The 55746-nt window shown below is 33.9% G+C and carries 67 protein-coding genes and 1 pseudogene (1 of these 68 only partly in view); 45 read left to right on the forward strand and 23 right to left on the reverse strand.

Going from position 1 to position 55746, the window contains the following annotated elements; translation table 11 throughout:
- Window positions 1-567, reverse strand: a 567-nt coding sequence (locus tag ACJAZK_RS08385) for an MFS transporter (RefSeq protein WP_415223600.1), incomplete at its 3' end; no start/stop codon positions are given.
- A gap of 14 nt (window positions 568-581) precedes the next feature.
- The gene (locus ACJAZK_RS08390) at window positions 582-1172 is read right to left on the reverse strand and encodes an FMN-binding negative transcriptional regulator (RefSeq protein WP_415223547.1); all 591 of its coding nucleotides are present in this window, start codon (window positions 1170-1172) and stop codon (window positions 582-584) included.
- Between the two features lie 188 nt (window positions 1173-1360).
- Here ACJAZK_RS08390 and ACJAZK_RS08395 point away from each other — a divergent pair, with 188 nt between their 5' ends.
- The 6 genes from ACJAZK_RS08395 (at window position 1361) to ACJAZK_RS08420 (ending at window position 8207) form a co-directional block, all read left to right on the forward strand.
- The gene (locus ACJAZK_RS08395) at window positions 1361-2542 is read left to right on the forward strand and encodes an FIST signal transduction protein (protein WP_415223548.1); all 1182 of its coding nucleotides are present in this window, start codon (window positions 1361-1363) and stop codon (window positions 2540-2542) included.
- The gene (locus ACJAZK_RS08400; protein ID WP_415223549.1) at window positions 2536-4284 is read left to right on the forward strand and encodes an ATP-binding protein; all 1749 of its coding nucleotides are present in this window, start codon (window positions 2536-2538) and stop codon (window positions 4282-4284) included. The genes ACJAZK_RS08395 and ACJAZK_RS08400 overlap by 7 nt, the downstream gene beginning before the upstream one ends.
- Before the next feature lie 154 nt (window positions 4285-4438).
- Window positions 4439-5137, forward strand: coding sequence for a RadC family protein (gene radC, locus ACJAZK_RS08405; RefSeq protein ID WP_415223550.1), 699 nt, complete (start codon window positions 4439-4441; stop codon window positions 5135-5137).
- Between the two features lie 22 nt (window positions 5138-5159).
- Entirely contained in the window at window positions 5160-6467 is a 1308-nt protein-coding gene (locus ACJAZK_RS08410) for a polysaccharide deacetylase family protein (RefSeq protein WP_415223551.1), read from the forward strand.
- A gap of 51 nt (window positions 6468-6518) precedes the next feature.
- Window positions 6519-7208 (forward strand): YjjG family noncanonical pyrimidine nucleotidase, encoded by a 690-nt coding sequence (locus ACJAZK_RS08415; protein WP_415223552.1) that lies wholly within the window; start codon window positions 6519-6521, stop codon window positions 7206-7208.
- A 282-nt stretch (window positions 7209-7490) separates the two neighbouring features.
- On the forward strand, window positions 7491-8207 hold the full coding sequence (locus tag ACJAZK_RS08420; protein ID WP_415223553.1) for a hypothetical protein: 717 nt from the start codon (window positions 7491-7493) through the stop codon (window positions 8205-8207).
- Here ACJAZK_RS08420 and ACJAZK_RS08425 read toward each other — a convergent pair.
- A complete protein-coding gene (locus ACJAZK_RS08425; protein WP_415223554.1) occupies window positions 8204-9484 on the reverse strand; it encodes a replication-associated recombination protein A in 1281 nt (426 codons plus the stop codon). The genes ACJAZK_RS08420 and ACJAZK_RS08425 overlap by 4 nt on opposite strands.
- Window positions 9485-9565: 81 nt before the next feature.
- Here ACJAZK_RS08425 and ACJAZK_RS08430 point away from each other — a divergent pair, with 81 nt between their 5' ends.
- Window positions 9566-10312, forward strand: a complete 747-nt coding sequence (locus ACJAZK_RS08430; RefSeq protein WP_415223555.1) for a rhomboid family intramembrane serine protease — start codon at window positions 9566-9568, stop codon at window positions 10310-10312.
- Here ACJAZK_RS08430 and rlmB read toward each other — a convergent pair.
- The 6 genes from rlmB to ACJAZK_RS08460 form a co-directional block, all read right to left on the reverse strand.
- Complete coding sequence (rlmB, locus tag ACJAZK_RS08435) at window positions 10309-11043, reverse strand: 23S rRNA (guanosine(2251)-2'-O)-methyltransferase RlmB (protein WP_415223556.1); 735 nt, start codon at window positions 11041-11043, stop codon at window positions 10309-10311. The genes ACJAZK_RS08430 and rlmB overlap by 4 nt on opposite strands.
- 215 nt (window positions 11044-11258) lie before the next feature.
- Window positions 11259-12302 (reverse strand): hypothetical protein, encoded by a 1044-nt coding sequence (locus tag ACJAZK_RS08440; RefSeq protein WP_415223557.1) that lies wholly within the window; start codon window positions 12300-12302, stop codon window positions 11259-11261.
- Between the two features lie 13 nt (window positions 12303-12315).
- The gene (locus tag ACJAZK_RS08445) at window positions 12316-13179 is read right to left on the reverse strand and encodes a hypothetical protein (protein WP_415223558.1); all 864 of its coding nucleotides are present in this window, start codon (window positions 13177-13179) and stop codon (window positions 12316-12318) included.
- A gap of 9 nt (window positions 13180-13188) precedes the next feature.
- The gene (locus tag ACJAZK_RS08450) at window positions 13189-14706 is read right to left on the reverse strand and encodes a SusD/RagB family nutrient-binding outer membrane lipoprotein (protein WP_415223559.1); all 1518 of its coding nucleotides are present in this window, start codon (window positions 14704-14706) and stop codon (window positions 13189-13191) included.
- Window positions 14707-14710: 4 nt separating this feature from the next.
- Entirely contained in the window at window positions 14711-17785 is a 3075-nt protein-coding gene (locus ACJAZK_RS08455; protein ID WP_415223560.1) for a SusC/RagA family TonB-linked outer membrane protein, read from the reverse strand.
- Window positions 17786-17917: 132 nt separating this feature from the next.
- Entirely contained in the window at window positions 17918-19528 is a 1611-nt protein-coding gene (locus ACJAZK_RS08460) for a POTRA domain-containing protein (RefSeq protein ID WP_415223561.1), read from the reverse strand.
- A gap of 249 nt (window positions 19529-19777) precedes the next feature.
- Here ACJAZK_RS08460 and rpsL point away from each other — a divergent pair, with 249 nt between their 5' ends.
- From rpsL to eno, 34 genes are all read left to right on the forward strand, one after another.
- The gene (gene rpsL / locus ACJAZK_RS08465) at window positions 19778-20152 is read left to right on the forward strand and encodes a 30S ribosomal protein S12 (protein ID WP_008269190.1); all 375 of its coding nucleotides are present in this window, start codon (window positions 19778-19780) and stop codon (window positions 20150-20152) included.
- Between the two features lie 22 nt (window positions 20153-20174).
- Entirely contained in the window at window positions 20175-20651 is a 477-nt protein-coding gene (rpsG, locus tag ACJAZK_RS08470) for a 30S ribosomal protein S7 (RefSeq protein WP_028871100.1), read from the forward strand.
- Window positions 20652-20657: 6 nt separating this feature from the next.
- Window positions 20658-22784 (forward strand): elongation factor G, encoded by a 2127-nt coding sequence (fusA, locus tag ACJAZK_RS08475; protein ID WP_415223562.1) that lies wholly within the window; start codon window positions 20658-20660, stop codon window positions 22782-22784.
- 13 nt (window positions 22785-22797) lie between these two features.
- On the forward strand, window positions 22798-23103 hold the full coding sequence (gene rpsJ, locus ACJAZK_RS08480) for a 30S ribosomal protein S10 (RefSeq protein ID WP_007650482.1): 306 nt from the start codon (window positions 22798-22800) through the stop codon (window positions 23101-23103).
- Window positions 23104-23250: 147 nt separating this feature from the next.
- A complete protein-coding gene (rplC, locus tag ACJAZK_RS08485; protein ID WP_415223563.1) occupies window positions 23251-23868 on the forward strand; it encodes a 50S ribosomal protein L3 in 618 nt (205 codons plus the stop codon).
- Entirely contained in the window at window positions 23868-24497 is a 630-nt protein-coding gene (gene rplD / locus ACJAZK_RS08490) for a 50S ribosomal protein L4 (protein ID WP_415223564.1), read from the forward strand. The genes rplC and rplD overlap by 1 nt, the downstream gene beginning before the upstream one ends.
- Before the next feature lie 7 nt (window positions 24498-24504).
- The gene (gene rplW / locus ACJAZK_RS08495) at window positions 24505-24795 is read left to right on the forward strand and encodes a 50S ribosomal protein L23 (protein ID WP_028871104.1); all 291 of its coding nucleotides are present in this window, start codon (window positions 24505-24507) and stop codon (window positions 24793-24795) included.
- Window positions 24796-24805: 10 nt separating this feature from the next.
- Complete coding sequence (rplB, locus tag ACJAZK_RS08500; protein WP_415223565.1) at window positions 24806-25633, forward strand: 50S ribosomal protein L2; 828 nt, start codon at window positions 24806-24808, stop codon at window positions 25631-25633.
- A gap of 10 nt (window positions 25634-25643) precedes the next feature.
- Window positions 25644-25922, forward strand: coding sequence for a 30S ribosomal protein S19 (gene rpsS / locus ACJAZK_RS08505; RefSeq protein WP_028871106.1), 279 nt, complete (start codon window positions 25644-25646; stop codon window positions 25920-25922).
- 6 nt (window positions 25923-25928) lie between these two features.
- On the forward strand, window positions 25929-26336 hold the full coding sequence (rplV, locus tag ACJAZK_RS08510; RefSeq protein WP_415223566.1) for a 50S ribosomal protein L22: 408 nt from the start codon (window positions 25929-25931) through the stop codon (window positions 26334-26336).
- Between the two features lie 8 nt (window positions 26337-26344).
- Window positions 26345-27067 (forward strand): 30S ribosomal protein S3, encoded by a 723-nt coding sequence (rpsC, locus tag ACJAZK_RS08515; protein WP_028871108.1) that lies wholly within the window; start codon window positions 26345-26347, stop codon window positions 27065-27067.
- A gap of 19 nt (window positions 27068-27086) precedes the next feature.
- Window positions 27087-27506: a 50S ribosomal protein L16 gene (rplP, locus tag ACJAZK_RS08520; RefSeq protein WP_028871109.1), complete on the forward strand. Its 420-nt coding sequence runs from the start codon at window positions 27087-27089 to the stop codon at window positions 27504-27506.
- 11 nt (window positions 27507-27517) lie between these two features.
- Window positions 27518-27709, forward strand: coding sequence for a 50S ribosomal protein L29 (gene rpmC, locus ACJAZK_RS08525; protein ID WP_028871110.1), 192 nt, complete (start codon window positions 27518-27520; stop codon window positions 27707-27709).
- An 18-nt stretch (window positions 27710-27727) separates the two neighbouring features.
- A complete protein-coding gene (rpsQ, locus tag ACJAZK_RS08530) occupies window positions 27728-27985 on the forward strand; it encodes a 30S ribosomal protein S17 (RefSeq protein WP_028871111.1) in 258 nt (85 codons plus the stop codon).
- Window positions 27986-27987: 2 nt separating this feature from the next.
- Window positions 27988-28356, forward strand: coding sequence for a 50S ribosomal protein L14 (gene rplN, locus ACJAZK_RS08535; protein ID WP_028871112.1), 369 nt, complete (start codon window positions 27988-27990; stop codon window positions 28354-28356).
- Window positions 28357-28367: 11 nt separating this feature from the next.
- Window positions 28368-28679 carry a 50S ribosomal protein L24 gene (rplX, locus tag ACJAZK_RS08540; protein WP_415223567.1) on the forward strand — a complete coding sequence of 104 codons (312 nt, stop codon included), beginning with the start codon at window positions 28368-28370 and terminating at the stop codon, window positions 28677-28679.
- Window positions 28680-28681: 2 nt separating this feature from the next.
- The gene (gene rplE / locus ACJAZK_RS08545; protein ID WP_415223568.1) at window positions 28682-29233 is read left to right on the forward strand and encodes a 50S ribosomal protein L5; all 552 of its coding nucleotides are present in this window, start codon (window positions 28682-28684) and stop codon (window positions 29231-29233) included.
- Window positions 29234-29236: 3 nt separating this feature from the next.
- Window positions 29237-29506 (forward strand): 30S ribosomal protein S14, encoded by a 270-nt coding sequence (rpsN, locus tag ACJAZK_RS08550; protein ID WP_415223569.1) that lies wholly within the window; start codon window positions 29237-29239, stop codon window positions 29504-29506.
- Window positions 29507-29607: 101 nt separating this feature from the next.
- Window positions 29608-30006, forward strand: a complete 399-nt coding sequence (rpsH, locus tag ACJAZK_RS08555) for a 30S ribosomal protein S8 (protein WP_028871116.1) — start codon at window positions 29608-29610, stop codon at window positions 30004-30006.
- Between the two features lie 17 nt (window positions 30007-30023).
- Complete coding sequence (rplF, locus tag ACJAZK_RS08560) at window positions 30024-30566, forward strand: 50S ribosomal protein L6 (protein WP_415223570.1); 543 nt, start codon at window positions 30024-30026, stop codon at window positions 30564-30566.
- A gap of 10 nt (window positions 30567-30576) precedes the next feature.
- Window positions 30577-30933 carry a 50S ribosomal protein L18 gene (gene rplR, locus ACJAZK_RS08565; RefSeq protein ID WP_415223571.1) on the forward strand — a complete coding sequence of 119 codons (357 nt, stop codon included), beginning with the start codon at window positions 30577-30579 and terminating at the stop codon, window positions 30931-30933.
- 6 nt (window positions 30934-30939) lie between these two features.
- Window positions 30940-31464 carry a 30S ribosomal protein S5 gene (gene rpsE / locus ACJAZK_RS08570; RefSeq protein ID WP_415223572.1) on the forward strand — a complete coding sequence of 175 codons (525 nt, stop codon included), beginning with the start codon at window positions 30940-30942 and terminating at the stop codon, window positions 31462-31464.
- An 11-nt stretch (window positions 31465-31475) separates the two neighbouring features.
- Window positions 31476-31658, forward strand: a complete 183-nt coding sequence (rpmD, locus tag ACJAZK_RS08575; RefSeq protein WP_028871120.1) for a 50S ribosomal protein L30 — start codon at window positions 31476-31478, stop codon at window positions 31656-31658.
- A gap of 9 nt (window positions 31659-31667) precedes the next feature.
- The gene (rplO, locus tag ACJAZK_RS08580; RefSeq protein ID WP_028871121.1) at window positions 31668-32120 is read left to right on the forward strand and encodes a 50S ribosomal protein L15; all 453 of its coding nucleotides are present in this window, start codon (window positions 31668-31670) and stop codon (window positions 32118-32120) included.
- Between the two features lie 10 nt (window positions 32121-32130).
- On the forward strand, window positions 32131-33486 hold the full coding sequence (gene secY / locus ACJAZK_RS08585; RefSeq protein ID WP_028871122.1) for a preprotein translocase subunit SecY: 1356 nt from the start codon (window positions 32131-32133) through the stop codon (window positions 33484-33486).
- A gap of 72 nt (window positions 33487-33558) precedes the next feature.
- The gene (infA, locus tag ACJAZK_RS08590; RefSeq protein ID WP_026753784.1) at window positions 33559-33774 is read left to right on the forward strand and encodes a translation initiation factor IF-1; all 216 of its coding nucleotides are present in this window, start codon (window positions 33559-33561) and stop codon (window positions 33772-33774) included.
- A gap of 8 nt (window positions 33775-33782) precedes the next feature.
- Complete coding sequence (gene ykgO, locus ACJAZK_RS08595; protein WP_008269159.1) at window positions 33783-33899, forward strand: type B 50S ribosomal protein L36; 117 nt, start codon at window positions 33783-33785, stop codon at window positions 33897-33899.
- A 2-nt stretch (window positions 33900-33901) separates the two neighbouring features.
- Window positions 33902-34276 carry a 30S ribosomal protein S13 gene (rpsM, locus tag ACJAZK_RS08600; protein WP_028871123.1) on the forward strand — a complete coding sequence of 125 codons (375 nt, stop codon included), beginning with the start codon at window positions 33902-33904 and terminating at the stop codon, window positions 34274-34276.
- A 104-nt stretch (window positions 34277-34380) separates the two neighbouring features.
- Window positions 34381-34764, forward strand: coding sequence for a 30S ribosomal protein S11 (gene rpsK / locus ACJAZK_RS08605; RefSeq protein ID WP_415223573.1), 384 nt, complete (start codon window positions 34381-34383; stop codon window positions 34762-34764).
- Between the two features lie 213 nt (window positions 34765-34977).
- Complete coding sequence (rpsD, locus tag ACJAZK_RS08610) at window positions 34978-35583, forward strand: 30S ribosomal protein S4 (RefSeq protein WP_415223574.1); 606 nt, start codon at window positions 34978-34980, stop codon at window positions 35581-35583.
- A gap of 21 nt (window positions 35584-35604) precedes the next feature.
- Window positions 35605-36597, forward strand: a complete 993-nt coding sequence (locus ACJAZK_RS08615) for a DNA-directed RNA polymerase subunit alpha (protein ID WP_415223575.1) — start codon at window positions 35605-35607, stop codon at window positions 36595-36597.
- 62 nt (window positions 36598-36659) lie between these two features.
- Window positions 36660-37136, forward strand: coding sequence for a 50S ribosomal protein L17 (gene rplQ / locus ACJAZK_RS08620; protein WP_415223576.1), 477 nt, complete (start codon window positions 36660-36662; stop codon window positions 37134-37136).
- 298 nt (window positions 37137-37434) lie between these two features.
- Window positions 37435-38538 carry a glutamine-hydrolyzing carbamoyl-phosphate synthase small subunit gene (gene carA, locus ACJAZK_RS08625; RefSeq protein ID WP_415223577.1) on the forward strand — a complete coding sequence of 368 codons (1104 nt, stop codon included), beginning with the start codon at window positions 37435-37437 and terminating at the stop codon, window positions 38536-38538.
- 196 nt (window positions 38539-38734) lie between these two features.
- Complete coding sequence (eno, locus tag ACJAZK_RS08630) at window positions 38735-40027, forward strand: phosphopyruvate hydratase (protein WP_415223578.1); 1293 nt, start codon at window positions 38735-38737, stop codon at window positions 40025-40027.
- A 297-nt stretch (window positions 40028-40324) separates the two neighbouring features.
- Here eno and ACJAZK_RS08635 read toward each other — a convergent pair whose 3' ends face one another.
- Window positions 40325-41077: a DUF481 domain-containing protein gene (locus tag ACJAZK_RS08635; protein ID WP_415223579.1), complete on the reverse strand. Its 753-nt coding sequence runs from the start codon at window positions 41075-41077 to the stop codon at window positions 40325-40327.
- A gap of 212 nt (window positions 41078-41289) precedes the next feature.
- On the opposite strand from ACJAZK_RS08635, the gene ACJAZK_RS08640 reads away from it, so the two are divergent.
- Both ACJAZK_RS08640 and ACJAZK_RS08645 read left to right on the forward strand, forming a co-directional pair.
- The gene (locus ACJAZK_RS08640; protein WP_415223580.1) at window positions 41290-42576 is read left to right on the forward strand and encodes a citrate synthase; all 1287 of its coding nucleotides are present in this window, start codon (window positions 41290-41292) and stop codon (window positions 42574-42576) included.
- Between the two features lie 63 nt (window positions 42577-42639).
- Window positions 42640-43554 (forward strand): dimethylarginine dimethylaminohydrolase family protein, encoded by a 915-nt coding sequence (locus ACJAZK_RS08645; RefSeq protein WP_415223581.1) that lies wholly within the window; start codon window positions 42640-42642, stop codon window positions 43552-43554.
- Window positions 43555-43879: 325 nt separating this feature from the next.
- Here ACJAZK_RS08645 and ACJAZK_RS08650 read toward each other — a convergent pair whose 3' ends face one another.
- The 10 genes and pseudogenes from ACJAZK_RS08650 to rsfS form a co-directional block, all read right to left on the reverse strand.
- Window positions 43880-44548, reverse strand: coding sequence for an RluA family pseudouridine synthase (locus ACJAZK_RS08650; protein ID WP_415223582.1), 669 nt, complete (start codon window positions 44546-44548; stop codon window positions 43880-43882).
- 314 nt (window positions 44549-44862) lie between these two features.
- The gene (locus ACJAZK_RS08655) at window positions 44863-45345 is read right to left on the reverse strand and encodes a hypothetical protein (protein WP_415223583.1); all 483 of its coding nucleotides are present in this window, start codon (window positions 45343-45345) and stop codon (window positions 44863-44865) included.
- Window positions 45346-45733: 388 nt separating this feature from the next.
- Window positions 45734-46819 (reverse strand): annotated as a pseudogene (locus tag ACJAZK_RS08660) (NADH:flavin oxidoreductase).
- Window positions 46820-46828: 9 nt separating this feature from the next.
- Complete coding sequence (locus tag ACJAZK_RS08665; RefSeq protein WP_415223584.1) at window positions 46829-47989, reverse strand: M28 family peptidase; 1161 nt, start codon at window positions 47987-47989, stop codon at window positions 46829-46831.
- A gap of 20 nt (window positions 47990-48009) precedes the next feature.
- Window positions 48010-48276, reverse strand: coding sequence for an acyl-CoA-binding protein (locus ACJAZK_RS08670; protein WP_028871136.1), 267 nt, complete (start codon window positions 48274-48276; stop codon window positions 48010-48012).
- Window positions 48273-48926 (reverse strand): phosphatidylserine decarboxylase family protein, encoded by a 654-nt coding sequence (locus ACJAZK_RS08675; RefSeq protein ID WP_415223585.1) that lies wholly within the window; start codon window positions 48924-48926, stop codon window positions 48273-48275. The genes ACJAZK_RS08670 and ACJAZK_RS08675 overlap by 4 nt, the downstream gene beginning before the upstream one ends.
- A complete protein-coding gene (locus ACJAZK_RS08680; protein ID WP_415223586.1) occupies window positions 48916-49737 on the reverse strand; it encodes a phosphatidate cytidylyltransferase in 822 nt (273 codons plus the stop codon). Before ACJAZK_RS08680 ends, ACJAZK_RS08675 begins: the two co-directional genes overlap by 11 nt.
- On the reverse strand, window positions 49738-50343 hold the full coding sequence (locus ACJAZK_RS08685) for an LUD domain-containing protein (protein ID WP_415223587.1): 606 nt from the start codon (window positions 50341-50343) through the stop codon (window positions 49738-49740). It lies immediately after the preceding gene.
- 115 nt (window positions 50344-50458) lie between these two features.
- Window positions 50459-52495 (reverse strand): ATP-dependent zinc metalloprotease FtsH, encoded by a 2037-nt coding sequence (gene ftsH / locus ACJAZK_RS08690; RefSeq protein ID WP_415223588.1) that lies wholly within the window; start codon window positions 52493-52495, stop codon window positions 50459-50461.
- Between the two features lie 35 nt (window positions 52496-52530).
- Entirely contained in the window at window positions 52531-52902 is a 372-nt protein-coding gene (rsfS, locus tag ACJAZK_RS08695; protein WP_415223589.1) for a ribosome silencing factor, read from the reverse strand.
- A gap of 96 nt (window positions 52903-52998) precedes the next feature.
- On the opposite strand from rsfS, the gene ACJAZK_RS08700 reads away from it, so the two are divergent.
- Window positions 52999-53730 (forward strand): biotin--[acetyl-CoA-carboxylase] ligase, encoded by a 732-nt coding sequence (locus ACJAZK_RS08700; protein ID WP_415223590.1) that lies wholly within the window; start codon window positions 52999-53001, stop codon window positions 53728-53730.
- Here ACJAZK_RS08700 and ACJAZK_RS08705 read toward each other — a convergent pair.
- On the reverse strand, window positions 53727-54122 hold the full coding sequence (locus ACJAZK_RS08705) for an SRPBCC family protein (RefSeq protein ID WP_415223591.1): 396 nt from the start codon (window positions 54120-54122) through the stop codon (window positions 53727-53729). The genes ACJAZK_RS08700 and ACJAZK_RS08705 overlap by 4 nt on opposite strands.
- 32 nt (window positions 54123-54154) lie before the next feature.
- Window positions 54155-54799, reverse strand: a complete 645-nt coding sequence (gene pyrE, locus ACJAZK_RS08710) for an orotate phosphoribosyltransferase (protein ID WP_415223592.1) — start codon at window positions 54797-54799, stop codon at window positions 54155-54157.
- A gap of 124 nt (window positions 54800-54923) precedes the next feature.
- Here pyrE and ACJAZK_RS08715 point away from each other — a divergent pair, with 124 nt between their 5' ends.
- Window positions 54924-55505: an NUDIX hydrolase gene (locus tag ACJAZK_RS08715; RefSeq protein ID WP_415223593.1), complete on the forward strand. Its 582-nt coding sequence runs from the start codon at window positions 54924-54926 to the stop codon at window positions 55503-55505.
- 9 nt (window positions 55506-55514) lie between these two features.
- Here ACJAZK_RS08715 and ACJAZK_RS08720 read toward each other — a convergent pair whose 3' ends face one another.
- On the reverse strand, window positions 55515-55746 hold the final stretch of the coding sequence (locus ACJAZK_RS08720) for an N-formylglutamate amidohydrolase (protein ID WP_415223594.1). 449 nt of this gene lie beyond the right edge of the window; only the last 232 of its 681 coding nucleotides appear in the window; its start codon lies beyond the right edge, outside the window — the gene reads right to left on this strand; its stop codon occupies window positions 55515-55517.

Here is a 55746-nt window from a genome sequence, read left to right on the forward strand (position 1 = left end):
GATTCTATTTGGACCGTCGGGAACTAATAGAAGGATTAGGAATCCACCTAATAGCGCAGTTGTTGAGGTTGTAATAATAATAGGTTTCCAAAATGATACATCAATAAAACATTTTAATATATGTGGAAAAGCAGTACCTAACACCAAAGCGCCTACCAAAAAGCTTAAGGACTTACCGAGACCTTTTTTGTAATAGTCTGAAGCGATTTTCATCCCAACTGGATAAATACCAGCAAGAAAAAAACCTGTTAAAAACCTAAATACTAAGAGGCTAGTCAACGTGTTTTCATCCCAAATGATAGCGCTATTACTTAAAGCACCAAGAACTGCTGATATAAAAAACACCTTGGATGGTGAAAATCGGTCAGCTATGGTAAGTATCGCAAATATTAAAGTGCCTACAATAAAACCAAATTGTACAGATGATGTTAAATATCCAATAGCTTCGTTGTTAAGGTCGAATACTTTTACAAGGTTACTCATAACAGCATTGCTAGCAAACCAGAGTGATGTACAACAAAATTGAGAAATCACAATAATTAAAAGAATGCCTTTTTTACTTGATATTAATTGTTTGGGCATTAAAAGAGGGTATCTAAAAACTGCTTAATACTTTTTTGATTAGCGCGTATTAATTCTGTTCTAGCGCTTTCTGTATCCTTAGGTTTTTTATCCTGTGATAATTTGAATTTACCTTCCCAAGAGGTGATTTCAATCTCAAACATTTCAATATAATTTAGATTGCGATCTAGTCTTGGATTATCTGGTTCTAACACATATTTATGATCTGGAGTTTCAAGAAACTCAGTCATAGTGATTAAGGATTGTTTTAAAGCAGCTTTACTTTCTATAGCTTTTACATGTCCTTTGAGGTGTAATTTAATATAGTTCCATGTTGGTAATTGTGTGGTGCTAAACAAGCTAGGTGATATGTAACATTCTGGTCCTGAGAATAGAATGGTAACGTCATTACTATCTTTTAAAAGCTGTGCTTGCGGATTATTAATATCAATATGACCAATGAGTTTCTCGCCCTCTAAAATTAGCGGTAAATGCGTTATCAATGGCTTATTATTTTCTATGGAAATGAGTGTAGCTAAAGGATACGTCTTAATAACCTCATATAAATGCGCTTTGTCATTATCCTGATGATGTTTTGGCGGGTAATTCATTTTATATATTAATTGTGTTTGAAATTTACAATTATTGTGTAATTAAAAAGAGATTATTTTGAAATAATGATTTCGGGTAGTTGTCAAAATAATACATCAATATTATTCATAATTATTTAGCTAATCAAAGGATTAAAAGGTTTGAAATATTTTCATAATCCAAAACAAATCATTAAAATATCGATGAAATGTTAATTTTAAGCGATGAATTGCTTATTTTCACGATCCCTAATAACTCATTTATGAAAGTTCAACAGCTATCCATTACTCAAGATAATTGGATCGAGAGTTTAGAATCTATTAATATTGATGCTAATTTATTCTTACTTTTTGTATCGCCTGAGTTTAAATTGACTAAAGAACTTTTAAGTTCTTTAGTCAAAAGTCATCCTAATGCCATAATCACGGGATGCTCGACTGCAGGAGAAATATCAGACGTTACCGTCAAGGATAAAACTATATCCTTAACCGCCATCCAATTCCAAAAAACTAATTTAAATAAGGTCTCTGTTAAAATAAAATCTATGGATCGCAGTTTTGAGGCTGGTCAAAAAATAGGAAGCCAACTTTACAGTACAGACTTAAAGCATGTAATTGTTCTCAGCGACGGATTAAATGTTAATGGAGCAGACTTAGTTTCTGGTTTAAAATCAAAACTACCTAATGTAAGTATTACTGGTGGGTTGGCAGCCGATGGATCTGCCTTTGATAAAACATATATAATTGAAAATAATGAAATGTGTGACAAGACCATCATTGGTCTTGGGTTTTATGGAGAAGATTTAAAAGTAGGTTTTAGCTCTAGGGGAGGATGGAATAGTTTCGGGATTGAAAGGTTGGTTACTAAATCTCATAAAAATGTATTGTTTGAGTTAGATGGTTTGCCAGCTTTAGAAATTTATAAATCATTTTTAGGGGACGAAGCTCAAAATCTTCCAAGTTCAGGTCTCTTGTTTCCGTTGAGCATGAGAAACAGTGAAAATGAAACTCCTTTAGTAAGAACGATATTGGCAGTTAATGAAGAAGATCAAAGTTTGACTTTTGCGGGTAATATACCTCAAAAATCGTATGTCCGATTAATGAAAGCAAACATAGATCGATTAATTGATGGTGCTGAAGACTCTGCTATTTCTGCTAAACAACATGTCAATGAATCATGTGAATTGGCAATACTTATAAGTTGTGTTGGTCGAAGACTGGTTTTAAAACAATTGGTTGAGGAAGAAGTTGAAGTTGTAAGAGGCATTTTGGGTAATAAGCCAAAAATAACAGGATTTTATTCTTATGGAGAAATTGCACCATTTGGTGAGTTTTCACCTTGTGAATTACACAATCAAACCATGACTATAACAACACTTTCGGAATGTTAAATAATGAATATCATCGATTATTAAAAAGACAGCTTCGAAAAGCTAACTTAAATCTCTTGGCTAATCCAGATTTTGCCATTTTTTTAAACTCGGTTAATGATGCCTATAATAGTTTTGATAAGGATGTAAAGCATGTTGAAAATATTCTTGAGGAAAGTTCTAAAGAATTATTTGTAGCTAATCAAAAATTAAGAAATGAAAGAGACGTTTCTAAAACTAAATTAGAGAATCTAATTGATAATGTTAAAGGTGTTATTTTTGAAACTGATCTTAATGGAAACTTCACTTTTTTAAATACTGCTTGGGAAGAATATTCAGGATTTACAATAGAAAATTCGATTGGTAAATCTTTTAAAGATTTTCTAAAAGGAATAAGCATAGAGGGTAATAAAGAGTTTAGTGCGTTGTTTTCTAAAGACAACAAGTATATTGAATTTATTTTTCATAAAGAAAAAGAAGGAAAATTAATGTGGTTTGAATTGAAGTGTAAACTTATAAAAGGTCATGATGGTTTATCCAAAGGTTTTACTGGTATTATGGTAGATATAACTAATTTAAAATCTACAGAAATAGAATTGCACAAAGCAAGTAAATCTAAGGACGAATTTTTATCTACCATGTCTCATGAAATTAGAACACCTCTAAATGCAGTTACCGGTTTAACAAATATTTTGTTAATGGAAGATCATTTGCCAGAACAGGTTATAAATCTAAAAGCATTAAAATATTCTGGAGAGCATTTATTAGGTTTGATTAATGATTTATTAGATTTTGATAAGATTAAGTCTGGTAAAATGAAGGTGAATGAAAAAGTGTTTAGTCTTAATAATTTTTTAGAAAATATTAAATCCCATTTTGTATTAAGAACCCAACAAAAAGGTATAGAATTTGATATTATTAATGAAAATCAACTACCTAACAATATTATTGGTGATAAACTAAAACTTACTCAAATAATAAATAATTTATTGAGCAACGCTTTAAAATTTACAGCAACAGGAAGCATCATCATTAAGATTAAAAATTTAGGGATAAGTCATAATAAAATAAATCTCCAATTTAAGGTCATAGATACTGGGATTGGAATACCACAAGAAAGACAGGGTAGTATTTTTGAAAGCTTCATGCAAGCTAATTCTGAAACATCGGTAAAATATGGAGGTACTGGGTTGGGATTATCAATCACCAAAAAATTATTGAATTTGCAAGGCAGTGATTTAAACGTGGAGAGTGAAGAAGATAAAGGCTCCAATTTCTCTTTTCAAATTACCTATAAAGTCACTAATAGATTAAATCTTTACGAACCAGAAATGGTTAAAATTCAAACAGATTATGAGCCGTTAAACATGAATGTTTTGGTTGCTGAGGACAATAAGATGAACGTGCTTATTATGGAACGATTTCTTGAAAAATGGAAAGTAAATTATAAAATAGCATTTAATGGTAAAGAGGCACTCGAGTATATCCAAAATTCAGAAGTAGACTTTAATCTTGTATTAATGGATTTACAAATGCCTGAATTAAATGGATATCAAACAGCAGAAATTATTAGAAGTCTAGAAGATGAAACAAAAGCAAATCTACCAATAATCGCCCTAACCGCTTTTGCACAAACAGATATTAAAGAAAAAACAAAACTTCATAAAATGGATGGATTTATGGGCAAACCTTTTAATCCAAGAGTACTATACGAGTTACTAAAAAAATATAGTAATAAACCTAATATTGTAAAGGTTACTTAATTTACTTCTAAATAGTATTTGTAAAAAGGTCATGTAACTTGTTATGAGATGCCAGCTCTATATGTGCTGTCTACTAAAATACACAATAAGATGATACGTAAAGTTATCTAGATAACAATTCTTATTCTTTTTGAAAATTATGTAGATTTACTACATGGACGAAAAACCATCATCTTTTTCGATAAAAAATTGGTCTCAAGGTGATCAACCTAGAGAGAAACTTAGAGATAAAGGTAAAGCCAGCTTAAGTGATGCAGAATTAGTTGCTATACTTTTGGGCTCTGGTAACAGAGAAGAAAGTGCTGTAGCCTTAAGTAAGCGCATATTAGCAAGTGTTGACAATAATCTTAATGCTCTTGGAAAACAATCTTTAAAGCAACTCATGACCTTTAAAGGTATTGGAGAGGCAAAAGCAATTTCAATTGCTGCTGCGATGGAACTTGGTAGACGACGACGAGGAGAAGAAGCACTTCAACAAATGAAAATTACATCTAGCGCCTCTGTTTTTGAGTTTATGCAACCTATAATTGGAGAGTTGCCACATGAGGAATTTTGGATTGTTTATCTCAATAATTCTAACAAAGTACTCCAAAAACATCAACTTAGTAAAGGTGGTATAACTGGGACTTTGGTCGATGTTAGGTTAGTTCTTAAGACAGCTCTAGAAGTTGGTGCAGTAGGTTTAATATTGGCACATAATCATCCTTCAGGAACTTTGAAACCGAGTGAAGCAGATAAAAATTTAACTCAAAAATTAAAAGAAGCTGCGCAAAGTTTAGATATTAAAGTCTTAGATCACCTTATTGTAACTGAAAAAGCATATTTTAGTTTTGCAGATGAAAACATATTATAACCTAAGCTATATTTAAACTAACTTGCTACTCGTTTATACACATAAAATCACACCTAGAGTTCGCTATGCCTTTAAGCATTTGTGTACTAGAGTTCTTGGTATACCTGTTTCTTTTACGACTACAATAGAAGATTTTATTGCACATGACAGTATGAAAATGTCGTATACACGACAGCCACTAAGTAATGAGGTTTTTATTAGGAATCACGAGTTGCTTTTTGAGCAAGGTTTATCAGATATAGATATTAATGTGCAAAACTGGAATGATACAAAATGTTTTTTCCCTACAGGAGAAAAGAGCGCATTGCCTTTTGATATTTTTGCAGCATCCTTTTATTTGTTGAGTCGTTATGAGGAATATCTACCGCATGTAAAAGACGCGTATGGACGATTTACGGCAACAGAAAGTTTAGCTTATAAAGAGAATTTTTTAAAACAACCAGTTGTTGATATTTGGGCTTATAGCCTAAGAGACCTCTTAGAACAAAAGTTTAAAGATTTCACGTTTCCGAAGAGAAAATATAACGTACAACCAGTTATAGATGTGCCTGTAGCTTATTACTTTAAACAAAAGGGCTTATTACGAACTGTAGGAGGTTGTTTAACAGATTTGTTTCGATTTAAATTGCGAAGTTTATATCAACGAATTTTAGTCTTATTTGGATTTAAACGAGATCCATATGATACGTTTAAATGGATAATAAATAAACAAAAACAATATAAATTCAAGTTTATAGTGTTCTTCTTAATTGGTGATTATTCTACGTATGATAAAAATATAAATATTAATAAAAAGAAGTTTATATCGCTTATTAAGTCAGTTGCAGACTATAGTAAAATTGGGTTAAAGGCTTCTTATTTTTCACTAAATGATATTACAATTCTCAAAAAAGAGAAGAAAAAAATAGAATCTATTACGAACTACGAATTAGAAGCTACAAGAAATTCCTTCTCTAAAATAAATTTGCCAGTATCGTATCGCAATTTGATAGCGCTTGAAGTAAAGAAGGATTTTACGATGGGTTATCTAGATCATTTTGGATTTAGAGCAGGGACCTGCACACCGTTTTTGTTTTATGACTTAGACTATGAAACGCAATCGCCATTGCTTGTCAATTCGTTTCATTGTCTAGATTACACATTGTTGAAATATCAATCGCAATTGGATAAAAAAGAAGAGCTACAAGATCTAATTAATACAGTTAAAAAAGTCGATGGAACGTTTACACCCGTTTTTCACAATTATTCATTTGGACCTGATGGCAGATGGGCAGGGTTTAAGCAATTATTTACTCAAATATTGGATTCTGTAGACGAATCACCATCATAATAATTTTTAAATATTGTTCCATACCATTCAAATACATCAAACAATTTACAAATGAAATTAAACGGAATTAAACATATATTTTTTGATCTAGATCATACCCTTTGGGATTTTGATAAAAACTCAGCATTGACATTTGAAAAAATATTTCAAGTTCACTCTTTAAATCTCAATACTAATGATTTTTTAAAGGCTTATGAGCCTATAAATTTAAATTATTGGAAACTCTATAGAGAAGAGAAAATAGATAAAGAGAATTTAAGATATAAGCGTTTAAAAGACTCTTTTGATGCCATCGGTTTTAGAGTCTCTGATGATATTGTAAATCAATTATCAGAGGATTATATTACATATTTGACTACTTTTAATCATCTTTTTGACGGTGCTTTAGATGTTTTGGATTATCTCCAGAAAGCGTATGATTTGCATATTATTACTAACGGTTTTGAAGAGGCACAACAGCGAAAAATGAATAATTCTAATATTTCGAAATATTTTAAAACCATCACAAACTCTGAATCTGCAGGAGTGAAAAAGCCTAATCCAATTATCTTTAATCATGCCTTAGAAGTTTCTAAAGCTAATCCAGTCCACAGTATTATGATTGGTGATAATTATGAAGCTGATATTTTAGGTGCTATCGGTGTTGGGTTGGATGTGATTTTATTTAATTATCATAATTATAATGCAGAGCCTCATATTAAACAAGTGACTCAACTTGTTGATTTAAAAAAGTACCTATAAGCACCTCATTATATATTGGTGTTTTTATTTGTATTCTACTGGAAATATTTAGTTGGAATTACAAAATATTTCTAAATCGCAAAGTGTATCTTTACAATTCGTGATGAACCTAATTTTATTCAGATGACTAGATTGCTTTATATTCTTATATGCTTTATTACCTTTCAAACGCAACTTGCTGCGCAGGTTTCTCTAAATTCTTATAAGTACATAATTGTACCAAAGCAGTTTGATTTTTTGAACTCACAAGATCAATATCAAACAAGCTCGTTAACTAAATTTTTGTTTAATAAATATGGGTATACCGCTTTTTTTGATGACGATGATTTGCCACAGGATTTAAGTGAAAATAGATGTTTAGGTTTGAAATCTGATATTAAGAAAATGAAAGGGTTTTTGATTACTAAATTGCAAATTGATTTAATAGATTGTAATGGGAATATTGTTATGAGTTCTGATATAGGAGAGACTAAAGTAAAAGAATATAAAAAGTCTTATCAAATAGCCATAAGAGATGCTTTTACGACCTTCCAATTTTTGGATTACAACTATATTGCAAACGAAGATATTATAGTTTCTGAAAGAAACAATACGTATGCTTCTGAAGTAAAACAAATAGAAAAACTTAAAAAAGAGGTTGAACGATTAAAGGCCAAGAATGATAAAGTACAGCCGATTTCCGAAGTAAAAGAACCTGTTGTGTCAACGACAGTTAAGAACCTGAGAGAAGAGGTAAAGCAGGTTGTTAATAAAACTGTAATACCTGAAATTCCATCAGCATCAAAACCTGAGATTCTTTATGCTCAACCCATAGATAACGGATTTCAAATTGTAGATACGCAACCTAAAAAAGTTATGGTTTTATTAAATACGGGTACTCCTAATATCTATATCGTAAAGGGTAAAGATGCTATTGTATATAATAAAGAGGGCTCGTGGGTTTATGCTCTGTATACTGAAGGAAATTTAGAATTAAGCGTAATAAATCTCAAATTTTAGTAATCATATTTGTCTTTCCAGCGTAGTTTTAAAAACTCGCGTTGAGCGTTTTCTCTAGCATTATTTCCTGGACTATACAATTTGGTGTTCTTTATGTCCTCTGGTAAAAATTCATGCGCCACAAAATTGTTGTTATAATCATGAGCATATTGATAATTATCTCCATGTCCTAATTCTTTCATGAGCTTGGTTGGTGCATTTCTAACAGATAGAGGTACAGATAAATCCCCTGTGTCTTTAACCAACTTTTGTGCTTTACCTATGGCCTCATAAGCAGCATTGCTTTTAGGTGAAGTTGCTAAATAAGTAGCACATTGACTTAGAATAATTCTAGATTCTGGATACCCAATAACAGAAACTGCTTGAAAGGCATTATTAGCAATAACTAAAGCTGTTGGGTTGGCGTTACCAATATCTTCACTAGCTAGAATTAATAAGCGACGTGCAATAAACTTAACGTCTTCACCACCTTCTATCATTCGTGCGAGCCAGTAAACTGCTGCATTAGGATCACTGCCTCTTATAGATTTTATAAATGCAGAAACAATATCATAGTGTTGTTCTCCAGATTTGTCATATCGTACAATATTATTTTGAACGCGTTGTGAGATAAGGTCATTGGTAATTATAAGGTTTTCATTTTGATCAAATGATGTTACAATAAGCTCAAACAAGTTTAGTAATTTTCTGGCATCTCCTCCAGAAAGTCTAATTAAAGCCTCTGTTTCTTGTAGTGTTATGTTGCGCTCTTTGAGTATCACGTCTTCTTTTAGTGCACGATTTAAAAGGGCTTCTAAGTCGGCTTTTGAAAACGATTTTAAAACATAAACCTGACAGCGAGATAGAAGTGCAGGTATGACTTCAAAACTTGGGTTTTCTGTGGTTGCCCCAATCAATGTCACCCAACCTTTTTCTACTGCTTGTAATAATGAATCTTGTTGAGACTTACTAAACCTATGAATTTCGTCAATAAATAGAATAGGGTTTTTAGTTGTAAATAAACCACCACTTTGCTTTGCCTTATCTATAACTTCTCTAATATCTTTTACACCGCTATTTATAGCACTCAGCGTGTAAAAAGGACGTTTAGATTCATTAGCGACAATATTAGCTAATGTTGTTTTCCCTGTTCCTGGAGGTCCCCAAAAAATCATAGAGGCAATAACACCTTGGTTTAATTGTTGTGTCAAAACGCCAGTTTTACCCACTAAATGAGACTGACTTAAATAATCATCAAGTGATTGCGGTCGTAATCGTTCTGCTAAAGGTTCGTTCATAATGTAAAATTACAAAAAATGAATGTGACAATATTTCATAGTTTTGATAAATGGAGAGCATTTTGCTAAATAGATTATAATATGAGTAATCAACAACAATTTAAATATTCAACAGGAGTTATAGCGTACCCTCTGTTTTTTGTACTATCAATTTGGATGGTCTTCTGGATGCAAGTGCGATTTTTTCCATCTATAAAACGCTTAGGTGTTTATCCTCAGCAGCTGGAAGGACTGCTTGGTATCTTTACAAGTCCCTTCATTCACGCAGATATAGAGCATTTGTATCATAATAGTATTCCTCTTTTTATTTTATCGGTCGCACTATTTTATTTCTACAGAAAAATCTCTTGGAAGGTTATTATCTTCGGAATAATACTTTCTGGTTTATTTACTTGGGTCATTGGCAGACCAGCAAATCACATTGGTGCCAGTGGGTTAGTTTATGTACTCGTTAGTTTTATCTTTTTTAAAGGAATTTTCGCAAAGCATTTTAGGTTGATAGCCTTGTCGCTAATTGTTATTTTTCTCTACGGAAGTATGATTTGGTACGCTTTTCCTGTAAAGGATGGTATGTCTTGGGAAGGACATCTTGGTGGTTTACTCTCTGGATTATTGTTCGCTATAGTGTTTAGAAAAGCCATCGCAAAGCCTGAGCGTTATGTTTGGCAGCAACCAGACTATAATGAAGAAGATGACCCTTTTCTACGGCATTTTGATGAAAACGGTAACTTTATGGAAATCAAAGAGCCAGAAGTAGAGGAGGAGCCAATTTCCGAAGATATTAACTCACATATTACTTATGTTTTCAAAGAAAATAAAGACGATTAACGACGTTGTCTAATAGCTTCATATAAAAAGGCACCACAAGCAACTGAAACATTAAGAGATTCAATTGCTCCCATTAGAGGAAGTTTCGCTCTTTCATCTGATACTTTTATAACTGACGGATTTATACCTTTACCTTCAGATCCCATGATGATTGCACAAGGCTCTTTGAACGAGATATCATAAACTGTATTATCTGTTTTTTCTGTGGCCGCAATGACTTTTATACCACTTGCTTGCATATGAAAAACAGCATCTTTAATGTGGTCAACCTTGCAAATAGGAATTTTAAATATCGCGCCTGCACTCGTCTTTATAGCATCACCATTTACGGGAGCACCACCTTTTTTTTGGATAATAATACCAGAAACGCCTGTACATTCTGCTGTTCGAACAATAGCTCCAAAATTACGAACATCGCTTAGCTGATCTAATAATAGAAATAAAGGAACTTTACCAGATTCTATAACGCTAGTTACTAATTCTTCAATATCATGAAATGTAATGGGAGCTATTTGGGCAATAACACCTTGATGATTCTTTTTTGACAACCTGTTTAATTTTTCTACAGGCACATAAGAACTATTTAGTCGTTCTTTGTTCAACAAGTGTTCTAGCTCAGTAAAAAGTTCTCCTCGCAAACCTTTCTGTAAAAATATTTTATCAATATTTTCACCAGATTTTATTGCTTCAATTACTGCTCTTATACCAAAGATGGTCGTTTCTTTTTCCATGGCTCAAAGATATAAAAAAACCATTCTAAAAATAGAATGGTTTTTTTATATTATACTTCACATTTATTTTTTCATAATCTTTTTACTAATACTTCGATATCCAGAGCATGTTTGCAAAAAAAAACAGATGCTAATCTTAAATGCTTATATATTTATTACAGCTTAATTTTTACTGTTCATAATTATAGTTTTTCGCTATTAATATTATTAGAGCATTAGTTTTTTAACAGTCTCTTTTCTTTTATTGATAATCTATAATCTGCAAATCGACCTTGCGCAATTTGAGTGTTATTGCTATCAGTAATAGTGTAGGTGTTTCCAGTTTTTTCTACAAAGAAAGAGGTAATAGCGTTTCCGTTTCCATCACTTAATCCTCCATCATTCAGGGGGAAAATTGATGATAAATCAACAGATTCTAAAAACACTCCAGCTTTCAGGAAATCTATAGATACTGGAATATTATTGCCATCTACTGAAGTATTACCATTGGAAGTCCAAAAACTGGCATCAATTGTATAAATACCATCTGTATCAGAACTAAGAATGATTAGTTCTTCGGGACAGTCATTATAGCTTGTTTGTACATATGCACCATCAAAAATTAATTCTAAATCCATATCTAATCCAGAATTAATATCACAAGGATCTGCAGCACTATCAAGATAGTCTCCGGCCCAATTCAATCGTGTCACTAAATCATTTCCGACAAAGTCATTAATTGTTAGGGTAACATCCTCTTGTATTGTGGCTTGCATTAATGACGTGGCAGACAGTCTTAAATTTATGGTTTGAGTTCCGTCTTGAATAAAATCCTGAAGGGTTTCAATATTCAATTCAATAGTTTCAGTAAATGCAGGAAAGGAGGCTATATATCCTGATCCTCCTTGATAGCCATATTCAAAATAACCAGATTCAAACCAAGTAGGATAAGGAACTTCAATAGCTTCAAATTGAACTCTATCATAAAAACCATTTCCAGTCGTTGCATCTCCATCGGTCGGGTTTGCTGTGACCACCGGGTTTCCATCGAGATCTAAGATATCAATTCTAATATCTATTTTTTCAGAAACGGCATATTCTACATCGAGTATAAAAGTTGCGGTTTCTCCTTCAGTTACTGTAACAGAGTTACTAATCACTGCTAACTCTGGCTTCCCGCGTCTTGCAATTGAGTCATCATCTTCACATGAAAATGTAATGATACTTAGGAGGAAAATTAGAATTAAAGAGCAACTTATTTTTTTATTTATATTTTTCATATTTATTTATATATTAAAGTGGTGTGTAAACTGATACTCCATTCTCGCCATAAGCTTCGCAAAACCATGATATGGTAACAACACCTGTATCTGAATCAACAGCATTAACGCCTCCTTCTAAAGGTATGACTGCGCCATAACCATCGGTTTGACCTTGCCAAGAGATATCTCCACAGTTTTCTGAAAATATAACATCAAAACTAGTAGGTCCAGTACCATAAGCATCAGCATAAAGACCAGAACTGTATAAGCCGCTAGACATATCAAATACTCTGTATAAACCGTCTCCCAAGGCTTCGATTTCAATATCTATCGTAAGCGGATTAGAGTCTGGTAAGAAATCGTGATAACCAAAAGTTGTTGTCACATTATACAGGCCTCCAATATCAGAAAAACATATCCCATTAATCGTTATAGCTAATGTTTCAAATTGACTGCCCACTGTTGCATTGTTATCTGCTGAAGTGATTTTTAAAACAAGAGTTTTTGGGTTATCTAGATCGATATTATCAGAATAAAAATTGATATTAAGCGTCCCAAATTCTCTATTTTCAGGAATGGTTATGGATTGAGAATTGTCAACAAAATCATAATCTATTCCAAGGACAGCTGTAGAAGTCTGATCGACTTCAAAATTCACTGTAATACTAGGATTGCTAGAGAAGTCTTCCCCTCCAAATAAAACTATATTTTCGCTATACATGTTTACCGCTCCATCTGTAAGAAAAGCGGGAGACGCTTCAGCATTATCAAAACCTACAACAAAGGGTGTGTTCGATAGGTCAGCTTCTAATTGCTGAGGATTATCGTCTATATTACAAGACACCATAAATCCGGCGCCTATAATTGTAAATAAAATAAATTTAATTTTTTTCATAATTTTTTTTTAGTTAACGTCCCAAAAAATTGAAGAATTAAACGCGGTGTCTACAGTTTGGTTGTAAACACTCACATTTGCTGAATTCCCTGTATATTCTGATGTTGGATATAATAATCTTAATGGTCTATTTGGTCTGTTTGTGATATCTGGGAGAGGCATATTACTAGGGTATCCTGTTCTTGTATATTCTATCCAAGTCTCTACACCATTAGTTCCTCCTAAATCAATCCATTTTTGCGTAATGATTGCTTCTAGCTTATTGGTTGAACCGTCCCAACCTATGCCATTTACATTATTAGCCTCGTTTAAGTATGATCCTATTGTAGCACCTAACCTGCTAAATGACGACTCGATTGCATTTTCAAATAGTCCTTTAGCATTTCCTGAGGAGAGTAATCCTTTAAAAACTGCTTCAGACTGCAGGAAAAGTGATTCGGAGGCTGTCATAATATAACCATCTTGTTGAGGAGACATTAATAAACCAGGACCAATTCTTGATGGTTGTTCGCCACCGCCTTGTGTATTTCCTTGAATGGAGGCTTGTCCAGATCGTGGAGCATATAATCTTTGTAATCTTGGATCTGAAACACTATTTGTGGTTCCATCTAAAAACTCAACTAAAAATGTTGTTGGTCCAGCTCTAAGATTAGAAAAAGTTTGATTTGCAGTATTGCCAAATTGGCCAGCGTCATATCCAAATGTTTCAGCAAATGGATTCATTCTATCTACTTCATCTGAATAGCCAGGGTTAATAGTAACATTCTCACCAGAACCTAAGAAATCTACATTGTTTAGTGATGCAAATTCAGTATTAAGGATAGTTTGTAAATCTGGATTAGATTGCGCTGCATCAGATATACGTAATAACAGTCTCAACTTTAATGTATTGCCAAATTTAATCCACATATTCATATTTCCACCCATAATAACATCATTTGATCCCATAGTGATAGCTGAACTTGAATCGGTATTTTGAATTTGGTTTATAGCATCATTCACATCACTGATGAGAGCAATATAAACATCTATTTGGTTGTCATACTCAGGAAATAATAAATCTCCACGTTGATGAATATCAGTAAAAGGAATATCGCCGTATAAATCTACTAAGTACTGAAAATAGAACGCTCTATAAATTTTGGATGCCCCTTTAAAGTAATCATAGTTATCAGCATACTCATTATCAATAATCTGAGTTAAGTTCCCAGTTCTTGCCATTAAGTTGTCCCAAACTCCACTGTAAAAATCTGTACTCAGTTGGTATTGGAATTCTGTAAAATAGGGTGCTTGAACTTGTTGCGCATTTCCAGCCCAGGTGGCTACCATGGTGTTACCTAATTCGTTCATATCGCTCATTAATGTAGCAGAAGGAACAGTAAGTGCTCCTGGAAGAATTACCTCTGGAGGTAATTGATCTATAACTACGCCATTAGGATCTTCATTTACTAGCACATCATCACAAGAAAATGTAAGAAATAGCAGCGCCAATGATATTGAGTATTTTAATTTAAATATATTTTTCATTTTCTTAAAAGTTAAATTTTACATTCATTGAATAGAATTTAGTTGGAGGCGTTTGGCCATATCCGCCTATTCCAGAACCTATTTCAGGATCGTTATATCCTCTGTTCTCTTTAGGTAATAGAACAATTAAGTTTCTTCCACTTACACCAATAGATAAGCCTTGAATAAATGTATTTTCTAAAGCCTTACTTGGTAAGCTATAACTTAGAGCAACTTCTCTCAGTTTAAATGCTGTGGCGTCAAGAATAAAGTTTTCGTCTACTCCTGTGAAATCATCACTTTGTACAAATGATTGGTATTGTGCATACGAAGATGGTCCTCCGTAAGAGGATCCTGTAAGCACTGTAGTATTATTAGTACCAGATCCAAGAACTGTTGAGTTTGGGAAAATAAAATAGCCTCTTCCGTTTTCAGCAGTAATAAAACTACGACCTTGTCCAGTTAAGTTGTTATATATGTTGGAGTAGAATACATGTCCTGTTCTAAAATCGGCAACAGCACTTAACCTAAAACCTTTATAAGTAAATTCTGTTCCAAAATTTAAAATATAATCTGGAGTAGCCCTGCCCAATACTTTTAATCCAGATGCTGTTCTAGGTGAGCCATCAGGATTTAAAACCACTCTACCATCTTCATCTCTTTCATAAGCGGTACCCTGTATTAAAGGAAATTGTTCGCCCTGAATTGCGTAGATCCCTGGTGAACCACTACCTAATTGATCTGCATCATCAGTGATTTTAGTAGCGATTGTTCTTTGAGAGGCATAACTAAAGTTTAAGTTCCATCTAAAATCATCTGTTTTAATTGGTGTTAAACCTAAATCAACTTCGTAAGCATTTGTCTGAGTCTCACCTACGTTAATACCTGCGCTAAACACACTCGTAGCGGACGATACAGAAGCACTAAGTATCTGGTTGTCATTTGTATAGTATGAGTAACTTCCGTCTAAAGTGATTCTAGGAATCCCTCCTCTTTTAAGAAGTTCTAAATTAAGATTTGCTTCAAAAGTATTAATGAACTCTGGCTCTATGGCATTATCAAATGTCGTGGAAGGAATGATAAAAGAGTTGACACCTCCTGAGTAAGGAAATGCTGCAGGTCTAAATCCAGTATCAAAAAGATCGTGCGATCCTAAAGCCGAAATATTTGCAGTTTTCACATAGCCACCAGATACTTTCATTTTGTGTAAAAAGTCAGACTTAATCTCTGGGAAAGCCTTTGTTGGTATAAACGAAGCACCAACAGAATAATAGAAGAACCCTATATCTCCAATGTCTCTTCCAGTTGATTGTAATCTAGAATCCCATTCTTGTCGTCCAGTTAGATTTAAATATAAATAATTCTTATAGCTTAAATCTATATTTGCAAAAACGCCCTGCTGTCTTCTTTTCGAACTAAAGTCTGAAACAGAAATACCACTAGAGATATTTTCTACAGTATATAATCCTGGTAATGTTAATATATCTCCAGAAGTCGTTTGAGAAAATCCGCTGCTTTCTGTACTATTAAATCCTATTAAAGATTTTAAACCAATATCTTCGGTTAATTCGTAGTTAAAATTAGCTATTAAATCAGTATAAAGAGTTCTTGAGTTATTGCTATTAACGCTCAAAGATGACTGTATATCTCTACTGTCTCCTGTTACTGTATATTCTGCAACATAATCATTTACATAGGAGAAGCCTTTACCACTGTTTGTAACGACATTACTTCTTAATACTGCGCTAATATTATCATTGAACTGGTATGATAACTCAGCAGATAAATCTGATCTCATGTTTTCTGAAACTGTTCTTTGATTATCTCTTACCCAATACGGACTATCTCCAAATGCTGTCCAGTGATCGCTGTTGCTGCCAGAATCAAAATCAGTTACATTAATATCACTAGGTAATTGCGCTAATTGTCCATAAACACCATTAGAAACATTTTGATCTTCACTTGTGAAACGAACATTTGCAGACATGGAAAATTTACCAAATGTTTTACCTGTGCTTAGAGCAAAGAAGTCCTTTTTGTATTTGTCATCTGGAATAATACCATCTGTAGTTCTTCTGTTTGCTGTTAGCGAATAGAAACCTTCGCTATCTCCACCTGCAAGTGTTATCGTATTTTGTAATGCTGTACCTGTGTTAAAAAAGTCTTTCATATTGTCTTTTTTAAACTCATAGGTTGTATTTCTAAAATCATTTACAGTTGGATAAGGTAATCCTACGGGTTGGACAGAACCATCATATTCTGGTCCCCAAGAACCTTGGTCAAAAGCATCAATTTCTCCCCAATATCCTTTCCCATATCTGTCCTGTAATTGTGGTAAAAAAGCGATTTCTTCTAGGGTAACAGTAGAGGTATATGTAATGTTGAGTTTGCCTTTATTTTTTGTGCCTTTTTTAGTGGTCACAATAATAACACCGTTACCACCTCGAGATCCGTAGAGTGCAGCTCCATTAGGTCCTTTTATAATGTTAATTGATTCTATAATTTCTGGGTCTAAATCTGAAAGAATAGTTGCCGATGAAATTACATTATCAATAACAACTAACGCAGAGTTTGATCCAGATAATGAGCGTGTACCTCTTAGTCTAATAGATGTGGAAGGATTAACACCAGTATTGGTGGTGTTAATCTGCAGACCAGAAACTTTTCCTGCTAAAGATTGCACTACATCTGGATTGTTTGCTGATGTAAGTTCTTCTGCTTTTAGGTTTTGATAGGCAGTAGTAATCTCATCAGGTTTTCTCTTAATACCTACTGCGGTTACTATAACTTCGTCTAATGAATCTGCATCTTCGAGCATCGTAACATTAATGGTGTTTAGTTCACCAACTTTAATTTCTTGTGTTTTTAAACCCACATAAGTAAACACTAGAATATCTCCTGGCTTACTGTTAATGGTGTAAACACCGTCAAAGTTTGTTTGAGTTCCAGTTGAGGTGCCTTTAATAACTATATTAACTCCCGGAAGTGGAATAGTAGATTGATCTGAGACCGTCCCCGAGATTGATTTTTCCTGTGCATTTCCCAAATGCACAGTAAACACTAATAATAGTGTTAGAAGGATACTAAACTTTGTTTTCATAAAATAAATAGATTTGAATTAGCCTTATTCAAATATCTTAATAAAATGTTAAAAAAACTAGCGTAATTATTAAAATTTTAATATTATTTTAAGGGTTTCGTTAAAATTATAGAAATGAATCAGGATTATTTATTAGAACGTTGTGGTTAGGCTTAAATGAATTTTAGAATCAGATAATTTGAACCTCTGGCTTTCAGTTTTGCCGCTGGTGTAGTTAAATCTAAATAGTCCGGCTTTTGTTATAAGCCCAAATCCAAATCCAAACCCAAAGAGTTTTTCTTTCTGATCTGTAATTTGGTTTTCAAAGTACGCAGCGTCTATAACGGAGTGCACATAAATACTATTGTTTAATTTATATCTGTACTCTGTATTAAGAACTGCATACAAGTTTGCTATTAAGCTGTTTTCTTCGAAACCACGAATCGAATTGATACCACCAAATCTAGGAAGCTCATTTTCTAAATAGGAGTCAGATACCAGGTAATTAAAATTAACTTTTCCGTAAATGCTATTTTTATCGTTAAGATTAAAAATCTTGAACGTATTGAGATAAAAATTAGATTGTTTTTCGTTTAGATTCTCATAAGATCTATTGCCAATTCCTGTAGATACATTAAATAAAAAATTTATTGGAAACAGAAGATTGAAATTTTGTCGATTTGTATACATATAATTTACAAAGTATTGATTGGAGCTGTAATCGGTAATTAAAGAGGAAGAAAGATCAAGTAGGTCTGTTGAGTTAACAGATGTAGTTCCTCCTGAGATAATATGTTTACTATTAATTTGATAATTAAGCTTTATAGCTTGGGTAACTGTTACAAAGGATGAATCTCTTTTAAAAATGTTTAAGTTTAAATTAACACCAATGGGCGTATTCAATATATAGGGTGCATCCAATTCTAAATCAAAAGTTTGTTGATCACTTTCATCGCTTTTGTATAATAGTTTTAAGGACTCACCATAATTTAAGTTGTTAGTGAGATTCAAATTTAGATAACCATCAAATTCAATCTTATTTGTAGCCTCGTTAGTTCCAAAACCTAAAAACCCATCAAAAGTATTGCTTTTTGCTTTTTCTAAATACATATATAATATGGTAGAATCTTTAGTGAAAAGAACTTCAGGGTCTCTAATTTGGTTAGCGAAAGCCAAATCATTAAGTGCTTTAGTCTTTTCTTTTATTTTTTCTAAGCTAAAGGTTTGATTAGTTTTAATCTTTAGATAACGTTTAATGAATGATTTTGGGAATTTCTCGTAACCCTTCAAAACAAGTTTGTCCATGGTCCGAGTGTTTAATTCAGAGACAGATAAAGAACCTTTTAAGTAGCTGTGATCAATACTTATGATGTCGGTTAAAATTAGTGAACTAAAAGGGTTGCCTTTATTTGCTAATTGAGAGTTTATAAACTCTAAAGTAGATTCAATATTTTCAATAGGAATAATTAGGTCGTTACTTGTATCTAAAAAACCAGTCGATTTTAAAATAGGTAAGTCTACTAGATTATTATGACTAATAGTAATGGAGTTGTATTTATTTCTTAAACTGAAATGTGCGTCATATGAGGAATCATTCCGTTTGATTAAATGGAGTTGCTCAATTTCAATATAACCAGCTTTGATAAGTGTTTTTTTAAGATTAGAAACTTCGGTTTCTAATGAAGAATAATCTTCAAACATGTTTTTGTACCCCAAAGAGTCTATAGATTTCGTTTCATTTTCTGAAGAACCAAAACATGTCAAATATAAATTTTGCCCAAGTGTATTAGAGAAGTACAACAAAAAAAGAAGAGAGGTAAAAAGATGTTTTATTTTTGGCATTAAACTTTCTATTATTCAAATTTAACGCAAAATAATTACTAAAAATATCTGTAGACATAAATAATTTAAAAAACTTTGTAAAATTAATCGTTTGGAGTTTGAATAATTCATATTTATTTTTACCTTTGCAGCCCTCTAAAGAGAGGTTTTAATAAAATTATATAGAAATATATGCCAACAATTTCACAATTAGTACGAAAAGGAAGAGCCAAAATAACCAAGAAGAGTAAATCGGCTGCTTTAGATTCGTGTCCACAAAGACGTGGTGTGTGTACTCGTGTTTACACAACGACTCCTAAAAAACCTAACTCAGCAATGCGTAAGGTAGCAAGGGTTCGTTTAACAAACGGAAACGAGGTCAACGCATACATCGGTGGTGAAGGACACAATTTACAAGAGCACTCGATAGTATTGGTTAGAGGTGGAAGGGTAAAAGATTTGCCAGGAGTTAGATATCACATTGTTCGTGGTGCCTTAGATACAGCAGGTGTCGCAGGTAGAACGCAACGTAGATCTAAGTATGGTGCAAAACGCCCTAAGAAGTAATTAAAAACTTTAAGAAGAAGACATGAGAAAAAGAGCAGCAAAAAAGAGACCGCTTTTGCCAGATCCAAAATTTAACGACCAGTTAGTAACTCGTTTCGTTAATATGATGATGTGGGATGGTAAGAAGTCTGTCGCTTTTAAGGTATTCTATGATGCAATTGATATTGTAGAAGCAAAGAAAACTGACGAAGAAAAAACAGCTTTAGAAATTTGGAAAGATGCCTTATCTAACGTTATGCCTCACGTAGAAGTGCGTAGTCGTAGAGTGGGTGGAGCTACATTTCAAATTCCAATGCAAATTCGTCCAGATCGTAAGGTATCTACAGCCATGAAATGGTTGATTAGTTACTCGAGAAAAAGAAACGAAAAATCTATGCCCCAAAAATTAGCTGCTGAAGTTTTAGCTGCGGCAAAAGAAGAAGGAGCTGCTGTTAAGAAAAGAGTTGATACTCACAAAATGGCAGAAGCAAATAAGGCATTCTCACACTTTAGATTTTAATTTAGGATGGCAAGAGATTTAAGATATACAAGAAATATAGGTATTGCTGCGCATATTGATGCAGGTAAAACTACTACCACAGAGCGTATTCTCTATTATACAGGTGTTTCACACAAAATTGGTGAGGTGCATGATGGTGCTGCGACTATGGACTGGATGGAGCAGGAGCAAGAAAGAGGTATTACGATTACTTCTGCTGCGACTACCTGTACATGGGTTTTTCCTAAAGAAAATGCAGAACCTACTGAGGATGCAAAAGATTATCACTTTAATATTATTGATACACCAGGTCACGTAGATTTTACGGTTGAAGTCAATCGTTCACTTCGTGTTCTTGATGGTTTAGTATTTTTGTTTAGTGCAGTTGATGGTGTTGAGCCACAATCTGAAACTAACTGGAGACTTGCTGATAATTACAAAGTACCTCGCATAGGTTTCGTTAATAAAATGGATCGTCAAGGTTCTGATTTTATGATGGTTTGTGGTCAAGTTAAAGAAATGTTAGGTTCTAATGCGGTTCCTATTGTTTTGAATATTGGTGATGAAGAAAACTTTAAAGGGATTGTTGATTTAGTAAAAAATAGAGCTATAATATGGCATGACGATACACAAGGAGCAACCTTTGATGTTATTGAAATCCCAGAGGAGCTTAAAGCTGAATCTAAAAAATACAGAGCTTTGCTTATTGAAGAGGTAGCTAGTTACGATGAGAACTTATTAGAGAAGTTCATGGAAGATGAGGATTCTATTACAGAGGACGAGGTGCATGCTGCACTTAGAGCAGCTGTAATGGATATGGCCATTATTCCTATGATTTGTGGTTCGGCGTTTAAAAATAAAGGTGTACAGTTTTTATTAGATGCTGTATGTCGTTATTTGCCTTCTCCAATGGACAAGGAAGGTATAAAAGGAATTAACCCAGATACAGAAAAAGAGGAATTACGTAAGCCGAGTGTAGATGAGCCGTTTGCGGCTTTAGCATTTAAAATTGCAACGGATCCTTTTGTGGGACGTTTGGCGTTTTTTAGAGCATATTCTGGTCGTTTAGATGCGGGTTCTTATGTCTTGAATAATCGTTCTGGTAAAAAAGAACGTATTTCTCGAATCTATCAAATGCATGCTAACAAGCAAAATGCAATTGATTTTATTGAAGCTGGTGATATTGGTGCTGCTGTTGGATTTAAATCTATCAAAACAGGAGATACACTTACAGATGAAAAACATCCAATTGTTTTAGAATCTATGGACTTTCCTGATCCAGTAATTGGTATTGCGGTTGAGCCTAAAACTAAGGCAGATGTAGATAAATTAGGTATTGGATTAGCTAAGTTAGCCGAAGAAGATCCTACATTTACTGTGCGTTCGGACGAAGCTTCAGGTCAGACTATTATTTCTGGGATGGGTGAACTTCATTTAGATGTGATTGTAGATCGTTTAAGACGTGAGTTTAAAGTAGAAGTTAATCAAGGTCAACCTCAGGTTGAATATAAAGAGGCGATAACAGCTGTTGCCGATCATAGAGAAGTTTATAAGAAACAATCTGGTGGTCGCGGTAAGTTTGCTGATATTGTATTTACTGTTGGACCAGCTGATGAGGGTGTAACAGGATTGCAGTTTGAGTCTGTAATTAAAGGTGGTAACGTTCCTAAGGAATTTATCCCTTCAATTGAAAAAGGATTTAAAATGGCAATGGTTAATGGACCCTTAGCAGGTTATGAAATCGATTCTATGAAGGTCACGTTGAGAGATGGATCTTACCATGATGTAGATTCTGATCAGTTATCTTTTGAGTTAGCTGCGAAGTTAGGATTCAAAAATTGTGCTAGAGCCGCAAAAGCGGTAATAATGGAGCCTATCATGAAGCTTGAGGTGATTACGCCTGAGGAAAATATGGGTGATATAGTAGGAGATCTAAATCGTCGTCGCGGACAAATGAGTGACATGGGTGATAGAGCTGGTGCAAAGACTGTAAAAGCTACCGTGCCGTTATCTGAAATGTTTGGATATGTTACTACATTAAGAACACTATCATCTGGTCGTGCAACATCAACAATGGAATTTTCACATTATGCTGAAACTCCTTCGAATATTTCAGAAGAAGTAATCAAGGCAGCTAAAGGTATAGAAGCTTAAAACTAAAAAGAAAATGAGTCAGAAAATTAGAATAAAATTAAAGTCTTACGATCACAATTTAGTTGATAAGTCTGCTGATAAGATTGTAAAAACAGTAAAAAGTACTGGTGCTGTGGTAACTGGACCAATTCCATTACCAACACACAAAAAGATTTTCACAGTATTGCGTTCACCGCACGTTAACAAGAAGTCTAGAGAACAATTTCAGTTAAGCTCATACAAGAGATTATTGGATATATACTCTTCATCTTCTAAGACGATTGATGCATTGATGAAACTTGAATTGCCTAGTGGTGTTGAAGTAGAAATCAAGGTTTAAGTGAATTTTATCACTTAATTGATAAAGGTAAAGAACATGTCCCGAGCTGCGTGCAAGGGAAAAACGGTAAAAATACAATTCAAGGTCGAATGTATTTTCGGCCTTAAGTTTTTTTAATAAATAGTAATAATAAATAAATTAATAATTATGTCTGGGTTAATAGGAAGAAAAATCGGTATGACCAGCATCTTCGATGAAAATGGAAAGAACATTCCATGTACAGTAATCGAAGCTGGACCATGTATCGTTACCCAAGTCAGAACCGAAGAGGTCGACGGGTACAGTGCCCTTCAACTTGGTTTCGATGACAAGACAGAGAAAAGTGCTACAAAAGCTGAAATTGGTCACGCCAAAAAAGCTGGTACTTCTGTTAAATCAAAAGTCGCGGAATTTCAAGGATTTGAAGGAGATTACAAATTGGGAGATGCTATAACAGTAGAACACTTTATAGAAGGTGAGTATGTTGATGTGGCTGGTACTTCAAAAGGAAAAGGTTTCCAAGGTGTTGTAAAACGTCATGGATTTGCTGGTGTAGGTCAAGCGACACACGGTCAGCATAACCGTTTAAGGGCTCCCGGTTCTATTGGTGCTGCTTCATATCCTGCAAGAGTTTTCAAAGGAATGAAAATGGCTGGACGAATGGGTGGCGAAAGAATATATGTTGAAAATTTAAGAGTCTACAAGGTAGTTGCTGAAAAGAACTTAATTGTGGTTAAAGGATGTGTTCCAGGACACAAAAACTCTTATGTAATTATTCAGAAATAATGAAAGTAGCAGTTTTAGATTTAAACGGAAAAGACACAGGTAGAAAGGTAGACCTTTCTGCACACGTGTTCGCTATAGAGCCTAATAATCATGCAGTTTACTTGGATGTTAAGCAATATCTTGCTAACCAACGTCAAGGAACGCACAAGGCAAAGGAAAGAGCAGAAATTTCAGGAAGTACACGTAAGATTAAAAAACAAAAAGGTACGGGTACGGCGAGAGCCGGTAGTATCAAATCTGGTGTATTTAGAGGTGGAGGACGTATGTTCGGACCAAGACCAAGAAATTACAGCATTAAATTGAACAAAAACCTGAAGCGTTTAGCACGTAAATCAGCGTTAACAATGAAGGCAAATGATAAGGATATCGTTGTTTTGGAAGATTTCAGTTTTGAAGCTCCAAAGACGAAGAACTTTACTGCTGTATTGAAGGCACTAGACATACAAAACAAAAAGTCATTGTTTGTGTTGGGTGCGTCAAATAATAATGTATATTTGTCATCACGAAATTTCAAAGGCTCTGAAGTCATAATGAACTCAGAATTAAGCACTTATAAAATTTTGAATGCAAATAAATTAATTCTTCTAGAGAGTTCTTTAGAAGGAATTGAATCGAACTTAAGTAAATAACAAGACAATGAGTATCTTAATTAAACCTATCATCACTGAAAAAGCGACAACTAATAGTGAGTTGAACAACTGCTTTACGTTTCAAGTGAAAACCAAGGCGAACAAGGTAGAAATCAAAAAAGCGGTGGAAGCTGCTTATGGTGTCTCTGTTGAAAAAGTTCGTACTATAAATGTCCGTCCAGATCGTAATACTAAGTTTACAAAAACTGGTGTTCAACATGGTAAAACAAATGCTGTTAAAAAAGCAATTGTACAACTGGCGGAAGGTGAAGTAATTGATTTATACACTAACATGTAATTAGACAATAATGTCAGTAAGAAAATTAAAACCAATCACAGCAGGTCAGCGATTTAGAGTAGTAAATGGATTCGATGCCATAACTACTGATAAGCCGGAAAAGAGTTTACTCGTTCCGAACAAAAGATCTGGTGGTAGAAACAATCGAGGAAAAATGACCATGCGCCAAATCGGTGGGGGTCATAAGAAAAAGTATCGTATTATCGATTTTAAAAGGGATAAGTCGGGATTACCCGGTGAAGTTGCTTCAATTCAATACGATCCAAACAGAACAGCGTTTATTGCATTATTGAATTATCAAGATGGTGAAAAGCGTTACATTATTGCTCAAAATGGTTTACAAGTTGGGCAGAATGTTGTTTCTGGAAGAGAAGGAGTAGCGCCAGAAATTGGTAATGCTATGCCGTTAAACGAAATACCTTTGGGTACAATTATTTCTTGTATTGAGTTACGTCCTGGACAGGGAGCTGTAATGGCAAGAAGTGCTGGAGCATTTGCTCAGTTAATGGCAAGAGACGGTAAGTTTGCAACTGTAAAGTTACCATCAGGAGAGACTAGAATGATTCTTGTGGAGTGTATGGCTACAATTGGTGTAGTTTCTAACTCTGACCATCAATTAACTGTATCTGGTAAAGCAGGTAGAAGTAGATGGTTAGGTAGAAGGCCAAGAGTAAGACCAGTGGTAATGAATCCAGTTGATCACCCAATGGGTGGTGGTGAAGGTAAGTCTTCAGGAGGGCACCCAAGATCGAGAAATGGTATTCCAGCTAAAGGTTATAGAACTCGTTCTAAAACTAAAGCTAGTAATAAGTATATTGTAGAACGTAGAAAGAAATAACTGAGATAATATGGCACGTTCATTAAAAAAAGGACCTTACATCCATTATAAATTAAGTAAAAAAGTTGATGCAAATGTAGCTTCTAACAAAAAGACGGTAATCAAAACGTGGTCTAGAGCCTCAATGATTTCGCCTGATTTTGTAGGACAAACAATTGCTGTACACAACGGACGCCAATTTGTACCAGTCTATGTTACTGAAAACATGGTAGGTCATAAATTAGGAGAATTTTCACCGACAAGATCATTTAGAGGTCATGCAGGTGCGAAAAATAAGGGTAAAAAATAGTAAGCTATGGGAAGTCGTAAAAAACAAATGGCAGACGCTATTAAGGAAGGCAGGAAAAAAGTTGCATTTGCAAAATTAAATAACTGCCCTACCTCACCAAGAAAAATGCGTTTAGTTGCAGATTTGGTGAGAGGAAAGGAAGCTGAAAAAGCATTACAGATCTTAAGATTTAGTTCAAAAGAAGCGTCAAGGCGTTTGGAGAAGTTGGTGTTATCAGCAATTTCTAACTGGCAGGCTAAAAATGAAGATGCTGATATGGAAGAAGCAGATTTATTTGTTCAAGAGATTAGAGTTGACGGAGGGACTATGTTGAAGAGATTGCGTCCAGCACCTCAAGGTCGTGCACACAGAATAAGAAAAAGATCTAATCACGTAACAGTTGTGATTGGAGCTAAAAATAACACACAAGCTTAGATAGAGATATGGGACAAAAGACAAATCCAATCGGAAATCGTTTAGGAATTATCAGAGGATGGGAATCTAACTGGTATGGTGGAAATGATTATGGTGATAAACTCGCTGAGGATTATAAAATCAGAGAGTATATTCATGCTCGTTTATCAAAAGCTAGTGTATCTAGAGTTATTATTGAGCGAACGCTTAAACTTGTAACCGTTACTATCACTACTGCTAGACCTGGTATTATTATAGGTAAAGGCGGACAAGAGGTAGACAAGTTAAAAGAAGAGCTTAAGAAAATTACTGGAAAAGAGGTTCAGTTAAATATCTTTGAAATTAAGAGACCTGAACTTGATGCATTTTTAGTAGGTACTAGTGTTGCTCGTCAAATTGAAAATCGTATATCTTACAGACGTGCGATCAAGATGGCAATTGCTGCTGCAATACGAATGAATGCTGAGGGAATAAAAATTCAAATTAGTGGTCGTTTAAATGGTGCTGAAATGGCACGAAGCGAACACTATAAAGAAGGTCGTATTCCTTTGTCTACTTTCAGAGCTGATATTGATTATGCTTTAGTTGAGGCACATACTACTTACGGTAGGTTAGGTGTTAAAGTATGGATTATGAAAGGTGAAGTATACGGAAAAAGAGAACTTTCTCCATTAGTAGGTTTGTCTAAGAAACAAGGTGGTAAGCCTGGAGGACGCGGTCGTGATAATAATAAATCTCGTCGTAGAAAGTAATTTTTAAAGAAAAGTAATAATGTTACAACCGAAAAGAACAAAATTTCGTAAAGTCCAGAAAGGACGTATGAAAGGAAATACCGGAAGAGGTTACACGCTTTCGAATGGTATGTTTGGAATAAAATCTTTGGATACAAATTTCTTGACATCTCGTCAAATTGAAGCTGCGCGTATTGCTGCAACTCGATTTATGAAGAGAGAAGGTCAATTGTGGATTAAGATATTTCCAGACAAGCCAATTACCAAAAAGCCATTAGAAGTACGTATGGGTAAAGGTAAAGGAGCTGTAGAATACTGGGTAGCTGTGGTGAAACCAGGAAGAATTTTATTCGAAGTTGGTGGAGTGCCAATCGAAGTTGCAAAGGAAGCCTTACGATTAGCTGCACAAAAGTTACCAGTAAAGACTAAATTTTTAATAGCTCGAGATTACGAGGCTTAATATTAATAATTATGAAGCAAGCAGAAATTAAAAAGCTATCAGTAGCTGAGTTGCAAGAAAATCTTGGCGAAACTAAAAAGAGTTATGCAGACCTTAAAATGGCACATGCAATTTCTCCGTTAGATAATCCAATTCAGTTACGTAACGTTAGACGTTCGGTAGCAAGAATTGCAACAGAATTAACTAAAAGAGAAATACAATAATTGTATTCTGGCTGAAAGATGGAAAAAAGACACTTAAGAAAAGAACGTATAGGAGTTGTTACTAGTAACAAAATGCAGAAATCAATTGTGGTTGCTGAAGTTAAAAAAGTAAAACACCCGATGTACGGAAAGTTCGTTTTGAAAACAAAGAAATATGTTGCTCACGACGAAACAAACGATTGCAATATTGGAGATACTGTAAAGATCATGGAAACAAGACCTTTAAGTAAATCGAAATGTTGGAGATTAGTAGAAATAATTGAAAGAGCGAAGTAATTATGGTACAACAAGAATCAAGATTAAAAGTAGCTGATAACACGGGAGCGAAGGAAGTTTTAACTATCCGAGTTCTTGGTGGAACAAAAAGAAGATACGCTTCTATTGGAGATAAAATTGTTGTCTCAGTTAAAGATGCTACCCCTAATGGAAACATTAAGAAAGGGGCGGTTTCTACGGCAGTAGTTGTTCGTACTAAAAAAGAAGTTAGACGCCCAGACGGATCTTATATTAGATTTGATGACAACGCATGTGTCCTTTTGAATCCGACAGGAGAGATGAGAGGAACCCGTGTATTTGGACCGGTAGCTAGAGAACTTCGTGATAGACAATTCATGAAAATTGTTTCATTGGCACCAGAAGTGCTTTAATGACTAATAAAATGACAAAGTTTAAAATTAAATCAGGAGATACTGTTAGAGTAATAGCTGGAGACCATAAAGGTACAGAAGGTAACGTTCTTAAGGTATTAAAGGATAAGAACAAGGCCATTATTGAAGGCGTGAACATGGTTAAGAAACACACTAAACCAAGTGCACAAAGTCCCCAAGGTGGAATTGTAGAGAAAGAGGCACCTATGCATTTGTCTAATTTATCATTGTTAACATCGAAGGGTGAAACGACAAGAGTAGGTTACAAAATTGAAGGTGACAAGAAAGTAAGATTTTCAACAAAATCAAATGAAGTAATATAGTTATGACTTATATTCCAAGATTAAAACAAGAGTACAAGGACAAAGTAGTTTCTGCTCTTACAGAAGAATTCGGATATAAAAACGTAATGCAAGTTCCTAAGCTTAAAAAGATAGTTATATCTAAGGGTGTTGGAGCTGCTGTTGCTGATAAAAAATTAATTGATCATGCAGTTGATGAATTAACAATGATATCTGGTCAAAAGGCTGTGGCGACATTATCTAAAAAGGATGTTGCATCTTTCAAGTTGCGTAAAGGAATGCCAATTGGTGTTAGAGTTACGTTAAGAGGAGAACAGATGTATGAGTTTTTAGATCGTTTAGTAACTTCAGCGTTACCACGTGTTAGAGATTTCAACGGTATTAAAGCTACGGGTTTCGATGGTAGAGGTAACTATAACTTGGGTGTTGTTGAACAAATTATCTTTCCAGAAATAAATATTGATAAAATCAATAAAATCTCCGGTATGGATATTACATTTGTGACATCTGCAGATACAGATAAAGAGGCAAAATCGTTATTAACTGAAATGGGATTACCATTTCAAAAGAACTAAGATATGGCTAAAGAATCAATGAAAGCCCGTGAGGTTAAAAGAGCAAATACGGTAGCAAAATATGCTGAAAAGCGTAAGGCTTTGAAAGAGGCTGGAGACTATGAAGGATTACAAAAGTTACCAAAAAACGCTTCACCAGTTAGAATGCATAATAGATGTAAATTAACTGGAAGACCAAAGGGGTACATGAGAACTTTTGGAGTTTCACGTGTTACATTTCGTGAAATGGCAAACCAAGGTTTGATCCCAGGTGTTAGAAAGGCATCTTGGTAAACAAAATCGTGTTATACGATTTAAACAAGAATTATAAATTGGTTTTAGGTTCGACTTCGGATACACTGAAAGTTGAAAACCATTACCGCAAAATAGTATAAATGAATACAGATCCAATTGCTGATTACTTAACAAGAATCAGAAATGCAGTGAAGGCCAACCATAGAGTAGTTGAGATTCCTGCATCAAATTTAAAGAAAGAGATGACTAAAATATTATTCAATCAAGGATATATATTAAGTTATAAATTTGACGATTCTGTCGTACAGGGGACAATTAAGATTGCCTTGAAGTACAATAAGGAAACTAAAGAGTCGGTCATCAGAGAAATTCAGAGAATCAGTACACCAGGTTTACGTAAGTATTCTGGCGCTAATGAAATGCCTAGAATCCTTAATGGGTTAGGTATTGCTATCGTCTCTACATCTAAGGGTGTAATTACAGCTAAGCAAGCGCAAAGAGACAATGTAGGTGGTGAAGTATTGTGTTACGTTTACTAATTTAAAGCAGAAAGAAAATGTCAAGAATAGGAAATAATCCAGTAGTAATTTCAGAAGGGGTTACTGTAGATGTTAAAGATAGCTTAGTTACAGTAAAAGGTAAATTAGGGGAATTAACACAAGCATTTGATACTGTTGGTATTAAAGTTGAAGACGGAAACGTACTTGTGACTAGAACAGCAGATAACAAAGATCATAAAGCAAAACATGGTTTATATAGATCTTTAATCAACAATATGATTGAAGGTGTATCTAAAGGATGGACTAAAGAATTAGAACTTGTAGGTGTAGGTTATAGAGCATCTAATCAAGGCCAGAAATTGGAGTTAGCTCTTGGTTTCTCGCATAATATCGTTTTAGATATCGCTCCAGAGGTGAGTATTGAGACGATTTCAGAAAAAGGAAAAAATCCAAGGATAAAATTAACGTCATTCGACAAACAATTGGTTGGACAAGTAGCTGCGAAAATTCGTGGTTTTAGAAGTCCAGAACCTTACAAAGGGAAAGGTGTTAAGTTTGTTGGAGAAGAGTTAAGAAGAAAAGCAGGTAAATCAGCTTAAAAAATTAGTTATGGTATTAACAAAGAACGAGAAAAGACTAAGAATAAAAAGCAGAATCCGTAAGGTTGTTTCTGGTACAGAAGCAAGACCACGATTAGCTGTTTTTAGAAGTAATAAAGATATCTATGCTCAGGTTATAGATGATGTATCGGGTAAAACCTTAGCTGCAGCATCTTCTAGAGATAAAGAGGTCGTTGCTTCGAAAGGAAATAAAACGGAAATGGCAACCTTAGTTGGTAAAGTTGTTGCCGAGAGAGCTGTAAAGGCAGGTGTTGACACTATATCTTTTGATAGAGGTGGATACCAATATCACGGAAGAGTAAAATCATTAGCTGAAGGCGCAAGAGAAGGCGGACTTAAATTCTAAGACACTATGTATCAAAAATATAAAAACGCAGAATTAGTAAAACCGAGTGGAATTGATCTTAAAGATCGTTTGGTTGGTGTACAGAGAGTTACTAAGGTAACAAAAGGTGGTAGAGCTTTTGGTTTTTCAGCGATCGTGGTGGTTGGTGATGAGGCTGGGGTGGTAGGTCACGGTTTAGGGAAATCTAAAGATGTCGCTACTGCAATAGCAAAGGCTGTTGAAGATGCTAAGAAAAACTTGGTAAGAATTCCTATTATTAAAGGTACTTTGCCGCACGAGCAAAAAGGTAAGTTTGGTGGAGCTAGAGTAAATATTATTCCCGCTGCTCCTGGTACAGGTGTAATAGCTGGTGGAGCTGTAAGAACAGTTTTGGAAGCAGTTGGTATACATGATGTATTATCAAAATCTCAAGGATCTTCTAACCCTCATAATGTAGTTAAGGCAACTTTTGACGCTTTATTACAATTAAGAGATGCTAGAGCAATAGCAAAGGATAGAGGTATTTCTCTTGAAAAAGTGTTTAACGGTTAATCAATAGGACGATGGCAAAGATTAAAGTAACAAAAGTAAAAAGCGCAATAAATCGTACTCAGACTCAGAAGAGAACATTAGAATCTCTAGGGTTGAGAAAAATTGGTCAAACAATTGAGCATGATGCGTCTCCAAGTATACTTGGGATGGTAAGTAAAGTTTCACATTTAGTTTCTGTTGAAGAGACAAAATAATAAGATACAATGAACTTAAGTAATTTAAAACCAGCAAAGGGTTCTGTAAAGAGCCAAGGTAAAAGAATAGGTAGAGGACAGGGTTCTGGAAAAGGTGGTACTGCGACTCGTGGTCACAACGGAGCCAAATCTCGTTCAGGTTATTCTAAAAAATTAGGTTTTGAAGGTGGTCAAATGCCACTTCAAAGACGTGTTCCTAAATTTGGATTTACCAATATTAACCGTGTTGAATATCAGGGTGTGAACTTAGATAAGTTGCAAGAGTTAGTAGAAAACAAGAAAATAAAGGATACAGTTGATTTTCAAATTCTAGTAGATTTGGGTTTGGCGGGAAAGAATGAAGTAGTAAAGATTCTTGGCCGTGGAGAATTAAAGTCGAAATTAACCGTAACTGCTCATAAATTTACTGCTTCAGCAAAGGCTGCAATAGAAGCTGCAGGTGGAGAAGCTGTAACTTTATAAGAACACTACTATGAAAATAATAGATACATTAAAGAACGTTTGGAATATAACTGAATTAAAAGATAGAATCATTTTAACGCTTGGTTTGCTTTTGGTTTATCGTTTTGGTGCTCAGGTTGTTTTGCCTGGTATTGATGCAAGTCAACTTGGAGGTTTAGCTAGTGGTACTGATGGTGGGATATTAGGAATTCTTAATATGTTTACAGGTGGTGCTTTTGCTAATGCTTCTGTTTTTGCACTTGGTATTATGCCTTATATTTCGGCGTCTATTGTAGTGCAGTTAATGGGGATCGCGATTCCATATTTACAGAAATTACAAAAGGAAGGTGCGAGTGGTCAAAAGAAAATCACACAAATCACACGATGGTTAACGATCATCATTTGTTTATTTCAAGCTCCAGGGTATTTAGCTAGTTTACAGCCTGCCTTTGGTATCCCATCTTCAGCATTTTTGCTAGGAACAGGACCTCAATTTTATATTTCTTCTGTGATAATATTAGTTACCGGATGTATTTTTGCGATGTGGCTAGGAGAGAAAATCACAGATAAAGGTATTGGGAATGGTATTTCATTATTAATTATGGTTGGTATTATTGCAACCTTACCACAATCTTTTATTCAGAATGCGGCATCTCGTTTAGATGGTGGAGGAAACGGTGGTTTAATGATGATTTTAATTGAACTTGTAGTTTGGTTTTTAATCATTTTGGCGTGTATTATGTTAGTTATGGCTGTTCGTAAAATAGCGGTGCAATACGCTAGACGTACTGCGTCTGGTGGATATGAGAAGAATGTGTTTGGAGGAAACAGACAATTCTTACCATTAAAATTGAATGCTTCGGGTGTAATGCCTATTATTTTTGCTCAGGCAATTATGTTTGTGCCTAGTTTAGTTGGAAAGTCTATGGGCTCTTCAAGCGAAGTAGGTCAATGGATGCAGTCACAGTTTAATGATCCTTTTGGGTTATGGTATAATGTATTGTTCGCTTTATTAATTATCATTTTTACATATTTTTACACTGCGATTACTGTTCCTACTAACAAAATGGCAGATGATTTAAAAAGAAGCGGTGGTTTTATTCCAGGTATTAGACCTGGAACAGAAACATCTGAATATTTAGATAAAATAATGTCACAAATAACATTACCTGGTTCTATATTTTTAGCACTACTTGCTGTGTTCCCAGCGATTATAGTTAAGATTATGGGTGTTCAGGGTGGTTGGGCATTATTCTTTGGTGGCACATCGCTACTAATTATGGTTGGAGTTGCAATAGACACGATGCAGCAAATTAATTCATACTTGTTGAATAAACATTATGATGGTTTGATGAAGACTGGTAAAAACAGAAAGGCAGTAGCTTAGTACGAATAATAAATTAGAGTTCGATCTGGGTTAGTTAAATTCTAACTTGGGTTAAACACTGGAATAGAAAATATGGCAAAACAAGCAGCAATAGAGCAAGACGGTTCAATCATAGAGGCATTATCAAATGCTATGTTTCGTGTTGAACTAGAAAACGGTCACATTGTGACAGCACACATTTCGGGTAAGATGCGTATGCATTATATTAAGTTGTTACCAGGGGATAAAGTAAAATTAGAAATGAGTCCTTATGATTTAACTAAGGCTCGCATAACTTATAGATACTAATTAATACGATGAAAGTAAGAGCATCAGTTAAAAAGAGAAGTGCCGACTGTAAATTAGTCCGCAGAAAAGGTAGACTTTACGTCATTAACAAAAAGAATCCTAGATTCAAACAAAGACAAGGGTAATTATGGCAAGAATTGCAGGTGTAGACATACCAAAACAGAAAAGAGGAGTAATTTCTTTGACTTATATCTACGGAGTAGGTAGAAGCAGATCAATTGAAATTTTAGCTGAGGCTAAGGTTGACCAAAGCGTCAAGGTACAAGATTGGACAGATGAGCAAATTGGAGCAATCCGTGAGGCTGTTGGAACTTATACTATTGAAGGTGAGTTACGTTCGGAAACACAATTAAACATTAAGAGATTAATGGATATTGGATGTTACAGAGGTATACGTCATAGAGCTGGTCTTCCATTAAGGGGTCAGAGAACTAAGAACAACTCTAGAACTAGAAAAGGTAGAAGAAAAACTGTTGCTAATAAGAAAAAAGCAACGAAATAAAAATTAGACATTAGTCATTAGTTTAAACCGTTAGACGAATCTGTTCGAAATAGAAATGTTTAGGATTCTAACAACAAAAAACTGACAACTAGAAACTTTATAATATGGCAAAGTCAAGTACTAAAAAACGTAAGGTAGTAGTAGATGCTGTTGGAGAAGCTCATATAGCTGCTTCGTTCAACAACATTCTTATTTCTTTAACAAACAAAAAAGGTGACGTTATTTCATGGTCATCAGCTGGTAAAATGGGATTTAGAGGTTCTAAAAAGAACACACCATATGCTGCTCAGTTAGCTGCAGAAGATGCATCAGGAGTTGCAAAGGAAGCGGGGCTTAAAAAAGTTAAAGTTTACGTAAAAGGTCCTGGTAACGGTAGAGAATCTGCTATCAGATCAATTCATAATGCAGGTATTGAAGTAACAGAAATCATTGATGTTACGCCATTACCACATAATGGATGTCGTCCTCCGAAAAGAAGAAGAGTTTAATCTGAATTAGGTTCAGATACTGCATGATTTTTATCGTGTAATCTCATAAAAATTTAGATAAACTAATATTAATACATTTTTGTATGATATTAGTTTATTTTGCATAAATTTGCAAACTGAAAAACAATTAACAAGTATCAACGAGAGATCAACGTTCGTCGAAGGATAAGATTAAGACCTTAATTCACAAACACTCTCTAAACAAATTTTAAAATGGCAAGATATACTGGTCCTAAAACGAAAATAGCCCGAAAATTCGGGGAAGCTATTTTTGGAGATGATAAGGCTTTCGAGAAAAGAAATTATCCTCCAGGTCAACATGGTGCAAATAAGCGTCGTGGAAAAAAATCTGAATATGCTATCCAATTGATGGAGAAGCAGAAAGCGAAATATACTTATGGTATATTAGAAAAGCAGTTCAGAAACATGTTCAAAAAGGCAACAGCTGCTCAGGGAATTACTGGTCAAGTTTTACTTCAACTATGTGAATCTCGTTTAGATAACGTTGCTTACAGAATGGGATTATCTCCATCTAGAAGTGGAGCAAGACAATTAGTCTCTCACAGACATATCACTGTAAATGGTGAAATAGTTAATATTCCTTCTTACCAACTAAAGGCAGGGGATGTTGTAGCTGTTAGAGAGAAATCTAAATCATTAGAATCTATTCAATCTTCATTGGCTAATTCAAGCAATGTATTTGAGTGGATTACATGGAACAACGATACAAAACAGGGTACTTATGTTACTATTCCTGAAAGAATTCAGATTCCAGAAAATATCAATGAGCAGTACATCGTTGAACTATATTCTAAATAATAACTAGATACAAAACGCAATATGGCAATATTAAATTTTCAGAAGCCCGACAAAGTAATCATGATTGATTCAACTGAGTTTGAAGGTAAGTTTGAATTTAGACCTTTAGAACCAGGTTATGGATTAACAGTAGGTAATGCTTTAAGAAGAGTTTTGTTATCTTCTCTAGAAGGTTTTGCAATCACATCCATTAGAGTTGAGGGTGTAGATCACGAATTTTCTACAATTGCTGGGGTAGTTGAGGATGTGACAGAAATCATTTTGAACCTTAAGCAAGTTAACTTTAAACGTCAAATTGACGAAGTTGACAACGAATCGGTTTCGATTTCTATCTCTGGACAGAATCAAATAACTGCTGGTGATTTTCAGAAGTTTATTTCAGGGTTCCAAGTATTGAACAAAGACTTAGTGATTTGTAATTTAGATCCGAAGGTCAACATAAATATGGAGTTAACTATTGAAAAAGGTAGAGGTTACGTTCCGGCTGAAGAGAATAAAAAAGCTTCTGCACCAATTGGAACAATTTTTACAGATTCAATTTATACTCCTATTACGAATGTAAAGTATAGCATAGAAAACTGGCGTGTTGAGCAAAAGACCGATTTCGAAAAATTAGTATTTGAAATTGAAACAGATGGTTCAATTGCACCTAAAGATGCTTTAACTGAAGCTGCTAAAATATTAATTCATCACTTTATGTTATTCTCTGATGAGCGTATCACTTTAGAGGCTGATGAAATCGCTCAAACAGAGACTTATGATGAGGAATCACTTCACATGAGACAATTATTGAAAACTAAGTTAGTTGATATGGATCTTTCTGTTCGTGCTTTAAATTGTTTAAAAGCTGCAGAAGTTGATACTTTAGGAGATTTGGTATCTTTCAATAAGAACGATTTAATGAAATTTCGTAATTTTGGTAAGAAATCTTTAACGGAACTTGAAGAGCTTGTAAATGTTAAAGGTCTTAACTTTGGTATGGATTTAGCAAAATATAAATTAGATAAAGATTAATACGTCATATTTTGCTCCTCAATATCGGGTTTGTAGCAAGATGATGATTAAAATAAAAAGTAATGAGACACGGTAAGAAATTTAACCACTTAGGAAGACAAACTGCTCATAGAAAAGCGATGTTAGCTAATATGGCTTGTTCGTTAATCGAACACAAACGTATCAACACTACTGTTGCAAAGGCTAAAGCTTTAAAACAATTTGTTGAGCCAATGATTACAAAGTCTAAAACAGATACGACTCACAATAGACGTATTGTTATGGCCAAGTTGAGACAAAAGGATGTTGTTGCTGAATTATTCAGAGATGTAGCTCCTAAAATTGGTGATCGTCCAGGTGGTTACACTAGGATAATTAAATTAGGAAACAGGCTTGGTGATAATGCTGACATGGCTATGATTGAGTTAGTTGATTATAATGAAATCTACAATGTAGGTAAAGTTGAGAAGAAAACGACAAGGAGAAGTCGTCGTGGTGGTATTAAACCAGTAGCGCCTCCGGTTGATGCGATAGCAACTAATGAAGAAGAAGAAGAATAAATGTTAATAAGCATTTTATATATAAAGGATAATCTATTTTAGATTATCCTTTTTTTTATGGATTTTTGTGAAAACAATTTGGACATTACCTTTTTAGTTTTCCTAAAGGAGTCTTAGTTAATTAAGCATACTAGTTGACAGCTTTTTGTAGTCGTTCTCGCTAGGTAGCATTGTCAAGGCCCTAAATACAAATTATTAGAAACTGGGTATATCGAGAAGTAGTAGGTACATGGATTTGTAATGGTTAATACATAATTATAATAGTCATCAAAATAACAACATACAATACATAACAAAAATGAAATACCAAAAACGTAAAAAAGCCCTTATCTTACTCGCAGACGGAACAATTTTTCACGGTAAATCAATAGGTAAGGAAGGTACTGCCTTTGGTGAAGTTTGTTTTAATACAGGAACAACTGGTTATCAAGAAATTTTTACTGATCCGTCATATTATGGTCAGTTGATGGTAACTACGAATGCACATATTGGTAACTATGGAACAAAAGACGAGGAAGAAGAATCAGATTCTATTAAAATTTCTGGATTAATCTGTAAGAACTTTAGTTTTCATTATTCACGTCCAGATGGTGATAGGTCTTTAGAAGAATTTCTAAATGATAACAATCTTTTAGCAATTTCAGATGTAGATACGAGAGCGCTTGTGAGTCACATTAGAGATCATGGTGCTATGAATGCTGTAATTTCTACAGACGTTTATAATGTCAATGAATTAAAGAAACGGTTAGCTGAAGTTCCAAGTATGGAAGGTTTAGAGTTAGCATCTCAAGTATCAACAAAAGAGGCTTATTATTACGGTGATAAGAGTGCAAAGTATAAAATAGCAGCACTAGATATTGGTATTAAAAAGAATATTCTTCGCAACTTATCAAAGCGTGATGCTTACATTAAAGTATTCCCGTACAATTCAAAATTTGAAGATTTAGAAGCTTTTAAACCAGATGGTTATTTCTTATCAAATGGTCCTGGAGATCCAGAACCACTCGTTGAAGCTCAAGCTTTAGCAAAAGAAATCATTAAACGTAATTTACCTTTATTTGGTATTTGTTTAGGACACCAAGTAATTGCACTAGCAAATGGCATTTCAACGTATAAAATGCACAATGGCCACAGGGGAATCAACCACCCTGTAAAAAATCTAATAACAACCAAAGGTGAAATAACATCTCAAAATCATGGTTTTGCTATACATAGAGAAGAAACGGAAAAGAATAATGAATTGGAAATAACACATGTGCATCTCAACGATGATACCGTTATGGGTATTAAAATGAAAAACAAAAATTGCTTTTCTGTCCAATATCATCCTGAAGCAAGTCCTGGTCCAAACGATTCAAACTACTTATTTGATCAATTTATTCAGAATATAAAAAATAACTAATAATAAAAAAGCAATGAATTCTGAAATTCATTGCTTTTTCTCTTTTACGAAAACATTGTAGTTGAGATATAATGTAATTCTGGGTGAGGTAAATTCCATATAGACTAACTATTTTGTAAATTTGTAATACTTGGATATCAAAGTTCTCAAACCGTTCTTGGTATCTTTAAAATTAATTAATTTTAAAACACATATAATGAGCATTATAATTAATATTCATGCGAGACAAATATTAGATTCAAGAGGAAACCCTACAGTAGAGGTCGATGTTGTTACTGAAAATGGAGTTATGGGAAGAGCAGCAGTGCCTTCTGGAGCTTCAACAGGAGAGCATGAAGCTGTAGAGTTGAGAGACGGCGGCGACGCTTATATGGGAAAAGGGGTATCTAAAGCTATTGCCAATGTTAATACTTTAATTGCTCAAGAATTATTAGGAGAATCAGTTTTTGATCAAAACAGAATTGATCAATTAATGATCGATTTAGATGGTACGCCAAACAAATCAAAATTAGGCGCTAATGCTATCTTAGGAGTGTCTTTAGCTACTGCTAAAGCTGCTGCTGCAGAATTAGGAATGCCATTGTATAGATATGTTGGAGGTGTTTCTGCAAATACATTACCAGTACCAATGATGAATATCATTAATGGAGGATCTCACAGTGATGCTCCAATTGCATTTCAAGAGTTCATGGTGATGCCAGTAAAAGCGAAAAACTTTTCACATGCCATGCAGATGGGAACAGAGATTTTTCATAATCTTAAAAAAGTATTACACGATAGAGGTTTGAGCACAGCTGTTGGTGACGAAGGTGGCTTTGCACCAAATCTTGCAGGTGGAACTGAAGATGCTTTAGAAACTATTGCTGTAGCGGTTTCAAATGCAGGTTATAAATTGGGTGACGATGTAATGATTGCTTTAGATTGTGCGGCAGCAGAATTTTATGTGGATGGTAAATATGATTACACCAAGTTTGAAGGTGAATCTGGTAAGGTGCGTACAAGTAAGGAACAGGCAGATTATTTAGCGGAATTATCTCGTAAATATCCAATATTATCTATAGAAGACGGGATGGATGAAAACGACTGGGACGGTTGGAAATACTTAACTGAGCAAATAGGTGATAAAGTACAATTAGTAGGTGATGATTTATTTGTAACCAACGTAGAGCGTTTATCTCGCGGAATTGAAAACGGAATTGCAAACTCAATACTTATTAAAGTAAATCAGATTGGTACGCTGACAGAGACAATTTCTGCAGTGAATATGGCACATAATGCAGGTTATACATCTGTAATGTCACATCGCTCTGGAGAAACAGAAGATAATACGATTGCAGATTTAGCAGTGGCTTTAAATACAGGTCAAATTAAAACAGGTTCTGCTTCACGAAGTGATCGTATGGCTAAGTATAACCAGTTACTGCGTATTGAAGAAGAATTAGATACTACGGCTTATTTTCCAGGAATGAAGGCCTTTAAAATAAAATAAATTAGGGTTGCTGATCTGTTTGAAGTATCAGCACACAAAAACTTAAAACCTATTTGTTAATTCGGATAGGTTTTTTATTATCATTGAATAGGAGTCCCCTTTTCGTCACTAAAAACTTTATTAAACAGATATAGATTCTTCGTAAGCTCTGAATGATTACAAAATTAAATATTAGTTATGTTTTAAGGACTCTGTCATTCTTTGGGAGGTAGGAATCCACAATTAAGAAATCTATAGCTTATTATTAGCAAGAATAATAAGTTCAATTCTATAACGTTAAATATTAATAAATTAGAATTAAAATGAATAAATTAACCCATTAGTCAGTTCAAATTGTGTCTTCGGAATGTTAGAACTTACGGGAATCGCATCATAAAAAAAATTAAAGTTAGTCTTAAATGCCAAATTCTTAAAGATCTCAAATAGGAGCGAAGTGTTACTCGAAAATCGATAATCACTAAATTCATTCAATTTTGGTTGGTAGTAACTCGTGCTAATAATACTTATAGTTTCCGTAGGGTATAAGCTAAAGGATAAATAGACACTTCCTCTCAGGTCGTTTTGAGTTCGATTGCTAATAACACTAGATGCTTTTTCATATTCGTACATGATTAAGGTACCCAAATAGAAACGATAATCATCACTTTTTGTTAATTTAAAACGTGGACCAGTTCCAATCAAACCTCTAAAATCAATTTCTGAAATCGCATCGTATTGTGCCTGTGTAAAAGCTTCCCATTTGACACGCTCTGAGATTTTTCGATTATATCTTAGATGTTGTGTCCCTCTATTAACTAATGAGTTGCCTCCTATCTTTTGAAAGTTTAAATCATTAACAAATAACCATAAATTGATTTGGTCATAGTATTGAACATGCGCCTTGTTCGCAATTCTAAAAATATCATTCTTATTTTTTATCAATGATACATCTAAACTCACCGAGCCTGTCCATTTTGCAGAACCTGAAGCTTTCCTTAAAGTTTCAATATTGACCACCTGAGAGAAACCAGTAAGGCTGATAAAGAATATTAGATATAAAAGTTTGGACATATGAACAAAAATTAAGCTACAAAAATAAAATTTTATAACTATATAGAACCATCGCTATTGCGAATAATGTATGTTTCCGTAGATAAAGATAATCTGCTTTATCAATATCACAATTGTTAAAAGCATTATAAATGTACTTCGTAAATCCTTAGATATTTCGTAAATTTACATACAGCATAAGAAAATCAATTTTAATATAATTCTAATAATAAATGTCAGATAAAGCTACACTAGAAATTAACGGTCAAAAATATGAATTCCCGTTAATTAAAGGTACAGAAAACGAGGTTGCAATAGATATCAAAACGTTGAGAGGGGTTACAGGAGGTTTAACAACAATTGACCCTGGTTACAAAAATACAGGTGCTTGTGAAAGTGCTATTACATTTTTGGATGGAGAAAAAGGAATCTTGAGATATCGTGGTTACTCAATAGAAGAGTTGGCAGAAAAGGCAGATTTTCTTGAAGTAGCTTATTTACTGATATTTGGAGAATTACCAAATAAAGCAGAGCTTGATAAGTTTCATACCGATATAAAAAAGCACGCTGTTGTTGATGACGACATTAAGAAAATTTTAGATGCATTTCCTAAATCTGCCCATCCAATGGGAGTTCTAGCGTCTTTAACCAGTGCATTAACGGCATTTAACCCGTCTTCTGTGAATGTAGATTCTGAAGAAGAGATGTATAACGCCATCGTTAAGATATTAGGTAAATTTCCAATTTTGGTTGCATGGACTATGCGAAAGCAAAAAGGAATGCCATTTGATTATGGTAATTCATCTCTAGGATATGTTGAGAACATCTTACAAATGATGTTTAAGCGTCCTGATGAGGAGTACAAACAGAATCCGATTTTAGTTAATGCTTTAGATAAATTATTAATCTTACACGCAGATCATGAGCAAAACTGTTCGACATCAACGGTCAGAATTGTAGGATCTTCACATGCAGGATTATATGCCTCGTTGGCATCTGGTATTTCTGCACTTTGGGGACCACTTCATGGTGGAGCGAACCAAGCAGTTCTAGAAATGTTAGAAAGTATCAAACGAGATGGAGGAGATACTAAAAAATATATGGCGAAAGCTAAGGATAAAGATGATTCTTTTCGCTTGATGGGTTTTGGACATCGTGTTTATAAAAACTTCGATCCAAGAGCAAAAATCATCAAAGTTGCAGCAGATGACGTATTAACAAATTTAGGAATTGAAGATCCTATCCTAGATATCGCAAAAGGTCTTGAAAAAGAAGCCTTAGAAGACGCTTACTTTGTAGATAGGAAATTATATCCAAATGTGGATTTCTACTCAGGAATCATTTATAGAGGTATGGATATCCCAACTGAAATGTTTACAGTAATGTTCGCTTTAGGTCGTTTACCCGGTTGGATAGCGCAATGGAGAGAAATGCGTTTACGTAAAGAACCAATAGGTCGCCCACGTCAATTATACATTGGAGAAACGCACAGACCATTTAAAGATATTAGTAAAAGATAAACTGTTTAACACAGTATTAAAGGCTTCATAAATTATTATGAAGCTTTTTTTATATTTGTAGATATGATAAAACTTAATGTAAACAATGAGACCTCTCGTTTGAGATCAGTTATTCTCGGTACAGCAAAAAGTAATGGTCCAACACCAACTCTGGACGAAGCTTACGATCCAAAATCTTTAGAACATATTAAAGCGGGAACTTATCCTATAGAAGGCGACATGATCAAAGAAATAGAGTTTGTAGCTCAAGTTTTTGAAAAGTATGACGTCAAAGTTTACAGACCAAAAATGATAGAAGACTGCAATCAGATTTTTAGTAGAGATATTGGTTTTGTCATTGATGATATCTTCATAAAGGCTAATATTTTACCAGATCGTGAGGAAGAGTTAAAAGCGATTCAATATGTGATTGATCAAATAAGTCCTGAAAAAGTGATGCATCCACCAGAAGAGGTGCATATAGAAGGAGGAGACGTTATCGTTTGGAACGATTATATATTTATTGGGACGTATTACGAACCAGATTATGCAGATTATATTGTTGCACGTACCAATATAGAAGGTGTGGCATATATCACCAAGCAGTTTCCTCATAAAACCGTAAAGAGTTTTAATTTGCGTAAATCACAAGTGAATCCAAAAGATAATGCCTTACATCTCGATTGTTGCTTCCAGCCTATTGGTAACAACAAAGCAATTTTGCATAAAGAAGGGTTTTTAGATGTCGATGAGTATGAGTGGTTGCTTAATTTCTTCGGAAAAGAGAATTGCTTCATTATTTCGAAAGATGAAATGTATAATATGAATAGCAACGTGTTTTCAATTTCTGAAAGCGTCATTATTTCTGAACAAAACTTTACCCGTTTAAATGCATGGCTTTGCGACCAAGGCTTCGTAGTTGAAGAAGTGCCTTATGCTGAAATTGCGAAGCAGGAAGGCTTATTAAGGTGCAGTACTTTGCCTTTAGTTAGGGATTAGGGTAGAAATTTTTACAACCACTTATTTAATGTTATAACAATCACCAGTGTTTAGTCTAATAAGCTTTTTTCGTTTGTGTTACCGTAATTATTGATATTTATAGATTGTTATTTGTTTTATAGCTGGTGCAAAATTTTAAATATTTGATAGACATAGTGAATGTATTCTTATGTTTGGTTAAGAGCTAAAGGTCATATTCATTTAGAAGGGCTTTTGTTCTTAATATACAGCAAACAACGTCGACTGTCTGCACATTAAATTAATTAGTAGCTTCTTCGTAGAATCCTTAGGAATTATTTGGTAATCTTTGTTTTAGCCTCAAATTTTAGACTGATTTGAAGTTCCAGAAATCATTTTTTGGCAGTGGTGCTTCATAAGTTTTGAATTCTTTAGAACCAATGACTTGATAGTTTAATTTCCAGGCGTGGAGACAAATAGATAGAGGTAAGTATTTTTGATCAGAACCATATTTTTTATCTCCAATAATAGGGAGATCTATATTAGCTAATTGAGCTCTTATTTGATGGAATCGTCCAGTTTTTGGTTTTATTTCTAAAAGATAACCAAAATCATTTTTGTCTATAACCTCATAGGAAAGAATGCATTCTAAGGAGTCTTTTGATTTTGATTGAATAATATCTGCTTTTTTTTCTAGATTATTTTTTACAAGAAAATTAATTAAGTGTTGTTTGTTTTTTTGTGGCTTGTTTTTAACAATTGCCAAATACGTTTTTTGAACTTTTCGACTACTAAATAGATTATTAAATTCAACAAGAATGCTTTTTTTCTTAGCAAAAATCAATACTCCACTTGTCACGCGGTCTAACCTATGTATTATTCCAATATAGGGTTTTCGTTTGTTTTTTAAAAGATGATTAAAAGTTTGACTCTCAATAGTACAATCCTCATAAGGATTTTTTTCACTTATAAGTCCAGCCATTTTATTTACGACTATATAATCGTTGTTTTCATGTACTATTTCAAGATTTGACATTAGCAGTTTACTTTTTCAAATTTCAAAAAAGTACTATTGCGATTAAGAAGTACAGTCGCTATCTGATTATTCAATGTTTTAGTCATTTAAATTTATTGTTGGTCAGGGAAATTGCTATTAATTATTTCACCTTTTTTGTCTTTTATGGAATAATTTATTGCATTGAGGCTCTACTCTTAATATCCAATAAGTTAACAACTACTAATAATGTTTTAGGATAAAAACTGTTTTAATTGTTTACAACCTCAGATAAACGAAGTTAGTTTTTTTCCTTGGATTATCAATACACAGTTATAGGTATATTCTTTTTCTTTTCACTCAATCGCATTCTTAGTGATATGTTTAGTTTCATCAATAAAGATTGCTTCGCCTTTATTAAGCCAAGCAAAGCCAAAACTTTCTACTGCGGCGGTTTCCATCCAAAAAGTAAGTTGATTAGCATTATAAAAATCTTCATTAATGACTCCTGTGAAACCTAGTAAAATTATAATTAGTGATAATACAACGAGTCCAGTACACGCTCTAAAAATTCTATTTCTAATTACTTTTTTTTGTCCTCGATGTCCTTTTAACTTATTAGATTTAGTGAACAATAAAAATGACATATAAGCCAATAGTATTAAAAAAAGTGCTGCAGAGATCAAGTGAGTTTCTCTTGCGTTGCCTTCAATAAATGTAATAGAGTATGCTTTTAAAGTGTCGCAATACCCATCACTTGGGTAGAATACCACAATAACACAAAGATTCCCGCAAACGTAGAGATATAAAATCTTTTGCTGCTTTACTTCTCTATACAATTATAAACATGGTTTTTTTACTTAAAAATGATAGTAAAAAGTTTCCTGCTCTTGTGTAATAATAATGGCTAATAGGTTTTATAGGTCTAACTAGATCGAAAAATAAAAGGGAATAAAGATTAAAAGAATTGGTAATGCCATTCCTAAAATTACAATGAGTTTTCTCAGTGTTTTACTGTTTTGTAATCAGATATCATCATCTTTTTTATAGTCAAGGTTAATCATATTATTAACCTTTTTAGTGAGTTGATTTTTCATAACTAATGGTTTTAAATACTTTGACATTGATACATAATAATCATTATTAAATAGTTACAATTTTTAAAAACTAAGTTACGGGTTTAGATAATACAAAATAGAGGTGATTTTAAGTAGACTTTAAAATTGCTTAGTCTCTTACAAAGCCGTCCCAACGTTTCATATACGTCACAAAAGCATTACCTAAACCTTCTTGTTTTAAATAGACTTCAGATACTGGAGTTTGTATTGGCTCAAAGTTTGGATTGTCAATGACTTGCTTTGGGGAATCGTGATGTAGAATTCCAGATTTGCCGATAGAGACAAAGCCCTCTCTAGTATTTAAAACGTTTTGGACATCTTCACCAGAACTTATTTTTCCTGCGACCGTCCATTTTACATTTTTGTAATCTAATTCTTCGAAGTGTGCGAGGCGTGATTTGTCTCGATATGCTTCATTTTCGGGAGTTTTGAAAACATCCCAAAGTGAAATGTCTAAAAAATCTATTTGATTGGTATCAATCAATTGTTGCGAAACTATTTTTACTTCATGGAGTTGCATCCCAAATCGTTCTGGTGAGAGTCGAACGCCTAATAGAAATTGTGGTGCACAAGCTTTTCTAATGCCATCAACTATCTCAAATAGGAGTGGTGCTTTGTTTTTTAAATTTCCTCCGTAAATATCCTTACGTTTATTAATATCTCAACTTAAAAATTGAGTTAAAATAAAACCATGAGCACCATGAATCTTTACACCATCATATCGGCTTTTCTGCGCTCTAATCGCAGCATTAATAAAGTCGTTACGTAAGTTATAGACCTCTTTTATTGTTAGTGCACGAGCGGTGTGTTTTTGAATTTCCGAAGGACAAACGGGTTGTTCACCAATAACGTTCTCAGGAGATCGCATACCTGCGTGATGCAATTGAATTACGGCTATACAACCTTCTTTGTGTATCCCTGCAGATTAACGTTTATGACCATCTATTTGCTGGTCTTAAAAAACCCCTAATTGGCCAGGAAACTCCTTGCCAACGGCCTGCACGTGAGAAGCACAAGTCATCGTCAACCCAAAACCTCCTTTGGCTCTCATGGTTAACCAATTAAGCTCATCATTTGAAAGCGTCCCATCATCACGACTTTGTGAATTGGTCGTTGGTGCTAACATGAAACGATTTGACATTGTTACTCCACACGTAAATGTGAGCGGTGTGTTTGGGGATTTATGAATGCTCAATGAAGTGTATTATTCTATAATAATAGTCTTAACAAAACGCTTGTTGTCAATTTTAAAGACTGCAAAATATTGTGCAGAAGCTATACTATCTAATGCAATTGTTTGTTGTTGCTTACTTAACGTGTCCTGGTATACTTGTTTGCCTAGGGTATCGATAAGTTTAAAATCAACAGCTTGTTGTAGTGGTTTTTCAAACGTAATATTGAGGTAATTACTTGATGGGTTAGGAGAAATGCTAATCATTTTACTAAAGTTTTCTTGCTCTTCATCACTTAAGGTTTCAAAAGCAACTGCAAATTCTAGAGCAGCTCCAAGAGAACCTTTTATGACTTCATAGGCATAAGGAACATCCATATTAGCTAGGTTGTCATTTATCGTATGATTTACTGGTGACACATTACTTTCATATAATCCTGTAATGATTTCGCCATTGTTTTCAAAAGGCACATAGTCTGAGGCGTAAGCATTTGAAATTTCGGTCTCTAGATTTGAATAGAGTTCTATCAAAATTGCTAAGCTATTTGTTGCTGCATTTGATGCTGCATTATTTGATTGTGGACTGCTTAAATCACGCTCACAAACAACGGTATCATTTGTCATTCCGTTAACGCCCCCAACTTCATCAATATTAAGAACAAGCCTAATATCTAAATTTTGAGGGATCACTGTGTTATTTACGTAGTAGTTACTGCCTACTAATCCATCCTCTTCTCCTGAAAAGTGAATGAATTTAATAGAATACTCTGTTTCTACATTTTTTAAAAGTCTTGCGAGTTCTAATAGTAAAACGGTTCCTGTGCCATTGTCATTAGTGCCAGGTCCATTAATTGTATCGTAATGGGCATCAATAATTAAAAAAGTATTAGGATACAAGGTTCCCGTTTTGGTTACGATAATATTATTGCTTGTTCCTGCAGAATAGGTAAATGGTTGAAGTACCACATCTGTATAGCCAAGACTTTGGTATCTAGAAGTAATCCAATTTTCGGTATTTGCTAAAGCTGAAGATCCCACAGTTTTTATTCCGAAGTTTTCAAAAGCAGTCAAATCATTAAGCACATTTGTTTGTGATGTATTGCTTACAATATTTCCATAAAATTGATTGAATGTTTGAGCGCTCGTTATAGATATAACAAATATATTTAGTAATACTATTACTAATTTTTTCATGTTTTGGGGGTTAAGGAGTTCTATTTTCGGTATAAAAAATAGTTATTTACCAAATCAATATAAATGCGTTTGGCTTCATCTTCGGTAACATCTTGGACTTGAAATAATGCATTAGTTTTAAAGGCATTGATTATAGGTTTGCGACTACTAGGACGCTCGTAGTTGTTACTTGCTTTTTTATAATAAGCGTATAAACGCAATAACATGTCTGCAGGAAAACGTTCGGTATGCGCATTTACACGTTCTACCGCTTCACTAAATTCTATTTCTAATTCTTCTGATGTCATGGTTTTGTAGCAATAACAGTTTCACCTCCTTTTACGTTTTGATTTAATTCTACTTTAATATCTGAATCTAGAGGCAAATATAAATCTACTCGAGATCCAAATTTTATAAACCCTGAATCCGAACCTTGTACAACATGGTCTTCAATGTTTGCATAATTAACAATACGTTTTGCTAAAGCTCCTGCGATTTGTCTGTACAGTATTTTTCCAAAGTTATCATTTTCTAAGATAACAGTAGTGCGCTCATTTTCTTCACTAGATTTTGGATGCCAAGCAACAAGAAATTTTCCCGGATGATATTTTGAGTAGGTTACATTTCCGCCAATAGGATAACGGGTTACATGCACATTAATGGGCGACATGAATACAGATACTTGTATGCGTTTATCTTTGAAGACCTCTTTCTCAAAAACTTCTTCTATAACGACCACTTTACCATCTACAGGTGATACTGCTGTATGGCTATCTAAGATAGTGTGTCGTTTTGGATTTCTAAAAAACTGAAGAATAAGCAACAGTAATATAAGCATTCCAATCATGAGCGAAAATCGCAACCATGGAAGATCAATGAAACGATCTATAATGAGAATGGAACCAATCACGATGACTAGTGTTATGAGAATAATTTTATAACCTTCTTTATGAAACATAAGTAATGAGTCTTAAATATAAAAATATAAATGGTGCAGCAAAGATAATACTATCTAGGCGATCTAGTAAGCCTCCATGTCCAGGCATAATGACACCACTATCTTTAACGCCAGCTTGACGTTTAAATTTGGATTCTATTAAGTCTCCAATAGTGCCAAAAACACTGACTATGATGCCTAAAATAAGCCAGTTAGTAAATGTGAGTGTGTCTGTAAAATACCAAATAAAATAACTTGCAATACATGAGAAAAAGAGTCCGCCGAGGAAACCTTCAACCGTTTTTTTAGGAGAAATACTTGAGAATAGCTTTTGCTTTCCTAAATTTTTACCTACAATATAGGCAAATGTATCATTGACCCAAACTAATATAAAAGATCCTAAGAGAAGGAGTGGTGTGAATTTTTCATAGAAATTTCCAATACAAATTAGAAATACGAATCCGCTGGACAAATAGAAGGTTGTAATTATAAATCGTTTGGAGCTAAATAGCGGAATGGTTTTTTCTGAAAACAAGTCTTTTATAAGAATAAGCAATACGAAAATGGTAATTACCAGCACTATTTGGGAAGTTTCATTAAATCCTACTAAGGACTCTGAAATGAGTTTCCAATAGGCAAACCCTAAATATAGGATTGAAAATATAATATAAGGCAGAAAGCTTTTTAATTGAATGAGTTTTTTAAACTCTGCCATACAAATCAAACCAAAAATAAAGAAGAGAGCAATAAGCGCATGCCTCCAAAATAGACAACCAATAAGAAGACAGACGTATAACAATCCTGAGATAGCTCTTGTAGCAGTTTCTTTCATTTATAAATCTTCTAGAAGCAATAGATATAAGTTTTTTGAACTACTTCCATAGGTAAGGAAGTCTTTGTCTTCTATAGTTTTAAAGTGTTTGATAGTAGTAATGTTAGTGGGTATTTTATCTCTATTTTTTCCTTTAATACCTCTAAGACCTTCACCAATGTTTTGTACGAATTGGCTCGTAGTTGCATAGATAACGAAATTATCGGGTAACTCTTTTAATTTCTTTTCAGCAATTTGATTGGAAGAAATTAATAGAGAACCATCATCTGAGATAAGATATTCACAGGTTGAAAAGAAAAATGAGCTTTCTGAAATTCGTTTTGTCTTGTCAAGTTTAAAATCTTTGAAAAGTTCATCTAAACGAGCATCGAACATTAAGACCATATCAGTTCTCCAATTATTCTCTAATAAAATGGAATTTAGAGAGTTTTGAACCTCTTGCATGTTTTCACAGTACAAGAATTTTCCACCGTTAGCTTTAAAGTTTATTGTAAATTGTTCATCAACAGGTAGCTTGATTTCAGGCATGTACTTGCCTCGCTGTTCGCTTTTTATGTTGTCTTCAGGTGTGCTTTTCAAACCGAAGATTTTACGAAATAGACTCATTTAAAAGGGATAGCTATCAATCTAATTGAATTAATGTATGATTCAAATATAAAAAAAACTTAAATTAATGTACGTCAATTTAAGTTTTTTATAAGATATATTAATAACTATCGATTTATTCTTCTTTCACTTGCTCATCTACATCCTCTTCTTTCACCGTTTCGTTATCATCTTTTGATCGATCTTTGTCAACAATTTCTTCTTCTGTTTTATTAGATTGCAACAGACGTTGGTCTATTTGCTTTTGAAAAGGTCGATCTCCAAATATTTTTTCGAGATTATCTTTAAAAATAACTTCTTTTTCAAGTAGAACTGCTGCAAGCTCAGTAAGCTTATCTTTATTGTTTTCTAACAATACAATAGCACGTTGATATTGCTTCTCTATAATATCTGAAATTTCTTTATCTATGAGTTCTGCTGTGCGTTCACTATACGGCTTTGTAAATCCAGCCTCTTGACCCGAAGAATCGTAATAAGTAATATTACCCACTTTCTCACTAAGACCATAAATAGTAACCATAGCTCTAGCTTGCTTTGTCACTTTTTCTAGATCACTAAGTGCACCTGTAGATATTTTATCAAAAATAACTTTCTCTGCAGCACGTCCACCTAAAGCAGCACACATTTCGTCTAGCATTTGTTCGGGTCTTACAATTAGACGCTCTTCTGGTAAGTACCAAGCGGCACCTAATGACTGTCCACGAGGTACAATAGTTACTTTTACTAAAGGTGCAGCGTGTTCTAGCATCCAACTTACAGTTGCGTGTCCAGCTTCATGAAAAGCAATTGCTTTTTTCTCTTCAATAGTAACAATTTTATTCTTTTTTTCAAGACCACCTACAATGCGATCAACCGCATCTAAGAAATCTTGTTTATCAACCGCTTTTTTGCCATTTCTAGCAGCAATTAATGCAGCTTCGTTACATACGTTCGCAATATCTGCTCCAGAGAATCCTGGCGTTTGTTTTGCTAAGAAATCAATATCTAATTTTTCAGCTTGTTTGATGGGTCTTAAATGAACTTCAAAGATTTCTTTACGTTCTCTCACGTCAGGAAGATCTACAAAAATTTGTCTATCAAAACGTCCAGCACGCATTAGTGCTTTATCTAAAACATCTGCTCTGTTAGTTGCAGCGAGTACAATAACGTTTGTATTAGTTCCAAAACCATCCATTTCTGTTAGCAGTTGGTTAAGTGTGTTTTCACGTTCATCATTAGAACCTGAGAAATTACTCTTACCGCGAGCTCTACCAATAGCGTCTATTTCATCAATAAAAATGATAGCTGGTGATTTTTCTTTGGCTTGCTTGAATAAATCTCTTACACGAGATGCTCCAACACCCACAAACATTTCGACAAAATCTGAACCAGATAATGAAAAGAAAGGTACTTTCGCTTCTCCAGCAACTGCTTTTGCTAATAAGGTTTTACCTGTTCCAGGTTGACCTACTAATAGTGCTCCCTTTGGTATTTTACCACCAAGAGAGGTGTATTTTTCGGGATTTTTAAGAAAATCTACAATTTCTTGTACTTCTTCTTTAGCACCCTCTAAACCTGCTACATCTTTAAATGATGTTTTTACGTCAGTTTTCTCATCAAATAATTTGGCTTTAGATTTTCCTATGTTGAAAATTTGTCCACCAGCGCCTCCGCCACCACCGCTAGACATACGCCTCATGATAAAGATCCAAACACCTATTATTAGGATAAAAGGTAATAATGAAAACAAAAGATTTCCAAAGACATTCTCCTCAGATTTAAACTCTACAGGAACATTTATATTTGGGTTTTCTATTTTGGTAGCATTGATTTGTTCTTCAAATAATTTTAAATCACCAAACTCAAAGGTATAATTTGGTAACGGGGTCACTTGAGGTAAAATACTTGAAGGTTTCGACGCCTTATGGACTTCTTTGTCTTGTGCATCTTTAGTCAAGTAAACGCGTGCTTCGCGCTTATTAACGATATCAACCCTGTCAACATCGCCTTGCTCCATAAAACTAAAAAATTCTGATGGGTTTATTTTTTTACCTCCAGAGCCACTCATACCCGAAAATATCTGTATTCCTAAAAATACTGCTATTACGATACCGTAAATCCACCAAGAATTAAACTTTGGTTTTTTACTTAAATTTTTATTGTCTTTTGCCATCTATATAGTACCGTAAATTCGGTTTTTTTTAATGTTTAGTAACTTGTTTCTACTTGTGTCGTTTTTGCATCTCCCCAAAGACTTTCAATATCATAGTACTCTCTAATATGTTTTTGAAAGACGTGAACAACGACATTAACATAGTCCATTAAGACCCATTCTGCGTTATCGCTTCCTTCTACGTGCCATGGATTGTCTCTGTGTTCTTTACTTACCTTTTTTTGTATGGAATTTACAATTGCGTTAACCTGCGTATTAGAAGTACCTTCACAGATAATAAAGTAATCACAAACTGTATTCTCAAGTTCTCTAAGATCTAAAATTATAATTTCTTTTCCTTTTACATCTTCAATACCAGCAATAACTGTAGTTATAAGTTGATCTGGACTCGTATTTTTTTGCGTCATTAAATTGATTTAATTTTGTGCAAAGTTATTATTTTTTTGTGTCTTATAAACGGATATTTATCATAAGAAATTTATAATTTTTTCTAGCACATTACTATGCACATAATCAAACTTAATGCCATCGACTCTACAAGTACATTTTTAAGACAACTGAGTGGTGAAAAAAAATTAGAAAATTACACTGTTGTTGTTGCAGCATCCCAATCAAAAGGACGTGGTCAAATGGGAACTTCATGGAGTTCTAACTCAGGTGAAAACCTTATGGCTAGTGTGTTTGTCGATGTTTCTTTCTTGGCGATACACTATAGTTTCTGGATTAGTATGGTGACATCGTTGGCGATATCAAAGACATTAAAAGAGCTTTATATTAGTAATGTAAAAGTAAAATGGCCAAACGACATTTTGGCAGACCAAAAGAAAATTTCAGGTGTTTTAATTGAAAATGTCATAAAGAATAATCGCCTTCAAGCTTGCATTATTGGTTTTGGTCTTAATGTTAACCAGAGGTGTTTTGATAATTTACCATTGGCGACATCGATGCAAATGGTTTCTAGGAAAACATATAACATTGATGCGATCCTTAAAAAAGTCATAGACAATTTACAAATTTATATGACCCAATTGAAAGACGGTGATTTTACTAATATCAAAGACCTTTATGAAATTGAACTATTTAGAAAAGAAAAACCTTCTACATTTGAGGATGCAAAAGGCTCTTTATTTTCTGGTTTTATAAAAGGGGTTTCAAAGTCTGGGCATCTTCAAGTTTTAATAGAAGATGGTGTTATTAAAGAATTTGAACTTAAAGAAGTAACACTTCTTTATTAGATTTGCTTAGGCATATTGGTCGCTAAAGTTTCAATAAACTTGGTGATTGGACCTTTAATCATCATCGCCATCATTGCATTGAATTCCCCTTCAAAAATTAATTCTACGACGCTTTGTTCAGGTTTAGGTTCTGTTATATTTGCTGTTAGTGAAAAGTCTAATTTTCCACCAGCAGCGCCTAAAACTATTTTGTTTGGCGCTATAGCTTCTTTCTTTTTAAGCACTATTTCTGGCATTCCTTTTAAGGCAAATAAAAACTTATCAGTATCAAGAACTTCAAATTTACTAATATTTTCGGGCATTAATTTTTCGAAGTTTTTGACATCCGAGAGAAATTCAAACGTATCTTGAGCTGATTTATTTATAGTTGTTTTTGGTGATTCTAATTTCATAAGTGTAAGATTATAATTTTATAGAGCTATAATCAAATAGCATTCCATTCACTTGGATTCGCATTCCAAAGGGCCAAAACTTCTTGTTCTTTAGTGGTTATATATTTGGTGTCAAGTGCTTGTTCTAATAGGTTTTCGTAATTGCTTAACGTATAAAGATCGACATTAGCCGTTTCAAAATTACTCTTGGCGATATCAAACCCATAAGAAAAGATAGCGACCATACCTTTAACATTAACATTAGCTTTTTTAAGCGCTTTTACAGCGTTAAGACTACTTTTTCCAGTACTTATTAAATCTTCAACGACAACAACATTTTGTCCAGCCTCTATAAAACCTTCAATTTGGTTTTGGCGACCATGAGATTTTGCTTCTGGTCTTACATAAATAAACGGAAGGCCTAAATATTCAGCAACTAACATTCCAATTCCTATAGCACCAGTTGCAACACCAGCAATAACATCTACTTTTCCGTAGTGAGATTCAATATGTTTCGCCATAGTTTCGCGAATATAATTTCTAATTGGTGGAAATGAGAGTACAATTCTGTTATCACAATAGATTGGTGATTTCCATCCAGACGCCCATATAAATGGTTCGTTAGGTTGCAATTTTATTGCATTAATTTGCAATAAAACTTCAGCGGTTTGTTTGGCAGTTTCTTTGTCAAAAGTCATAGTGTAAAACTACACTTTTTTTAATAAAAATAATTTTAGAAAAGGAAATAAAAAAGAATTTTAAAATAGGCATCATCTATATAAAAATGATATTTTTACTTTTTAAACGCTACACTTATAATTTATGTATTACATATTCGTAAATGATAAACCTATTATCTTAACCACTGCCGTGGAAAAGGAAGATGGTTTTAAAAACTTCCTACTGGCGGAAGTAAATATAGGCAAGGTGATAAAGAAACTAAATTCTTCAGCTCTAAAAGAGGTTAGACTTATTGGTAAAAATGAAGATAAACTCATTAAAAAGTTTCTAAAACTGCTACCAAATGTTGTAGCAGGCGGAGGAAAAGTCTATAATGAAAAAGGAGAGGTTCTTTTTATTTATAGAAATGATAAATGGGATTTGCCTAAAGGTAAAGCAGAGAAAAATGAAAGTATTGAAGAAACTTCAATGCGAGAAGTCGAGGAGGAGACTGGCGTAAAAGGCCTTGAAGTCGTAAGACCATTAGAAACGACTTATCATATTTTTAAACGTAACGGGAAACATAAAATCAAAGTAACTTATTGGTTTGAAATGAAAACGTTATTTAAAGGACCATTATTACCTCAAGAAGAAGAGGGGATTACAAAAGTAGAGTGGCTTTCAATAGAAGAAAGTCAAAAGGCGTTGGGAAATAGTTATGCTAATATTAGAAGATTGGTTTAAGGTAATTTATTAATTAATCTCTTTTATTGCAGCTAATAAGGTGTCTTTTATAAGTAAGTTCATTTGGTTGTCTTTTGAGTGTTTTTGATTTATTTCTATTTCTATACCTGTGTAATTCATTTTAAATTGACGTCTTAAATAGGTAGTAAAACCGTCAGATTTTCCTAAGTATGGATAATTAAATCTCATTTTTAAATTGTGGTTTTTTGCTTTAATTTTAGATTTTAAGAGTGCTGAAAAC

Origin of the sequence: Psychroserpens sp. (assembly GCF_047633235.1) — a bacterium.
Classification (GTDB): domain Bacteria; phylum Bacteroidota; class Bacteroidia; order Flavobacteriales; family Flavobacteriaceae; genus Psychroserpens.

Excerpts from the sequence above, each read along its gene's own strand:
- rplN (WP_028871112.1), top strand. The coding sequence starts at position 27,988 with ATGGTACAACAAGAATCAAGATTAAAAGTAGCTGATAACACGGGAGCG.
- rpmC (WP_028871110.1), top strand. The coding sequence starts at position 27,518 with ATGAAGCAAGCAGAAATTAAAAAGCTATCAGTAGCTGAGTTGCAAGAA.
- rplD (WP_415223564.1), top strand. The coding sequence starts at position 23,868 with ATGAAAGTAGCAGTTTTAGATTTAAACGGAAAAGACACAGGTAGAAAG.
- ACJAZK_RS08635 (WP_415223579.1), bottom strand. The coding sequence starts at position 41,077 with ATGTCCAAACTTTTATATCTAATATTCTTTATCAGCCTTACTGGTTTC.
- ACJAZK_RS08700 (WP_415223590.1), top strand. The coding sequence starts at position 52,999 with ATGCACATAATCAAACTTAATGCCATCGACTCTACAAGTACATTTTTA.
- ACJAZK_RS08390 (WP_415223547.1), bottom strand. The coding sequence starts at position 1,172 with ATGAATTACCCGCCAAAACATCATCAGGATAATGACAAAGCGCATTTA.
- ACJAZK_RS08645 (WP_415223581.1), top strand. The coding sequence starts at position 42,640 with ATGATAAAACTTAATGTAAACAATGAGACCTCTCGTTTGAGATCAGTT.
- ACJAZK_RS08445 (WP_415223558.1), bottom strand. The coding sequence starts at position 13,179 with ATGAAAAAAATTAAATTTATTTTATTTACAATTATAGGCGCCGGATTT.
- ACJAZK_RS08650 (WP_415223582.1), bottom strand. The coding sequence starts at position 44,548 with ATGTCAAATCTTGAAATAGTACATGAAAACAACGATTATATAGTCGTA.
- rpsG (WP_028871100.1), top strand. The coding sequence starts at position 20,175 with ATGAGAAAAAGAGCAGCAAAAAAGAGACCGCTTTTGCCAGATCCAAAA.
- rpsE (WP_415223572.1), top strand. The coding sequence starts at position 30,940 with ATGTATCAAAAATATAAAAACGCAGAATTAGTAAAACCGAGTGGAATT.
- ACJAZK_RS08440 (WP_415223557.1), bottom strand. The coding sequence starts at position 12,302 with ATGAAAAATATAAATAAAAAAATAAGTTGCTCTTTAATTCTAATTTTC.
- ACJAZK_RS08450 (WP_415223559.1), bottom strand. The coding sequence starts at position 14,706 with ATGAAAAATATATTTAAATTAAAATACTCAATATCATTGGCGCTGCTA.
- rpsQ (WP_028871111.1), top strand. The coding sequence starts at position 27,728 with ATGGAAAAAAGACACTTAAGAAAAGAACGTATAGGAGTTGTTACTAGT.
- rpsK (WP_415223573.1), top strand. The coding sequence starts at position 34,381 with ATGGCAAAGTCAAGTACTAAAAAACGTAAGGTAGTAGTAGATGCTGTT.
- ACJAZK_RS08415 (WP_415223552.1), top strand. The coding sequence starts at position 6,519 with ATGAAATTAAACGGAATTAAACATATATTTTTTGATCTAGATCATACC.
- rpsD (WP_415223574.1), top strand. The coding sequence starts at position 34,978 with ATGGCAAGATATACTGGTCCTAAAACGAAAATAGCCCGAAAATTCGGG.
- rpsL (WP_008269190.1), top strand. The coding sequence starts at position 19,778 with ATGCCAACAATTTCACAATTAGTACGAAAAGGAAGAGCCAAAATAACC.
- ACJAZK_RS08615 (WP_415223575.1), top strand. The coding sequence starts at position 35,605 with ATGGCAATATTAAATTTTCAGAAGCCCGACAAAGTAATCATGATTGAT.
- eno (WP_415223578.1), top strand. The coding sequence starts at position 38,735 with ATGAGCATTATAATTAATATTCATGCGAGACAAATATTAGATTCAAGA.
- rplV (WP_415223566.1), top strand. The coding sequence starts at position 25,929 with ATGGGAAGTCGTAAAAAACAAATGGCAGACGCTATTAAGGAAGGCAGG.
- fusA (WP_415223562.1), top strand. The coding sequence starts at position 20,658 with ATGGCAAGAGATTTAAGATATACAAGAAATATAGGTATTGCTGCGCAT.
- rpsH (WP_028871116.1), top strand. The coding sequence starts at position 29,608 with ATGAATACAGATCCAATTGCTGATTACTTAACAAGAATCAGAAATGCA.
- ykgO (WP_008269159.1), top strand. The coding sequence starts at position 33,783 with ATGAAAGTAAGAGCATCAGTTAAAAAGAGAAGTGCCGACTGTAAATTA.
- rpmD (WP_028871120.1), top strand. The coding sequence starts at position 31,476 with ATGGCAAAGATTAAAGTAACAAAAGTAAAAAGCGCAATAAATCGTACT.
- ACJAZK_RS08425 (WP_415223554.1), bottom strand. The coding sequence starts at position 9,484 with ATGAACGAACCTTTAGCAGAACGATTACGACCGCAATCACTTGATGAT.
- rplP (WP_028871109.1), top strand. The coding sequence starts at position 27,087 with ATGTTACAACCGAAAAGAACAAAATTTCGTAAAGTCCAGAAAGGACGT.
- rplF (WP_415223570.1), top strand. The coding sequence starts at position 30,024 with ATGTCAAGAATAGGAAATAATCCAGTAGTAATTTCAGAAGGGGTTACT.
- rplW (WP_028871104.1), top strand. The coding sequence starts at position 24,505 with ATGAGTATCTTAATTAAACCTATCATCACTGAAAAAGCGACAACTAAT.
- ACJAZK_RS08685 (WP_415223587.1), bottom strand. The coding sequence starts at position 50,343 with ATGAGTCTATTTCGTAAAATCTTCGGTTTGAAAAGCACACCTGAAGAC.
- ACJAZK_RS08455 (WP_415223560.1), bottom strand. The coding sequence starts at position 17,785 with ATGAAAACAAAGTTTAGTATCCTTCTAACACTATTATTAGTGTTTACT.
- pyrE (WP_415223592.1), bottom strand. The coding sequence starts at position 54,799 with ATGACTTTTGACAAAGAAACTGCCAAACAAACCGCTGAAGTTTTATTG.
- rplQ (WP_415223576.1), top strand. The coding sequence starts at position 36,660 with ATGAGACACGGTAAGAAATTTAACCACTTAGGAAGACAAACTGCTCAT.
- ACJAZK_RS08395 (WP_415223548.1), top strand. The coding sequence starts at position 1,361 with ATGTTAATTTTAAGCGATGAATTGCTTATTTTCACGATCCCTAATAAC.
- ACJAZK_RS08400 (WP_415223549.1), top strand. The coding sequence starts at position 2,536 with ATGTTAAATAATGAATATCATCGATTATTAAAAAGACAGCTTCGAAAA.
- radC (WP_415223550.1), top strand. The coding sequence starts at position 4,439 with ATGGACGAAAAACCATCATCTTTTTCGATAAAAAATTGGTCTCAAGGT.
- rplX (WP_415223567.1), top strand. The coding sequence starts at position 28,368 with ATGACAAAGTTTAAAATTAAATCAGGAGATACTGTTAGAGTAATAGCT.
- rplE (WP_415223568.1), top strand. The coding sequence starts at position 28,682 with ATGACTTATATTCCAAGATTAAAACAAGAGTACAAGGACAAAGTAGTT.
- rplB (WP_415223565.1), top strand. The coding sequence starts at position 24,806 with ATGTCAGTAAGAAAATTAAAACCAATCACAGCAGGTCAGCGATTTAGA.
- carA (WP_415223577.1), top strand. The coding sequence starts at position 37,435 with ATGAAATACCAAAAACGTAAAAAAGCCCTTATCTTACTCGCAGACGGA.
- ACJAZK_RS08665 (WP_415223584.1), bottom strand. The coding sequence starts at position 47,989 with ATGAAAAAATTAGTAATAGTATTACTAAATATATTTGTTATATCTATA.
- rpsM (WP_028871123.1), top strand. The coding sequence starts at position 33,902 with ATGGCAAGAATTGCAGGTGTAGACATACCAAAACAGAAAAGAGGAGTA.
- rplC (WP_415223563.1), top strand. The coding sequence starts at position 23,251 with ATGTCTGGGTTAATAGGAAGAAAAATCGGTATGACCAGCATCTTCGAT.
- ACJAZK_RS08705 (WP_415223591.1), bottom strand. The coding sequence starts at position 54,122 with ATGAAATTAGAATCACCAAAAACAACTATAAATAAATCAGCTCAAGAT.
- rsfS (WP_415223589.1), bottom strand. The coding sequence starts at position 52,902 with ATGACGCAAAAAAATACGAGTCCAGATCAACTTATAACTACAGTTATT.
- rlmB (WP_415223556.1), bottom strand. The coding sequence starts at position 11,043 with ATGGAAAAAGAAACGACCATCTTTGGTATAAGAGCAGTAATTGAAGCA.
- rplO (WP_028871121.1), top strand. The coding sequence starts at position 31,668 with ATGAACTTAAGTAATTTAAAACCAGCAAAGGGTTCTGTAAAGAGCCAA.
- infA (WP_026753784.1), top strand. The coding sequence starts at position 33,559 with ATGGCAAAACAAGCAGCAATAGAGCAAGACGGTTCAATCATAGAGGCA.
- rpsS (WP_028871106.1), top strand. The coding sequence starts at position 25,644 with ATGGCACGTTCATTAAAAAAAGGACCTTACATCCATTATAAATTAAGT.
- rpsN (WP_415223569.1), top strand. The coding sequence starts at position 29,237 with ATGGCTAAAGAATCAATGAAAGCCCGTGAGGTTAAAAGAGCAAATACG.
- secY (WP_028871122.1), top strand. The coding sequence starts at position 32,131 with ATGAAAATAATAGATACATTAAAGAACGTTTGGAATATAACTGAATTA.
- ACJAZK_RS08680 (WP_415223586.1), bottom strand. The coding sequence starts at position 49,737 with ATGAAAGAAACTGCTACAAGAGCTATCTCAGGATTGTTATACGTCTGT.
- ACJAZK_RS08715 (WP_415223593.1), top strand. The coding sequence starts at position 54,924 with ATGTATTACATATTCGTAAATGATAAACCTATTATCTTAACCACTGCC.
- ACJAZK_RS08670 (WP_028871136.1), bottom strand. The coding sequence starts at position 48,276 with ATGACATCAGAAGAATTAGAAATAGAATTTAGTGAAGCGGTAGAACGT.
- ACJAZK_RS08675 (WP_415223585.1), bottom strand. The coding sequence starts at position 48,926 with ATGTTTCATAAAGAAGGTTATAAAATTATTCTCATAACACTAGTCATC.
- rplR (WP_415223571.1), top strand. The coding sequence starts at position 30,577 with ATGGTATTAACAAAGAACGAGAAAAGACTAAGAATAAAAAGCAGAATC.
- rpsC (WP_028871108.1), top strand. The coding sequence starts at position 26,345 with ATGGGACAAAAGACAAATCCAATCGGAAATCGTTTAGGAATTATCAGA.
- ftsH (WP_415223588.1), bottom strand. The coding sequence starts at position 52,495 with ATGGCAAAAGACAATAAAAATTTAAGTAAAAAACCAAAGTTTAATTCT.
- ACJAZK_RS08640 (WP_415223580.1), top strand. The coding sequence starts at position 41,290 with ATGTCAGATAAAGCTACACTAGAAATTAACGGTCAAAAATATGAATTC.
- ACJAZK_RS08430 (WP_415223555.1), top strand. The coding sequence starts at position 9,566 with ATGAGTAATCAACAACAATTTAAATATTCAACAGGAGTTATAGCGTAC.
- rpsJ (WP_007650482.1), top strand. The coding sequence starts at position 22,798 with ATGAGTCAGAAAATTAGAATAAAATTAAAGTCTTACGATCACAATTTA.